This window comes from Mammaliicoccus sp. H-M34, from assembly GCF_022386495.1.
GTDB classification, from domain to species: Bacteria; Bacillota; Bacilli; order Staphylococcales; family Staphylococcaceae; genus Mammaliicoccus; species Mammaliicoccus fleurettii.
This window is the reverse complement of the sequence record NZ_JAJNIK010000004.1, coordinates 57,672-115,342: the sequence shown is the minus strand read 5'-3', so window position 1 is coordinate 115,342 and position 57,671 is coordinate 57,672. Positions and strand designations below refer to the sequence as shown.

Below are 57,671 nucleotides of genomic sequence, written 5' to 3'. Positions count from 1 at the left end.
CCTATACGAAATAAAGTACTTATATTTAGTGGTCGTATTTCCTCGGAAATATTAATTAAAGCAGCAAAAATTGGTGTAGGTATTATTTTATCAAAATCAGCTCCTACTAATTTAGCAATTAACTTAGCAGAAGACTTAAATATAACAGCTGTAGGTTTTATTAGAGACGATAGCTTTAATGTTTATAGTCATTCAGAGAGAATCATTACAGATAATCAAGATTGAAAAAGCTTGATATAAGCATATTTTATTCCGTCATCTACTCCCAATATAAAGATTAGAGGCTAGGACAATTCATGTGTCCCAGCCTCTAATCTTTATTCATATTCTTTAAGCGCTTCATATTGATAACCACTATATATATAACCTTGTTTGACGTACATATCTTTAGCAGTATCTTCACCATCCGCCACTAATATAATTGGCTTTTCTTTAGCAAAGTCTGCAACAAAAGCTTGCATCTTTGTACCTATACCTAACTTTCTATAGGATTCTCTTACAGCAAAGCTATCTAACTCTACATAAGTTTCATGATTCCAAATAAGCAATGTACCAGCTGGTTTACCTTTATAATATGCTAATACTTGAACAGGATTATCTTTATTTAATTGTTCTTTACTGACTTCAATTTTTAAATTTGCATAATCTGTACCGTATTTTTTATCATACTCATAAGAAAGATTTAAAAAATCAACAAGATTATCTTCATTAGTTGTTACAACATCAATATCATTATGATTTTTACTAATAAATTGCTTATCAGTATTAATATATAATTCAATCCAACTATATTCATAACCTGTTTCTTTTAAATACGCTCCTAAAGAATCATCTATCTTGTGATTTTCAGGGAAGACAAATTTTAGAAAAGGTTGTTCATGTTGTTCATGTAATTTTTTTAACATCTGTTCATCTTTTTTGAATGTTTCCAAATCAGGCATGAGTTTATAAACTATTTTATTTGAATCATATTGAATATGCTTATTTAAAGTGTGGTATTGGATATATCGATCTGTTTCATTCAATACATCTCCATCTGTTACTATATCTATAAATGAAACCATGTTATTTCACCTCGTTAAGTATTTCTTAACCTTTTAATTTCAGGTATGTTCTTTAAACTAAATAATAACATAGTTGCTAGTATTGCTTTAACAATATCTCCAGGAAGAAATGTAGCTGCTAATATGTATCTTTTTGAAATTGATATGTTCATAAATTCACCCATGAAAAATCCACCAATTAAGTTTAGTAATATTACTCCGATAATAATATTAACTGTTAATGCATATGCAAATGTTAACTTCTTCCACTTAAAATCTATAAATAAGCCAATTAAAAATGCAACAACTGGGTAACCAAATAAATATCCGGCAGATGGTCCGAAGAATACACCTAAACCGCCTCTTCCACCAGATAACAATGGTAGACCTGTAGCAACAAGTAATAAGAATATAACAACACTCGTTGTACCTCTTTTATAACCAAGTAAACAACCTGCCAAAATAATACCAATATTTTGTAATACAATAGGAACTGGCATAAATGGTAGTGGTATTGGTGGTATAAATGCCAATACTGAAATAAATGCTGTAAACATTGCTATCATAACGATATCTTTAGTCTTCAATTTCTTCACTCCTAATATTAGATATCGATATTATACCACATTGTTAACTTCGTTTAAATATAGGTTAACGATTAATTGTAAAATTTTGAGACTGCTCCATACAATGCTGAATCATTACCTTTAGATGTTGTTTCAATAATTGCATGACCATAATTTTCAGGAAGATAATCGTCTATAAAGGGTTCAATTAACCCAATTAGTCTTTCTTTTTGTTTAGATATTCCCCCACCAATTAAAATCAGTTCGGGATCAAACATGATTTGAATTTGAGCAATACCTTCCGCAACGTGATTCGCCCATTCTTTTAATATTTTCATAGCTTTTTCATCATTTGCGTATGCTTTATTAAATAATTTTTCAACAGTAATAACTTCCATATATTGTTCTTGAATGGACGTTTTCAATGCTGTAGTTGATCCTCTATCTTCATATGTCTTACCCGTATTTTTATCATATAATAAATACCCGATTTCACATGCTCTATATTGTTTACCTTCTAATAATTTATCCTCGTAATACGCTCCACCAATTCCTGTACCTATCGTTAATAAAAATATAGATTTGACATCAGTATTGTAATCTATTAACTCACCTAATAATGCACTGGAAACATCATTATTAATCTCAACATTTCCAGCGATATCTGTTAATGCTTTTTTAAAATTAGTACCATTATAATACGGAATTGTCGGGCCAGCATATGTGATTTCCCCTTTTTTTGAATCAACAACACCAGCAGTAGATATACCAACATCAGGAATATTTAAGTTGAACTCTTGTTTATAAGTTTCGATAATTCTTATAACCTCTTTAACAATGCCTCTATCTTTATTGTTTGGGGTCTTTACTTTTTGATAGCTATATAAATTTTGTTCTGAGTCAATAACTCCAGCTTTTATAAAAGTGCCTCCAATATCTATTGCAATTTTCATAGTATCCTCCTACTTTGACAAATGTTGTGTCATCAACTCTTTCGCCAATTTAACATCTTTATTTGAGATAGCGTCTACAATTTGTTTATGTGTTTCACTCGTTTTGATATAGTCTATATCTTGTCCTTCTTCTTCAATATGATAGAAATACGATTGTATAACCGAGCTCAGTTGTTCAAATAATATATTGCCTGTTGAATGCAAGATAGATTGATGGAATGCTTTATCGTTTTCATAATGATTTTTTACTTCTTCTTTAACGATAGCTTTCATCTGACTTATATCTTTATCTAATTTAACAATCTCTTCGATAGCAGCACATTCAAATATAATTCTTAAGGAAAGTAAATCTTGTTTTGAACCATTAGCGACTTGAAAGCTAAACAAGAAACCTTCTACTAAGCTAGAAACATCTGGTGCTTTAATTAAAGTTCCCCTTCCTTGTACTGTTTCTGTTACACCTGTATGTTCAAGATAACTCAAAGCTTCTCTCACAACTGATCGACTTACGCCATACATTTCTGTAAATGCCCTTTCAGTTGGCAATCGATCTCCCTCAGTTAAACCTTTATCTAAAATATATTGCTTAATTTCTTGTAAGACTTGATATTTTAAACTTTGAACTTCTATTTTATTTAATTTACTCATCATTTTTGCTCCAATTCTTCTATCCATTCAATAACTCGAGACAGATGCCTATTAATAATTGCATGTGCTAAAGATAAATCTCTTGATTCTATCGCTTGTATAATTTCACCATGCTCTTTATAAGACTTTTCAATATCCTCTTTATCAACAATTTGATTAAACTGATTTTTATCGAAGTACTCTTTAATTACTTTACTCATCGTAATTAAAGTCTGGTTGTCAGTAAATAAAATAATCGTTTCATGAAAGGCAGAATCATATTGAGCTAATTTTTGAGATTGCTCAAGTGCATTATAGTAAATTTCGTTTATATTTCTTAATTTTGTTGCATCGATTGGAATTTTATTCTCGATAATTAATCGTATCGCACCTAACTCTAATATTTTACGGACTTCTAATAATTCTTTTATTTTGAAGCCATGTACTTTCATATGAGATTCAAACAACATAGATAAATGGTTGTTTTTATCAGTAATGAACATTCCACTTCCTGACTTAACTTGTATAAGCCCACTTTGTTGCAATCGACTAATTGCTTCTCTCACTACAGTTCTACTAACACCAAGTTGCTCGATTAGCATTTTCTCTGAAGGCAGTTTATCTCCATTTTTAAATTGATGTTCAGTTATATATTCTTTTAAATTTTCAACTGCTACATCAACTAACGATGTTCTTTTCATCATGATTTACTACCTCCTCTTTAATAATTTATTTTATCATAATTAACTCTACAAATAATAAAAACGATTGACATACGTAATTGTATTCGCTTACAATATGATTATAAATTGGTCTGACAATATTATCAATATATAAATAAAAAGGAGTTTTTTAAATGAAAGGTTTATATTCTGCTTTACTAGTACCGTTTGATGAAGAGGGAAATATTTTAGAATCTGGTTTAAGACAAATCATCCGTCAAAATATTGAAGAACAAAAAATTGATGGTTTATACGTTAATGGTAGTTCTGGAGAGAATTTCTTAATGAATACTACTCAAAAAAAGAAAGTCTTTGAAATCGTTAAAGATGAAGTTGGCAATGAAATAACACTTATTGCTCAAGTTGGTGCAATAGATTTAAATGAATCAATTGAGTTAGGTAAATATGCAACTGAACTTGGTTATGACGCTTTATCTGCAGTGACACCATTCTATTACCCATTTAGCTTTGAAGAAATTAAATACTATTACAATGCAATAATCGAAGCTACTGGAAACGATATGATTATTTATTCAATACCTGCTTTAACAGGTGTTAACTTATCAATTCAACAATTTGAAGAGTTATTCGAAAATGAAAAAGTCATTGGAATCAAATACACTGCAGCTGATTTCTTCTTATTAGAAAGAATTAGAAAAGCTTTCCCTGATAAACTGATACTTTCTGGATTTGATGAGATGCTTATCCAAGCAGCTGTTTCAGGTGTTGATGGCGCAATTGGATCTACATACAATATTAACGGTCAACGCGCGAGACAAATTTTTAATTTGGCAAAAGAAGGCAAAATCCAAGAAGCATACAAAATTCAACATGAAACAAACGACATTATAGAACAAGTACTTGCATTAGGTATCTATCCAACATTAAAAGCTGTTCTTTCAACTAAAGGAATTGAAGCTGGAGCTGTTAAACGTCCATTAGCACCCCTAGATGATGCTTCATTAGAAAAAGTTAAAGAACTCGTTTCAAAATACAACTTATAATTTATTGATGAACAAAGGGGATGTCATACTATGAATGAAGTAGGTTTTGGTACTGGAAACTGGATAGCATTAATCATTTATTTATTAGCAACACTATTAGTCGGCGTATACTTCACAAAGAGAGCCGGACAAGATACAGAATCATTCTTTAAAGCTAAAGGAAGGATCCCTGCTTGGGCTGTAGGTTTCTCAATATATGCCACTACTTTAAGTGCTATAACATATATGGGAACACCTGAAAGAGCATTCAATACGGATTGGTCTTACGCAGCTGGGAACATAGCTATTATCGCTATCATACCTTTACTTATATATTTCTATATTCCATTTTTCAGAAAGCTTGATGTTACAACAGCTTATGAATATTTAGAAGCAAGATTTGGTATAGTATTACGTGTCATTGGATCATTAGCATTTACTTTATTTCACATTGGTCGTGTTGCAATCGTTATTTATTTGCCAACACTAGCCATTACATCTGTTTCAGATATTAACCCATATTTAATCGCTGCATTAGTAGGATTATTATGTATGGTCTATACATTTTTGGGTGGAATCGAAGGGGTTATCTGGAGCGATGTTATACAAGGTATTATTTTAATTGGTGGTGCAGTTGCTGTTATTTTCCTTGGTGCATTTCAAATCGATGGAAACTTTGCAACTGTAGCTCAAGAAGCGATGCAAGACAAAAAATTAATTTCTGTAGACAACTGGAAATTCGGAACAGCAGCGGCTGCAATTCCAATTATATTCATTGGTTCTATATTTAATAACTTACATCAATATACTGCCAGTCAAGATATCGTTCAACGTTATCAAACAACAGGTTCAGTATCATCAACAAATAAATCATTATGGACAAATGGGATATTAGCATTTATAACAATTCCTATTTTCTATGGAATGGGAACAGTATTGTATTCTTTCTATAATAATGTATCAACATTACCAGAAGGATTTAACACATCAGCAATCGTACCATATTTCATACTTACACAAATCCCTCCATTTGTTGGTGGATTATTAATAGCAGCAATATTTGCAGCAGCACAATCAACAATTTCATCAAGTTTGAATTCAATTTCAGCGTGTGTCATTGTCGATTTAAAACAACGTTTTTCTAAAAATAATAACTCTGAACATGATGTATTATTTGCAAGAATCGTTATTATCATTGCAGGTATTTTTGGTACAATAGCTTCATTATATTTAATCAATCAAGAAACAAATGAAACATGGGACTTATTCTTGCTTGTAACAGGATTATTCGGTGTACCGATTGCCGGTGTGTTTGCAGTAGGTATCTTTACTAAAAGAGCAAATTCGTATGGCGTTATTATCGGATTAATCGTAGCAGCAATCGTATCTTACTTTATCGGTAAAACAGAAATCACACCATTTACAGTATCAGTTATTGGTTTCTTCATAGCATTTATCGTAGGATATTTAGCAAGCTTACCATTCTCAAAACATAATAAGAATATCGTAGGTTTAACAATTTATACAATTAACGATCAGTATGTAAAAGATACTAAATAAATTTTTATTAATAAATAGAACAAAACAGAGAAAATCCTAGGATTTTCTCTGTTTTGTTATTTTCTAATATTGGGAGTAAGATGAATGCTAACCCTTAGAGTGTTCTAACTGGCAGAATTCTGAATTGTGCTCCTTAGATTGTTCTTACTAGCAGAATTCTGAATTTTGCTCCTTAGATTGTTCTTACTGGCAGAATTCCGGATTTTGCTCCTTAGAATGCTCTTACTAGCAGAATTCTGAATTGTGCTCTTTAGATACTACCTCTTACGGACATTTCTCGGAATTTTGTCCCTTACATAATACAAAAACGCGCATTCATTAGGCTTAACTAATGAATGCGCGTTAATTTATATATAAGCCTCTCAATTCTAACTTATATTTTTTATTTATCAGCTTTTTTAAGTAATTGTTCTTTCAAGTATTCACGTTGCATTTCTAATGAATATGGATCGTTATACCAGAATGTTTCTGCATCTATTTCAATTACTTTATCATTTTTAACTGCTGGTATAGATTTCCAAGCTTCTGTTTTTGTAAATTCTGGTTTAGGTTGTCCTTTTGATAAAGGTAAGAATAGATAATCTCCTGAATATTTTTCAATTTCTTCTTGAGATATTTTTTTCCATCCGTCTTTCTTAACATCTTTATCTACACTTTCAGGCATTTTTAAATCAAATGCTTGGTATAATACTTCAGTTCCTCTACCCCAGTTTTCACCATAAGTATATATATCTTTTTCAAATGCTTCTATAACTGAAACTGTTGTATCTTCACCGATTTTTTCTCTAATTTCTTTTCCATCTTTTGCTGTTTCTTTTTTCCATTTTTCTACCCATTCTTTAGCCTTATCTTCTTTACCTACTAATTTACCAAGTTCTACTTGCATATCTAGGTAATTATGTTTTACGTAATCGTATGGAATTGTTGGTGCTATTTTTTCGTATTTCTTCAAGTTCTTATCTGAATTGTATGTAATGATTAAATCTGGTTTCAATTCTGCTACTTGCTCAACATTGTCTTCACTAACTTTCTTAATACCTTTGATTCTATCTTTAAGAATTGGTGTTTGATCTGTTGAAGCTGGTACGCCTACTGGTTTAACTCCTAAATGCAATAATCCACCTACATATGATGGTGCCAAAACTACAATACGTTTAGGTTCTTTCGGTATATCTATTTTTTTCCCGTCGTCTAATTTATAACTTACTGTTTCTTTACTTGATTTAGTTTTGCTATTGCTTTCTTTATCATCTGATTTGTTACCACAAGCAGCAACTATCAATGCTAAAGCCATAACTAACGTTAAAAGTTTTCTCATAATTGTCCTCCAATTGATAATGAATATCATTCTCATCTTTGTTTATTATATAACTGTTAATATGTTATAGCAATAACATTTTTCAATTTTTATTAAACTTATTTACTAAAAATTTTCAAAAAAAATCTATCGTAAAGTTAAGTTATACCACTTCAACGACAGATAATAAAAATTATTTATTTTTAGCTGGCAATGTTTTAACAAATGTAAATAATATAACTGTTTGGAAAAACAGCATAATGCACAAACCAATTCTTATATATAAATGATCAATCATCCAAATTGAAAAGCCTACTACGATATATACACTTATTAGTAGTTCGAATTTTTTCTTTAATGTATACCCTCTATATTTTTGAAAATCTTCTACATATTCTTTATATACTTTCGTACTTACAAGCCATTTATGGAATCTATCTGAACTTTTTGCAAAGCAAAATACTGCCAATAATATGAATGGTGTTGTTGGTAATAAAGGCATAACTGCACCTATAAAACCTAAAACTGTTGCAATTGTACCTACCGATATTAACACGTACTTCATGTGGTAACCTCTCTTCAAACTGATACCTTCATTATAAGAATGTGTAATCTATAATTGCAAGTAAAAAAATCGCAACTTATTGTTTATTAATATCCCAAATGCTAAAATTAGTTAATTAACATCATTCAGAATTGAGGGACCATAATTGCAAAATAATCAGTTAAAAGGTACCATGCTCGTTATGTTTGGTGCTACATTTTGGGGGTTAGGTGGCACTGTTACAGAGAAACTATTTACTGAATATGGCTTACCTATTTCTTTATTTGTGGCAGAGCGTTTAATTTTGAGTGGCTTTTTCTTATTATTAATTGCTAAATTTATTCAAAAACAGCATTTAACACATATTTTTAAAGTTAAACATTCATTATTACAACTCATCATATATGCATTATTTGGTATGCTAGGGGTACAATACACATTCATGGCTACGATTGATAAGGGAAATGTTGCTATTGCCACACTATTACAGTTTTTAGCGCCAGTTGTTATATTACTTTATTTACTAATAACTAGAAAAAGTAAATTTAGATGGGCAGATATTATTATAATTGTATGTTCTTTATTCGGAACTAGCTTACTTTTAACGAATGGTGATTATTCTACATTATCTGTTCCACCAAATGCAATTGTGTGGGGATTGTTAACAGCTTGTGCTGCTGCTTTTTACACTGTTTACGCAGTGAAATTATTTTTAAATTGGCCATCACTTGTTGTTATTGGCTGGTCAATGTTTATAGGTGGAATTGCGTTATCTATAATCAACTTAGATTTTTCTTTTCCATGGCATTTACTAGATTTGAGAGGTGCTATTTACTTTGCTTTTGTAATTACTTTCGGAACGATGTTTGCATTTTGGATGTATTTAGAAAGTGTAAAGTATATAAGCCCTCAAACTACTGCATTATTTGGTGTACTTGAACCTGTAACAGCTGTTATTTCTTCTGTTCTTTGGTTAAAGGTTCCATTCGGGATATATCAACTTGCCGGTATGATTGTAATTCTCGTTGTCGTTCTTTATATGTCAATTGGAATGAAACCTAGACGTAAAAAAAGGATAAAAGCACAACAAAATAGTGACTTTTAATAATAAAAAAGACGAAAAATTATCTAATGTTAATTTTTCGTCTTTTTTATTATTGAATGTTATTTCTTTCTTCTCGTGCTTTCTTAGCTAATTTTGTAATAGTGACATCATCCATTGGCGGATTATGTAATCCAGCACGAATATCTCTATAGTATCTTTGTAATGGTCTTTCCATTTGTAAGCTTTTCGCACCAACGATTCTCATTGCAATATCTATAATTTTGATTGAATGATTAACGACAACATGTTTAGCTACACCGAGTTCAACATCTATTTGTGCATCAGTTATTGAAGGATTTAAATACTTATCTATCACACTATAAATATAATGTCTTGCTGTAGTAAGCTCTAATTCCATATTTCCGATATTTTGTTGTACTGCTGGAATATCAGCTATAACACCTTCAATACTTCCAGGGCTATATTCATTTGCAAAATCAATTGCATAGTCACGAGCCGCTTGTCCGATACCTAAATAAACTGCAGGAATATGAAGGTTCCACGGATTTATATTATTTCCTCTTGGTCCATTAGCAACTTCTACTAAATATTTTTCGTGAATTTTAACATCGTCTAACACTAAATCATGGCTTTCAGTAGCACGCATACCTACCATATTCCAATTTTCAGCAATAGATAAGCCTTCTGTATCTCTAGGAATCAAGAAAAATCCAAGCGCTTCTTTTTCTGGGACAAATGCTCCTACTAAAAAGTGTGTTAATCTTTGACTCATTGTAGTAAAAGTTTTAACACCATTTATAATATAATGGTCTCCTTTACGTTCAGCGTTTGTGCTTGGTCTCGCACCTCTTGTAGGGCTACCTGTTTCCGCTTCACTTACTGCTCTATTTACAATCGCACCATTCACAACTTCTTTTGCAAATTCGTCTAATAATTCTTTAGTCCATAATTTTTCTTGATAGATTTGGCCAACTACTCCCATATGCCATCCAATTGCTAAAGCTGTTGCACCGTCTATTTTACCTAATGTTTCTTGAAATAATACGACATCTTCTGGAGTTGCACCTTCTCCGCCGTAAGATTTTGGAAGTACAATTTTAGTATATCCTTCTTCAATTAACCAATTAATATTTTCATATGGAAATTCTGAATTTAAATCATTTTTCTCTGCATACTTTTGCAATGATTCTTTATGATCTTCTATTTTATCTATCCATTTTTTCTGGAATTCATTTTTAATAAATAAATCTCTACTCATTGTGTCCACACTCCTTAATAACACTTTATCATTGTACTTAATTCCTTTCAATATTAATCCGACTATATTGATAAGTTTTTAACAAAAGAAAAACTGCCAACTAAATCGGAGACTTTGTCGACAGTTTAAAACAAAGCTGATGATTCATGAGATTATCAACTTTGCGTTTTATTTTAAGTGATTAAATATTAATAAGACTCGCCTAATTCATTAAAGTCTTGATCATTATATACATCTTCATCTAATTGACCTGTCATTTTAGCAGTTGCTGTACCAGCTAACATGGAATCATTGACATTCAATGCTGTTCTACCCATATCTATAAGTGGTTCAACAGATATTAACACACCTGCTAGTGCAATAGGTAAATTCAATGTAGATAGGACAAGTATAGCAGCAAATGTCGCGCCACCACCTACACCCGCTACACCAAATGAACTAATTACAACTACACCTATAACTGATAGGATAAATGGTAAATCTATATCTATACCAACACTTGGTGCAATCATCATTGCTAACATAGCTGGATAAATACCTGCACATCCATTTTGCCCTATAGATAAACCAAATGAGCCGGCAAAGTTTGCTACGCCTTCTGGAACACCTAAACGAGTCGTTTGAGTTTGTACATTTATTGGTAAAGTTCCTGCACTTGATCTAGATGTAAATGCAAACAACAATGCTTCACTTGTCTTTTTAACGTATGTCACAGGGTTCAATCCTACAACTGACACTAATATTAAATGAATAATATACATTGTAATTAAAGCGGCATAAGAAGCAAGTACGAACTTACCTAATGTCCATACTGCTTCAAAGTTACTTGTCATTACAGTTTTAGTCATAATCGCTAAAATACCATAAGGTGTTAATCTTAATACAAAAGTAACAATACCCATAACTAATGCATAAATCGCATCAATCCCTCTTTTAAGCAAGCTACCTTTTTCAGGTTCTTTTCTCATTACACGTAAGAAACTAAATCCTACAAATCCTGCGAATATCACTACAGCTATCGTTGAAGTGCCTCTAGCTCCAGTGAAATCTAAAAATGGATTTGCTGGTAATAATTCTATAATTTGGCTTGGTAAATTATTTGCTTCCATATCTTTAGACGTTTGTTCGATTTCTTGTCCACGACTATTTTCTACATCGCCTAAATCAATTTGAGAAGCATCCAAATTGAATAGCATTGCGTATATAATACCTACTAAAGCAGCAATAGCTACTGTTCCTATTAAGAAAGTAAATATCCAAGCTCCAACTTTAGCAAAATTTTGTCCAATCGTTATCTTTGTAAACGCAGATACTATTGAAATAAATATAAGAGGCATTACAATCATTTGTAATAGTTTCACGTAACCAGTACCAACAACATCAAACCAAGACGCTGTCGTTTCAGTAATTTTAGAATCCACACCATATATCAAGTGTAATGCTAAACCAAATACAATACCGATTCCTAAACCGATAAGTACACGTTTAGAGAACTTCACATGTTTCTTTGTTAAATAACCTAATAAACCTATAAATAGTAAGAAAACAATAATATTTATAACAATCCAAAACGTTTCCATTACTTGACCTCCCAATCCTTTTAATTCCGATACATTAAATAAGAATACACGTTAAAAATTTTATTTGCAATACGTTTTTATATTTCTAAATTTTTAGATAATTCATGAAAGACTTACTATTTCTTATCTTTAAATCTGAACTGAAATAATAAAGCAAATTTAAGCATACAATTTTAAAATACAAAAAATAAAATACTCCCAATTCGTAATTATGATTTACGGCTTAGGAGTACTTTTAAGAACGTGAGTATATCATATTCAATTATGCAAACTATCTTCAAATTCCCATCCTTTTTCAGATAAAATATTTCGATAAAAAGAATCTTTTCCTATTAGTTTAATTTCATCTGCCAAACTTTCAACTTCATCTAAATGATGTGTAGTCAAAATAATGAGTCTCGATTCTTTTAAACTATTTAATAATTGATGAATGTCATACCTAGATTTTAAATCTATCCCTACTGTTGGTTCATCTAAAATTAATATACTAGGATTACTTAATAATCCAATTAATAAATTCACTTTCCTTTTCGTCCCACCAGATAGTGCAGAAATTTTAGCTTTTCTTTCAAATAAATTAAGTTTTTCACAGTAGTCTTCTATAAGATTAGAAGAAATTGATTGTTTACTAAGCGCTTTAAAAAATTCAATATTTTCATTTACAGTCAGATGCTCAAACAAAGCTATGTCTTGAGGAATATATCCAATTTTTTCTTTAATTTCTCTATTACTTAATCGTTCTCCAAAGTACTTAACTGTACCACCATTCGCTTTTTCTAGAGCTGTTATGATTCTTAAAAGTGTTGATTTACCAGCACCGTTTTCACCGAGTAATACAGTTAGTGTCTTGTCTTTAAAAGTCGTATTAAAATTTTGAAAGATTTGTTTATCCTTATAGCTTTTTGATAAATTTTCTATTGTAATCATCAAGACACCTCCTATATTTGAATATATAAATACAGACAACTAATCGCAATTGACCACATAATAGCCATAAATAACTTGTGGCTAAGTGTATTAATTTTAAATAACAATATACTTAAGCCAAACTCGTATGCTATAAGGATACATAGTGTTGTTACATAAAATAAAATACTAAGTGACCATGACAGTATTAAACTTACAGACAAAATGATTAAAAATAACAAAATAACATGTGTCATGACATAAAAAGTATATAGCTTTAATTTTGTGCCATTAAACATCATTAATCTGTCTAATGCTGCATTTTGCTTAAGACGTTGATGCAATACCACTTGGCTACAACTCACTAATAATAAAAGTGCAATTATTGCGCCAGCACTAATAGAAACATCAGCCTTCTTTTTAACAGCATGGTGCTCCATTTTCGAGTGAGGTGTATCTTTTTTATATTCTTGTTTAATTTTATCCATGCTTACTTTATGGTCAGCTTTTTTTAAGTGATCTTGAATAATAACGGGTATCTGTTGTTTATACAAAGATTTACTAGTAACTTCTAAAGCAATTTCACCAATAAAATCATCTTTATAATATAGCGATAAGGCATCTTTTAATCGATTTTCTTTTAATCTATCACTGAAATCTTTTGGAATTTGTAAACTTACAATTGCTTCTTTCTTTTCAATAAAATCTTCAATATATGGTTCATCTTTCGAAATACGGATCACTTCTAAATACTTTGTTTGTTCTAAATTATGAATCAACTCTTTGGAAGATGCAGATTGATCCATATCTTGAACAGCAATAGGCATTTTGAATAATTTGTTTGATGTTGTTTGAGCCATTAAAACTACAGAAATTGTCAGTACCAATATTAACAGCAATACCACATATTGTTTCCATTGTTTCAAAACAACTAGATTGAACATTGGTTTCATTGGCGATACCTCCAATATATCGAGGTTGTCAGTAAGCCTATCATAATTAAAATATTCCAATAAAACATTGGGTGTAGATCAATAATGTAATTATTTAAAAGTAGCTCAAGCAATTGATTATACACAATTGTAAAAGGTAAACTTTCAATCAAACCACCACTTAAACCTTTTAAATAAATAATAGGAATGATCGCACCTGAAAAAAGCAAAATTACTAACGTTAATCCTATCTTCAATATATAGTTGATAGCATTTCTAAACGCAATATCTATAAAGATAAATGCACAAGTTAAAAAGAATAAATAATATGACAAGCTCATAATAAGTGCATTTAAATTATACATTTCAAAGTCCGGTTTAAGGAATTTAATTATTATCCATAAACCTACTACACTCCATAAAATTGTATAACCTAAACTAAATATACCTCTTACGATTGTGAGCTTTTCATACGAGAAATGGAACATGCTTAATCTTTCTTTCAATGCATCCTTTTGATTCATTTTTAAAATACTAAAAATAGAAAAGAAGAATACAAATATAGATACAAAATAAATTGAAATCGTATAATAACTTAATGTATCAAATACTTTTACCGGTTCTTCATCAAAAGAACCACTTCTATTTAGCCCTGTAAATAACATATCCGTCATCATTGTTAATAATTCATTCTCTGTAGCATTTGGATAAAGTGAAGCATAAGACATTGCCCCACCCATAGATAACATTAACCGACTGTATACAGAATCTGTTAGCTGTAAAATGATAATACTTTCCACTGATTGTGTATCAAAAGTATTAACTACAATTGGTAACTCTCCATTTCGATAAAAAGCTTTTGTCATTCCATCCTTAAATATAAAATACCCATCAATTTTCTTATTTTCTAATAAATTATGTGCTCTTTTCTCATTAAAATGCTTTATTGAAAGATCATTACCTAATGACTGACCATCTCCAATAGCATTTAAAATCAATTTTGTTTCTTTAGACTGATCTTTATCAACTATTCCAATTGTAAAGTTGTCATCTTTTTGATTCATCTGGTTAACACCAATCATAATCGCTAACACAGCTATAAATAACAATAAAATATAGACAATTAAATACCACTTTTTAATTAAAAAAGAGTGGTATATGTTGAACAATTTGATTGTCGACATATTACCACTCCTCTCTTAACTATTGAAGTTCTTTTGCAAGATCTTCACCAATTTTTTCAGTTTTATCTTGCATTTCTTTTGTTAAATCCTCAACTTCTGAATCTGATAAACTATTAAAATCAATTGCGCCATCTTTTTTGAATTTAATGTCTTTTTTCAGTTCAGTATTACCATCCATAATTAACTTGATATTCTCTCCATTAACATCGAAATCGACATTTAATTTTTGCTTTTGCTGATTATTTTTAGTGTCAGTTGTCAAATTATGGTCGTAGTTAAGATCAAACGGTTGACTAGATGCATCACTGAACGTTAATTTACCTTTGTCAGTACGTTTATCTCCATCTACTTTAGATGTGTTATCTAATTTTGCAGTTGTCTTACTGTATGAATTTTCTTCAATTACTAAATCATATTTATCTTTAATTTCATCACCATCAGTTGATTTACCTTTTAATGAAAGTCCACCATCTTCACCTGGCATTGAAATTTTGTAATCTACTTGAACACCATCATCAATAACGTTTGTACCTTTGATATTAACTTTTTTATTATCTTGATTTGTAATTGTTAAATCACGTTTTAATATTTCTTTACCATCTACATAAATAATAGAATTGACTTTAGGATATTTTGATGCCTTTTCATCCTTAGCGTCTTTTAGTAAATCATTAATTTCTTTGTCGTAATCTTTGATGTTACCTTGTTTTTCAGCAATATTTTTGATGTCTTCATCTTTTTTAGCTTCTTCAAGCATTGCTACAGTGATTTTTTTAGTATCTTTAGAACTTAATTTCATTGTTAATTTTTTCAATTCTTTTTCATCATCGAAAATTTTAACTTTTTCTTTTTCTTTTTTAAAGTTATCATCATCTAACTGATCAACAAACAAATCGCTATAACGTTTAGATATTTTATCAACATCATCTTGAGATATTTGTGAACCAGATAAGATTGTATTTAAATTTAAAGAATCATTTGTGATCTTTTGTCCTTCAGTAGTTTCTAAAGGTTGGCCTGATGCTTTTTCAATACCTTTTTTAATTTCATTATTTTTCACTTTGTAAACATCGTTAAATAATGGTGATTCTACATATTGATTATTTTTATCAGCACTCCATTGGAAGTTTCCAATTTTATTATCTGCAATTGTTGGTTCAATACCTAATTTCGAATTTTCTTTTTTAGGATCATGCCCTACATTTAACACTAAATTAGTAGAATCAACTACTGATTTTGGAACACCTAACTGTGAAACTAATGATTCAGGTAGTTCCGCTCCAAATTTTAATGATGTTTCATATGACTCATCTTGCATTTTATCTTGAAATTCAGCTTCATTTTCAAATCTATCATTGAAATATTCTTTCCATGATTTTGCAGATTCTTGTTCACTTAATAAGTATGTATTCTTCGGCGTATTTGTTAAAAAGTAATATGTTGCTGCTCCACCAATTCCCACTATTGCAATAAATGCTACTACAATTCCTACTATGAGTAACTTTATTTTAGTAGACATATAAACACCTCTTTTTTTTATATTTATATTAATATCATAACAAATATTACAACTATATGGCATAATAATTTTTAAATATTTATATTTTTTTGAAAATACACATTTTTCCTGGTTTATTATAACTTTCAATCATTTTATTTTTATTAATTTTGATAATTTGTAATTTTGATGGCCACAATGCTGGAACGACCATTTTATTTTTGATGCTTTTCCATAACGGATCTATATAGTAATAATGATTATCGTCAAAGCCTATTAACAATGTAACATGTATATTCGTCACAAACTCTTTTTCTTTATTTCCTAACTTGAATGTTTTATTTATAGGAGTCTGTCCTAAAGTTGTATGATAAATAACAACAGGGTTACCACTTTCAATTATTTTCTCTAAATCTTTAAGTTCTGTTCCAGTGCCATCTACTATATCAGTATCGTATCTATTTAAAAATGAGGCTAATACATTAGGAAATATCGTTTGATGATGCCCAAACTTAATAAAAAAATGATTCCCTACATATCCTTTTTTTGGATCATAAGGATGAGTTGGCCAATCTCTCATAATGGTTGTCGCATCAACCTTTTTATTATAGTAATTTAACAACATTGAACATGAAGTACCTTCACATCCCATCATCATCGGAATAGGAAACAACTGACTTTTAGGTTTTACATTTAATAGCACTTTCATAACAGGACTCCTTATTTTTAAATAACTATATAGTATAAATAAAATTAAAGTGCACCATAATGATGCACTTTATACAATAAATTTATAATATTTCCGCTTCGATTTCCATCAATAAATTCTTTATCTTTTTATGTTGTATTTTTGATACTTGGATGGCTACTGTTCGCTCATCTTTATCATTTCTTTTTTTAGAGATGAGACCTTTTTCTTTTAAATTTTGTACTGCTTTTGAAATATAATAAGGCTTGAATTTAGATTGTTTAATAATGTCTTTTACATTATAACAATCTTTCTCTCCTTTATATATATACACAAGTATATATATTTCTTCAAAAGACAATACAAACTCACTCTTAATTTTAGAAAGATGGTCTTTCGCCTTTTTACTAATAAGTACTAACTCAACAATATTTCTGATTGATACTGATACTGTTTCCATTGCAAGCAACTCCTCAAGTTAAAATAGCTAGTTGTTGAATTGGTATATTGTGCAATCTTTAGAGTCTATAGCATATTTTTCCTTTTCAACACAATGAATTAATAATATTTATTATTTTATAATGAGTTATAAAAATATTCAATAAATTTTCAATAATTGACTTTTCAACATTCACATTTTTAGAATAAATGCTTTAGTATCAAGGGTTAAAGCGTTCAATCTTTAAAATGATTACCTATGTTCAATATTGGTTTTTATTATATTTTAAAAGTTTATTACTTTCCAAATATAAAAAGAGCGTACATTTAAGATCTAAATGTACGCTCTTTTTATATTACTATTATTTTTTCTTACCAAGTGTATCAACAAAACTTAATGCTGATAAACCTAATAGTGTTAATGCATGTTTAGCACCTTTAAAGCCATGACCAGCTTCATAATGTTTGTATGCAGCTACTCCCATAACTGAACCTACAATAACTGAACCTAATCTAGATAATGATTTGCTGCAAGTACTTAAGAATAAGAAAATTGATCCTAATAATTCAAGTCCACCTGCTAATTTCATTGAGTTTCTTGAAAGACCAAATCCTTCTTCAAATTGTTGAGCCATACCGTCATCATCTTTCACTTTTGGTTGACTTGCATCAAAAATTTGTTTACCTACGTATACATTTAATAAATATCTTAACATTACTTAATTTCCTCCTTATTTTTCATATATTCATCTACTATCGGTTTTACTTTTTCTCCTAATAGTTGAATAGACTTTAATACTTTTTCATGTGGCATTGAACCTACTGGTAAATGTAACATAAATCGATTAACACCAAGATCTTCATGCAGTTTAATAATTTTTGCTGCAACTGTTTCAGGACTACCTACAAACAATGCACCGTGGACAATTTCTTGTTCGAATTTCTCCATTGAATAAGGTGGCCATCCACGTTCTTTACCTAATTGATTAATAACATATGAACTAGATGGATAATATTCTTCTTTAGCTAATTCATCAGTATCGGAAACATAACCCCATGAGTGAGTCGCGATAGGTAATTGTGATGTATCAAAGCCATTAGACTCTGCTACAGCTTTATACATTGCTACATTACGCTTAAAGCGACTTGGCGCACCACCAATAATAGCATAAGTAATTGGCAATCCCAATTTTCCTGCTCTCATCGATGATTCTGGATTGCCACCTGTAGCTAACCAAATTGGTAATTTATCTTGTACAGCTCTAGGAAACACTTGTAAATTATCAATTGCTGCTCTAGTTTGACCTTGCCAGTTCACTGTTTCATTTTCATTGATTTCTAGTAATAAGTCCAGTTTTTCTTTATAAAGTAAATCGTAATCTTTTAGGTCGTAACCAAATAACGGAAACGATTCTATGAACGATCCTCTACCAGCCATTATTTCTGCTCTACCATTACTTATAGCATCTAATGTAGCAAATCTTTGATACACTCTTACAGGATCATCAGAAGATAATACTGTTACTGCCGAAGATAATCTAATATTACTTGTCTGACTTGCTGCTGCAGCTAGTACAGTAACTGGATCAGAGACCGCATAATCTTCTCTATGGTGCTCACCTAATCCATATATATCAAGACCAACTTTATCTGCTAGTTTAATTTCTTCAACTACTTGATTTATTCTTTCATGTGCAGAAAATGGTTCTTTCACACCATCAATAGGTGATATTTCAGCAAAAGAGGATAATCCTAATTCGAATTTCATATTCTCACCTCGATATAATTATTATACTAGGTATAATTATAGTACTAAAATAAAAAATGTCAACATTTAAATTCTAAAAAAGTAGCAGTGGTAAAAGCTATTGTCTTTAGCTTTTATCACTGCTACATATTAAATATCATTTTCTAATTCACAAAATCTCATGATTGCAGATTTTAATGGCATTTCTTGTTCATATATTCTAATCTGATCAATTGTTTCAGGATTTAAATAAATATATTTAACTGGTTCATCATTATTAAAAGCAACTATGGCTTCACCATCATCTGTACCTTCAAACATTCTATCTACATCTGAAAAAAACTGACCCAAAATATAAATTAATGCATCACTATATCGTTCTCTATCTTTTTTATATGCTTCTACTTGGCTATCTTGAATATAATATGCATCTACAATCGTCATACCATCTATATTAATAGGTTCATTTTTATTAATATTTTTTAAATGATGTTCTTTTTTAAAAAATTTAAACATCGCCAATATCCCCTATCACAGAAATTTAATTTGATTTACTTCTTTGATATTCTTGATATTCAAAGAATACTTGGAACAACATAATCAACATTGCAGGATGGTATTGGTTACTTATAACATTAATATCATGATTAGAAGCAACTTTAAATCTTTCAGACTTTGTTTCCATAACATCTTTACCATCTTGATCCGTAACTTTAACTGAGCGAGAGATAAATCCAGACTCAAATATTAAAGAATCATTTTTTGCTCCATTAAAAATGATTTTTGGCTTAAATCCAAATCGCGTTTCAAACGTACCTATCTTAGAGTCATTTTTAAAAACTTCCCATACGTTTTTAAAAGGCGTCTTAAACTTACCTTCTAATGATCGTTCTTGCAAAACTTTATACGATCCACCGTCAAATTCGATTTTGAAATTATGCTTTTTTCGTCCTAGTAATGCAAATGTTTCTTGTCTACTAGATGTATAGTACAAACTCAAAACAAAAGCTGGATTATTTTGTTCGTCGTAAATTTCAATTGGCTTTGTTGATGCTCCCCAAAAATTTTCCTTAAAATGAAAATGAGTCATAATAGCCTCCAAAATTACACTTATTTAATAACTTCATTTTACCATAGCTAAATTTTGTTCACCATAATTATTGATATACTCTGCTAGCACTTCCTCAATAATTTTGTTTACTTCTAATTCAACATTTTTATAAATATCCACTAATACAACCCTTTCATCTTTCTCATCTCTTTTTTTACTGACATATTTTAATTGAACAAGTGTCTTTATAGATTTGTTAATTTTAACTAAGTCCCATCCAAATTTATTTTTTATATCTTTTAATGTACATCTTCGTTGATTTCTTTGTTGAATAAATAGCAATATCATAAAGTGATCTATATTGATTTTGTATTTATTACTAATGGTATTATGCATTAATGCAATACACGCATTTAATCTCAAAATATAATCTAACAAATTGTTTTCTGTAATGTTGAAATCGATTGTCCTTAAATCATTATGCATACTCATTTCTATATGGTGAATTAATTGATTAATTTTGTTTTTGTGACGAGTTTCTACCATTATAAGGACTTTTCTCTCATCGATCTTTGATCTCTCTTTTTTAAAATAGTCCAAGTTATGTAGATATGAAAGAACATGAGTTAACATTGTTTGATTAATATCAAGTACTTCCTTGATTTCTGATGAGTTAAACTCAGTTTTCTTTTTGTTATCATCTATATATTTCAAAACTTTTAAATGGTAAATATTTAATGCATATTCTTTTTTCAAAATTTTCTTCGCTTGAATATTTAAATAATGTAAGTTTAGTAAATTTTTAATTTGTTTTTCCATTGTAATACCACCTTAGTTTATTTTTCGTTTTATATAAATATGCTTAATAACATCTGGAGAAGTATAAAACTGAACAATTAACTTTCCAGTTTCTTTTTTAAAACTTACTTCGGTATCTTTATTGTTACCTTCACTTTCGCTATTTTGATTAATTAAAATCCGATTATTTTTGATAAAGATGTCATGATGTCTATATTCAATTTCACCTAACTTAAAACCATTGATATTTAGCCTTTGATGCAATCTATTAAAAACTTTCATATTTGGGAAAATAATAATTTGATATTCATTAAGATAATGTGTCATCAGTATCAAACCATTGAAGTAAACAATATCTCCTCGCAAACGTTTTAAAGTTAGTATCAATTCGAATAGTTGATACTGACTTTCCTTATTTAATTGTAATTCTTTAATCATGAGATGGCTGCTTTGTGAAGGAATCATACTATCTATCCAAGTATCATCAATAATCATTGAAATATTTTGGTTAAATTCGATACTCCATTTAAATATTGATATTAGTGACTCAATTCGATTAGGGATTTTAGGTTGATAGAAGATATTTAACGAGGGATTATTTTTCAATATAGATGTTATATCTTTGTCGGAGTCTATTTCTTGATGTACTTTACATGCTATTTGGTTTTTGTCATCCATTTTATGAGACATTCGCTTTGCTAAATAGTTGTTTTGTTTGTTAAGTATCAATATCACACTAGATTCTTTTAAGTACTCTTTTATGATTTTAGAAATACGATTATATTGGTGATACGATGCATCGATATAGAATTGAAAACTACGTTGTCCATAAAAATATGTGCAATCTGTTAAATAATTTAATAATCTCTTAAAAAACATTATAATTTCTTCTAAATTTTCGTTTCTTGTTAACTTTACCTCGAATGAAATATCAAATTGGTGTTCTAATGAAAAAGAAAACATTTGATGTACAAGTTTATTATTTTCAAAATTCGACTGATATAGCTCATAAAATAGCTGATTTGAAAATAACAATCCATATAAACCAATTTCCCTTCTCATAGATAACAACTTTGATTGTTGAAAATTATTAGTAAGTGATTCTATATTTCTAATATAAATTAGTAAGTTTGGAGTTGTAATTTTTGAACTTAGTTTATTTTTAAAATTTATATCCATATTGACATAGTCAATATCACTATCTGTTAAATATTTGATCTGTTCATTTAACTGCTCAAAATTTTGAAATAGTGTCGTGTTTTTATTATGAAATGGATAGTATTGATCATTATCAAGTTGTTTTCTAAATTTTCCTGGGGTAACTCCATATTTATTTTTAAAATGTCCAATAAATCCTGATTCATTTGTAAATCCATTATCATTCGCTATTTCAGATATTAATTTTTTAGAATACATTAAATCAAATGTACTGTAAGATAAACGAATAGCACTTATTAAATCCCAATAACGCATACTCGTTACTTCTACAAGCTTGTTAGAAAACCACCTTACAGATAATAATGATTTTGTCGCTACTTCCCCAATATACAATTTATTTTTATAATTATGATACATATAATCTATAGCTTTATTTATGTCATTATTCATGCTATATTCAACTGTTTCATCTAACTCTCTATATAAACGTAGTGTCATAACTAACTGGTTAAGATGTTCAAATATTTTATTTCTCTTTTCTTTTTTACGTTTATTATTTAAGTAATTTACAATTAACTTATTCATATAGAATCTGAGCATACTCGAATCAAGTTTATCTTTGTTAATGTAGTACCTTTTATTAAATTGAAAGAAATAATCAAGTTCTACTCTTGATAAACACAAACTTGCAATGACATTTTTCTTAGCCGATAAAATACGGTAATGATCTAAGTCATTTATAATAATGAAGTCATTCGACTTATATTTTTTAGTTTTACCATTTATAGAAATATTACTACTTCCTTCTATTATATATAGTATTAGTAAACCTATATTAAATTCTGATTGAACATTTAAGGTTTGATAAAATTTCAAATTACAATCAATCAGCATTTTAAACACCTCTATTCAACTTGAAACATCTTTATTTATAAGTAAGGATAATTATAATTCAACAAATAATATTAAAAATACTTTATTCTTGACTTTTTATTATGAAATTTTGTACTTATTTTATTTCCTTAAAAGCTATAACTTTTATGTAAATCAAATATAAATAATATTATTAATTAGCAAAGTCAAATATTTTATTATGTCTTAAATATTACAAACGTGTAACAAGGAAATAGACTTTCTCCGATTTTACACCTTAAAACACCGTTGCTACAGCATTTCTTAATCATTGCGAAATGTTCGGAATTATTACATGAAATCATTAGATATTTAAATTAAATTACAAAGCTTTAACATTCAACACAAAGTAATTCATTTCTGATAAAGTAGATTTTGTTGATAAACAGCAGAGAAAAAAACTTATTAGAAAAAAACATAAAACATATACGAAAAAAATATTTTTAAATTATCTAGGAGGATTTACAAATTATGAAAAAATTAGCAACAGCAGCAATCGCAACAGCGGGAATCGCAACATTTATGGCACATGACGCAGACGCAGCAGAAAACAACCAAGGATATAACCAAAACGATCCTTATTCTTATTCTTACAATTATACAATCGACCAACAAGGTAACTACCATTACACTTGGGAAGGTAACTGGAATCCTTCATCTCAATATGGTAACCAAGCTCAACAACAAGTAGCTAACACTACATCATCAAACAATACAGCTTCTTCAAATAACGAAGCAGCTTCAAATACAAATTATTCACAACCAGCATTCAATGCTGCACCAAATGGTGGTGGTTTAGGAGATTCAAATAATTCTTCTTCAAACCAAAATAACGTACATGTTACTACTACACAAGCACCATCATCAAGTAACAATGCAACTACTACATCAAACTCAAGTTCAAACGTTAGCACTACATCTACATCAACTTCACGCCCATCAACTGGCGGAGGAGCTAACTTATACACTTCAGGTCAATGTACTTATTATGCATTCAGCAAACGTCCTGACTTAGGTAGCACTTGGGGTAACGCAAATAACTGGGCTAGCGCAGCAGCTCAATCAGGTTACACTGTAAATAACAAACCAGCTTCAGGTTCAGTTTTACAATCTACAGCTGGTGGATATGGTCACGTAGCTTACGTTGATAAAGTAAACTCTGACGGTTCTATCCAAGTTTCTGAAATGAACTACCAAGGTGTTGGTGTTGTTTCAAGTCGTACTATCTCAGCTTCAGCAGCTGGTTCTTACAACTACATTCACTAAGAATAATATATAAAAAAGAGCAATCATATGATTGCTCTTTTTTTATGCTTTTATTTTTTTAATACCTATACCTGTGATACCATAAAATGCTGCGAAGAATACACATAAATAGCATGGCACCGCCCACCAGAAGAAATCTCCTAACGAAACATGTAATAAATCACGGTAATAAATACCTGATGTTCCCCACGGAATAAATGGTAATACCATCGTTCCACAATCTTCTAATGTTCGAGATAGATTTACACGATCCAACTTTCTCTCATTGTACATATCCATCAATAATACACCAATCATAATAATCACAACTGATGCAACACCGGCAGCAAATACAAGTATTAAACTTCCAGCTATTGTCACTAATATAAGATGTGAATCTTTTGAAACTTTGCTAGATATAGTTGTTAATATAACCTTCAAACTGCCAGAAGCTTCAACTATCCCTGCAAATGCATAACCACAAAAAATAGTAACAACTATTTCAGTCATACTCATAATGCCACCACGTTTAACGAGATCTACCATTGAATTCGATACTTCATTACTTGATAAACTCGTCATACCTATATCGAATCCGTTCATTGTCACATTAAACGCATCAACTATTTCAAATCCATTGTTTATAACACCTACAAACATGGCTACTAAGCTTGATAACAACATCATTGGTACTGTTGGTTTTCCAATACTAATACCGGCAACAATAACGATTACTGGTAACCATACCCAAAAATTTAAATTAAAAGCCTCACCTATATTATTTAATAAAATATTCATACGTTTATTTTCAATATTTTCAGAGCTAAATTGCAATCCTGCAATAAACCATACAATTAATCCAATTATTGATGCAGGTATGGTTGTCCACATCATATGTTGTATATGTTTAAATATATTAACTTTAGTTACTAAGGCTGCTAAATTAGTTGTATCAGAAAGTGGTGACATTTTATCTCCAAAAACACCACCAGCTATTACAACACCTGCAACCATACCTGTTGGAATATTCATTTCATTAGCAATTGCAATTAAAGCAATCCCTGCCGTTCCAACCGATCCCCATGCAGTTCCTGTTGCTACAGATGTAACTGCTGTAATAATGAATGCTGTTACTAAAAAATATGTCGGATTAATCAATTCTAATCCATAATAAATTAATGCTGGAACAGTTCCGGAAAACATCCATGTCCCTATTAAAATACCTACTGAAAAAATTATGTATATAGCTGGCATAGCTGTAGCGAGTCTTTTTGTAATGCCATCTTGTAAATCTTCCCATGATAAACCTACTCTAAATGCTATAAAACTCGCGTATACCGCTGCAATAATTAATAATGGTTGAATTGGATAATGCAATATACCAAAACCAACCAATACTACTAGTCCCATTACGACAATACTGGAAATCGCTTCAAACAAAGTAGGTAGTCTCTTCATATAATTCCCCCTCTACTTATAAAAACAGACAAACATTTCATTTTATATAGTAAAAAAGCAGTTGCAATTTATGCTAACTACTCATCATCAAATTATTAATTACGTAAATATAATATTACAAGAAAATGACAGCCGTTTTCTCACAATTCAACCAAAACCCTATAATGATAATGCTAATCCCATATTACTAGTTGTCATAATTTCTCAAGAATATTACTAAAAGATTGAATAGCATTATGATTAAGTAACAACTGTATGAAAATCAACACAAAGCTAAATTCATCTGTTAAAGTAATATTTGTCGTCGGAAAACGACATAACTAAAACTCAAATTATAAATTAAAACATATACGAAATTCACGGAGGAATATTTAAAATGAAAAAATTAACAACATTAGCAGTACTAACTACGGGATTAGCAACAACAGTTATAGGAAGTGGAGAAGAAGCTTCAGCAGATACTTATAATAACACTCAAGCTTCTCAACAAACTCAAACTCAAAACTTTAGTTCTAACTATACTAATAACTATAGCCAAAATTACAACACTTCAAACATGAGTCAGTCATTTTCTTCATCAGTAACTCAAACTGCAACTCAAACATCAGGTTCATCAGCTAACTTATACACAGCTGGACAATGTACTTATTATGTATTTGACAAAAAACAAGCTGATGGAGACTCAATCAGTGCAACTTGGGGTAACGCTAACCAATGGGCTTCAAATGCAGCAGCTGACGGCCATACAGTAAACAATACACCTAAAGAAGGTTCAATCTTACAATCATCAGCTGGAGCATTCGGTCACGTAGCTTACGTTGAAAATGTAAACTCAGACGGTAGTATCGAAGTTTCAGAAATGAACTACCAAGGTGAAGGCGTAGTATCATCTCGTACAATCTCAGCATCAGAAGCTGGATCTTACAACTACATTCACTAAGAAATAATGAATTATAAAATTATAAACTCTTCCAATCCTTTAGATATAATTTAGGATAGGGAGAGTTTTTTTATGTGCATTTTTATAATGTAGATTTCGGTTGTGGTTAATGGCATAATTCTGGATTATGTTCCTTAGATCCTACTTCTTACGGACTTTTCTCGGAATTATGTCCCTTAGCACCCCTCTTACGGACATTTCTCGGAATTTTGTCCCTAACAGCACCTCTTACGGACATTTCTCAGAATTATGTCCCTAACGACACCTCTTACGGACTTTTCTCGGAATTATGTCTCTAACAACACCTCTTACCACCATTTTTTATAATTGGCTATTTGCTTTGAAAATTGTATACTTAAATTAATCAAGGAGGGAAAAGTTATGAATAATAATGAACAAAATCCATTTCAACAGTCAACTTTAAATGACGATAATGCTCAAGTGCATCAAAATACAAATACCACTGATGATGATAGATTATTCGGTATGTTGATATATCTTACAAGTTTCTTTACATCTCTATTTGGACCACTTATCATATGGTTAATTAAAAGAGACGGTTCACCTTTTGTCGATAGAGTTGGTAAAGATTACTTAAACTTCTTTATTTCATATACTATTTGGAGTATTGTTTCTGGATTATTATGCTTAATTTTAATTGGCTTTATTTTAATACCTATTTTAACTGTTTTACTATTCGTATTTACGATTATAGGTGCTATGAAGTCTTATAACGGTGAAACTTATTTACCACCGTTTTCAATTAGATTCATAAAGTAATATTTTTAAGAACACTTTTATCCACAAAAGTGTTCTTTTTCTTTTTTAGAGAAAAACTGATTAATTACTATAATAACTAATGATGCTAAAATTACGTATACTCTTATACTCAAAAGAGAGTACTAAATTTGTAAATCCCTTTTTCAAACGTTCTTTGTGCACTTCCATAGAAGGAAGGCATAATTTTTTTTTGCATTTTATACTACAGTGCTTTAAAGGAGGAGTTTTTTTGGATCAAAAATTGAAAAAACCAAGAAGAAGATATATAAGCTTACCTACACAAATATTAATTGCTTTAATATTAGGTGTTGTTGTAGGTTATTTTTTAAATGGACAAGATCAATTAATTAAATTTATACAACCTGTTGGTGATATATTTTTAAATCTTATTAAAATGATTGTTATACCTATCGTATTCTGTTCACTAGCATTATCAATATCTAATGTTGGTGACATGCATACAGTTGGTAGATATGGTTGGAAGACTATTTTGTATTTCGAAATTATCACTACTATCGCAATTGGATTAGGTATCCTGTTTGGAAACCTGTTTAAACCTGGCTTAGGAATAGACGCAAATAAACTTCCTAAAGGTGATATTTCTAAATATGAACAAACTGCTGATGCAGCAGAGAAATCTACTTATGGAAATCATATGATTGATACTATTGTTGGAATTATCCCTACAAATATATTCGAAGCATTAACTGCAGGAGAATTACTTCCTATTATTTTCTTTGCTGTATTCTTTGGATTAGCAATAGCAGCTATAGGAGAAAAAGGTCAACCTGTCAAAGATGTTTTAAGTGGTACTTTAGAAGCAGTGTTCTGGATGATACATAGAATTTTAAGATTAGCGCCTTATGGTGTCTTTGCTTTTATTTGTGTAACTATCATGACATTCGGTTTATCTGCGTTAATTCCACTTATAAAATTAATGGCAGTTGTAGTCGGAGCTATGGTTTTCTTTATTATTGTCGTATTAGGAATAGTAGCAAAAATTTGTGGAATTAATATATTCTCTATTATTCGTATATTAAAAGACGATTTATTATTAGCATTCTCTACTTCAAGTTCAGAGACAGTACTTCCATCTGTTATGGAAAAAATGGAAAAGTTCGGTGCACCAAAAGATGTTGTATCATTTGTTGTACCAACTGGATACACGTTTAATTTAGATGGTTCTGCATTATACCAATCAATAGCAGCATTGTTTGTTGCACAGATGTATGGTGTGCATTTAACACTTGTAGAACAATTGATATTAATGTTTACTTTAATGATTACTTCTAAAGGGATGGCAGCAGTTCCTGGTACTTCAATAGTTGTTTTAATCACAACTTTAGGATCTATGGGCCTTAATCCTGAAGGTTTAGCATTAATTATAGGTATAGACAGATTATTAGATATGATGAGAACATGTGTTAATGTTGTCGGCAATGCACTTTCAACAGTCGTTATCTCTAAATGGGAAAATAAATATGACGCTAAAAAAGGACAAGAATATCTTAAAACATTTAAAAAAGCCTAAAAAAAAGATTCGGCTAAGGGGAGCCGAATCTTTTTTATTTTGTTTTATTTTAATGAATCTTGAATTTTTTTAATTTCATCTTGTTTTAAATCTACAACAATTTCTCCATCTTTAGTATCTTCTTTTAAAGCATCTTTAGCTTCTTCAGAATGATATAAGTCCGCTATTTTTTTGTAAGTTTTGTTGTCTTTATCTTTCGTATTTGCTGCAATAAAGTTAATGTATGGTTTAGCTGCATTTGCATCAGGATCTTCTAAGTATATTGGATCTTTCTTAGGATCTAGCCCTGCTTTTGAAGCAACACCATTATTAATGATAGATATATCTACTTCGTCTATTGCTCTTGCTGTTTGTTGAGCATCTACAGCTTTAATATCTAAGTTCTTTTTATTTTCAACAATATCTTTAGGACCTCCATCTAAACCAAAATTCTTATCAAGTTTAATGTACCCTGCTTTTTCGAGTAGCTTTAAAGCTCTAGCTTGGTTTGATACGTCATTTGGAATAACGACTTTAGCTCCGTTCTTCAACTTCTTGATGTCTTTAATTTCTTTAGAATAAATCCCTAATGGCGCAAAGACTGTTGTTCTAATCGGTGTAATATCCGTTCCTTTATTTGCTTTTTCAAATTGATCTAAAAAGGCAAAGTGCTGGAATGAGTTTAAATCAATATCTCCATCAGATAAAGCTTTATTTGGAACATTGTAATCGGAGAATTGTTTGATTTCTATATCTATTCCATCTTCTTTAGCAAGTTCCTTCACTTTATCCCACACTGCTGTATCATTTGATGCAATGCCAATTGTTACTTTTTTATCGTCTTTTTTGTCTCCACAAGCTGCCAATATCAATACTAATGCCACTATCAATGTTAAAACCTTTTTCATTCAAAGCACTCCTTTAAATTTATGAATAATTAATAACTTAACTTCTTCTAACAAGTCTAGACAACACATTACCTAAAGATTGGATGAGCTGTACCATAATAACTAGTATGATAACTGTAATTATGATAACGATCGTATCAAACCTTTGATAGCCGTATGCAAGTGCTAAATCACCTATACCGCCACCTCCAACAGCTCCTGCCATTGCTGTAGCACCAATCAATCCTATAATTGATGTTGTTAATGCTAAAATTAATGAACCTAAAGCTTCTGGTAATAAAAAATATCTAATTATTTGAATTGGTGATGCTCCCATAGAATGAGCCGCTTCAATAACACCAGAATTTACTTCTAATAATGAATTCTCCACTAGTCTAGCTATGTATGGTGCTACATATATTGTTAATGGTACAATCGCAGCCGATGTACCTATAGATGTACCTACAATTAATTTTGTGAATGGTACGATTGCAATTAATAAAATAATAAAAGGTAAAGATCTGAAAATATTTATAATTGGATTGAGAACATAATAGATAATACTGTTCTCCCAAATACCATTCTTTCTTGTTATAACGAGTAATATACCTAACGGAATACCTATCAAAGCACCAATCACTAAAGATACTGTTACCATATATAACGTTTGATATATCGAATCTAATAATTGAGATGAATCTAATGATGAGCCAAACATTATGCTTCAACCTCCTCAAACTCAATATTTAATTCATTTAAATATTGAAAACTATTTTGAATTGCTTTTTGCTCTCCATTTAAACGTAATGTTAAATACCCAACTGGAATACCTTGAATATCAGACATTGAGGCAAATAAGACATTAATTTGAACGTGATACTTAGTAATTAAATCATTAATTATTGATTGTGTGACTTGCTCTCCATCTATATATAACTTAATGTCTGTTGCATTTTGATTCTCTGGAATTAATTTACGTAAATTCGGCGAAATATCTGTTGTAATTACTGTCGAGACAAAATTCTTTGCAGTTAGTGTCTGAGGATGACTGAAGACGTCTAATACCGGTCCGATTTCTATCACTTTCCCATTTTCCATTACTGCAACTTTATTACATATTTTTTGAATAACACTCATTTCGTGAGTGATTAATAGTATCGTAACGCCAAATTGTTCATTGACTCTTTTTAACAATTTCAAAATGGAATCCGTAGTTGCTGGATCAAGCGCACTAGTTGCCTCATCACATAATAGTATTTTTGGATCAGTTACCAATGCTCTAGCAATTGCTACTCTTTGTTTTTGTCCTCCTGATAATTCATTTGGATACTGCTTTCCTTTATCCTCTAATCCAACAAATTTTAATAACTCATCAACTTTTTCTTTAATTTTGCTTTTATTTGTTCCTTGTAAAACTAATGGCATCGCAACATTATTAAATACAGTTTTAGAATTTAATAAGTTAAAATGCTGAAATATCATACCAATATTCTTTTTTACACTTTGTAATTCTTTTTTTGAATATTGATTGATGTCATGCCCATTTACAATAACTTCTCCTGATGTTTTTTCTTCTAACACGTTTACAAGCCTAACTAAAGTACTTTTACCGGCGCCACTATATCCTATAACACCAAATATATCTTGTTCTTCAACTTTAAAACTTACATCTTCTAATGCTTGTATTTTAGAATTCTTTTGTTGGAAAACCTTATTAACATTTTTAAACTCTATCATATGTAATTATCCCTTCGAATTCTTATTAATATGATAAGAATTATATTGATGTTTATCATTATCGTCAACACTAAATTTCAATTTTTTCTAAATATTCTTATTTTAAGATAGTATTTTTACTCATAATTTATTGAAATCCAATTACTATATACTTTTCAATTAATGTAAGCGTTAACAATAATTTATTGACAATTTTGTGACATATTAATAAAATGAAACCTAAGATGTATTTTTACATTCAAATAAAAGGGGGTTATTTTAATGGCAGAGCATGATTATAAACGTTTAGCGAATGATCCGAAATTTAAAGAACTTGTTAAAAAAAGAAATGCTTTTATTTTTCCTATTTCTATCTTCTTTATTATTGCTACACTTCTTTTCCCAGTATTAACCGGTTATACAACATTCTTAAATAACATCGCATTTTGGAATATTTCATGGGCATGGATTTATGCACTATTGCTTTTTATTATGGTTTGGACACTTGTAACTTTATATATGCGTAAAGCTAAATCTTTTGATAAAGATGCTGAAGCATTATTAAAGACATATAGAGAGGAGCAACAAAGATGAATCCAATAGTAGTTATAATGTTTTTAATATTTGTCAGCATTACATTATTTATTACATATTTTGCATCTAAAAGAACTCAATCGACTAATGACTTTTATACAGCAGGTGGAGGCCTTACAGGATGGCAAAACGGTTTAGCTATTGCTGGTGATTACTTATCAGCAGCATCATTTCTAGGTATCGCAGGTGCAATTGCATTATGGGGCTTTGATGGTTTCTTCTATAGTATCGGTTATTTAACAGCTTATCTAATCGTATTGTATATTGTTGCTGAGCCATTAAGAAACTTAGGTAAATATACATTAGCTGATATGATAGCAGCTAGGTTTGAACTTAAGAAAGTTAGAGCAATGGCTGCAGTTTCATCAATCACAATCGTTATTTTTTATATGTTGGCACAGTTAGTTGGTGCTGGCGCGCTTATTCAATTACTGTTTGGTATTCCTTATATACTAGCTGTCATATTAGTTGGAATTATGATGACTATATATGTACTTTTTGGAGGTATGACTGCAACAAGTTGGGTACAAATGGTTAAAGCTGTGTTATTGATGATTGGTACAGTTATTATCACGTTTTTAGTTTTACTTCATTTTAATTTCAACATATCTACAATGTTCGGAGAGATGCAAAACATCAAATCTTCCGACTTTAAAGGAGATTTTATTAATCCAGGTTCACAAGGTAAACCTCCATTAGATAATATATCGCTAATTATAGCTTTATTATTTGGTACAGCAGGCTTACCACATATTCTTATGCGTTTCTTTACAGTTAAAGATGCAAAAACAGCTAGATCTTCTGTAATGTGGGCAACTTGGATTATCGGTATTTTTTATATATTAACTATATTCTTAGGGTTCGGTGCTGCAGCTTTATTAACTCGAGAGGAAATCATTGCTGCTAACCCTGCAGGTAATATGGCCGCACCGTTATTAGCTGCTAAATTAGGCGGAGACTTCTTAATGTCATTTGTTTCAGCAGTTGCATTTGCCACTATCTTAGCTGTAGTTGCAGGTCTTGTACTGACTGGGGCATCTGCATTTGCACATGATATTTATGGGCAAGTTATTAAAAAAGGGAAAATAACAGAGCGTGAACAAATGAAAGCCGCTAAATTAGCTTCTTTAGCTGTTTCAGTAATATCAATTGTATTAGCATTATTTGCTCAAAACTTAAACGTTGCATTTTTAGTATCACTAGCATTCTGTGTTGCAGCTAGTGCAAACTTACCAGTAATCGTATTTACAATATTCTGGAAGAGATTTAATACTCAAGGTGCAATTGTCGGTATAGCTGTAGGTCTAATTGTTTCATTAGTACTTGTTATACTAAGTCCTAATGTCATGAATCCTGATGGAACAGCATTTATTACAATGTCACCTATCTTCCCGTTATCTAATCCTGCTATTATTTCAGTACCAGCAGGTTTCTTAGGAGCATTCGTAGGTACATTCTTAGGCAAGACTGAATCTCATGATAAATTCAGAGAAGTGCAAGTTAAGGCAGCTACAGGTATATCTACTTCAGATATTTCACATTAAGATAGAAATGATTTTTATCAAAAAACAGACGAGGCTGAGACAATTAATTTGTCTCAACCTCGTCTGTTTTAATTACAGTTCTATAACGAAGTGTTTTCTCTATAGCTATATTTAAACAAATAGCTTCAGAGCAGATTTTATTTTAATTTAGCTTTCTGCAGAAATTTCACTTTTTTACTTAATGATTTTGATGATAATCTTTTTAGCATATTATTTCTTATTTTAATCTTCAATGTACTTGAAGTTTGTGCTGATTTACCAATCTTTCTTGATTTTAAAATCACCTTTTTAGTATGCTTAGTTCTTAATTTATCGTAACGTTTCAGAGCTGATTCAATATCTCTATCATTTATTAAATTAGTTAATGTCACTGCATCTTCTATAGATTGTCCTGCCCCTTGTCCCATGTTAGGTGTAGTAGCATGTGCAGCATCACCTATTAGAACAACTCTTCCTGATATAAATGATTTTAATGGTGCTAAATCATACATATCATGTTGCAATATACCTAACTCTTCTTGAGCATCTAATACTTTCCTTACTTCATTAGGAAATTGGTTAAAGTAAGCTTGTAAGTGTGGTTTTTCAAATGATTTAAATTTCAAGTCATTTTCTTTAGCATTCATTGTACAGAACCAATAAAGTTCATTATCTTTTAGAGGAACAATTCCAAATCTCCCTTTATGACCCCAATATTCTAATGCTACTTCTTGCTCTATATCTAAATTTTCATTTACAACACCTCTAAAGCAAGTGTATCCAGCATATTTAGGTATTGCTTTCGGATAAATATTCGTTCTAACTTTCGAGTGAATACCGTCAGCAGCAATGACTAAATCGAACTGTTCTTCAACGCCATTTTCAAAATATAGACGAACCGTGTCTGCTGTTTGTTTAAATTCTTTTAATTCATGATTTAAATATATACGATCTGAAGGTACATAAGTTTTTAAAATTTCATGGAGTACATTTCTATGAATCGTTATATTTTCATGCTCATCTTGATTCATTATTAATGAATTTAAAAACACATCTAAGTCAGATCTAATTTCTATTTTTCTTAAAGATGCGCCTTCTTGTTCAATAGCATAAGCCATTTTGTATTGTTTCAGTGCTTTTAGTACATTGCTTCCAATTCCTAAACCTGCACCTACTTGATTTAAACTATTTCGTTTTTCATATACTGAAACATCATGCCCAGTTTGGCAAAGTAATCCAGCAGCAGTCAGTCCACCAATACCTGCTCCAATTACAGCAATTTTCATTTTGTTCACTACTTTCTTTGAAATAAAAATTAATTATATAACTACATTTTAACATGAACAAGTATATAAATGAGGCTAAGACATAAATTTATCCCTGCCTCTAATCATTATATTAGCAGTAGATAACTGGATTGAAAGTTTGCTTATATCAAGCTTTTTCCTGTCACTTTAATTATTATGCACATGCTTTACCCAAGTGTGCTTTTAAGAAATGTAGTATAAGCAATTCTCAGTAAAATTGCTGGTAAAGAAAGTCATAAAAGTAGATTTGAATTCAAAATAAAGGCTGAGACATAAATTTGTCCCAGCCCTAATGTTATTTGTAGTAATCTTTATATACTTTTGATTTTTTTAAATTATGGTCATCATAATAACTTTCCATAATTTTACCTATACTAGTTGCCCAGCTTACATCAGTTGCATATAGATGTTGCCCTGGATTATATGGGTTCCATCTCATTTTATATAATGTATTCTGACCATTACTGATATAGTCTTTCTTCACAAATTCAGCTCCACCAAGTATTGCTTTCTCTGGTGAAGTCCATCCTTTTTTACGAGCATAACTGCTACCTGTTTCAACTGCATCTTGGTCAAAAGCACCAATACCATAAAAGTTATAGAATTTCTTTCCGTTAGACATTTTAACGCCACTTGCTAATTCTGAATTACCGTTACCAGTTTCTATAAAAGCATGGCTAAGTAAATAAATTATATTCACATCATATTTTTCTTGAGCATTCATAAAAGCTTTTTCTTTACCTTTAAGTACACCCTTATCTTTCAAAATATCTTTAACTTGTTTTTCAGATATATCAACTTTCTCTGAAATATCAATGTATTGAAAATCAGTTTTACTTTTTTCAATATCCATATATTTATCTATCTCTTTTTTATCAGCATACACAAATTTATTATCTTTTTGCGTTACAGCAGGCGCGTCACTCTGAACTTGAATTTCAAGCGCTTCTTCATATGTATGTGTTTGATGATCTTTAAAAAAAGGAGACTCAAAAATAAATAGTAAAACAATAAATATAATAATAATAGTGAGTCCTAATATTAAAGAGAACCTATCTTTCAAAAAGTTAATGATACTCACACCTTTTCTATTTATATAAGCAATGTTACTGTTTAAACTTATCTTATATTTTCTCAAATTTCAATCAAATAATATTTAAGATAAAAAGAGGCTGAAACAATTAATTGTCCCAGCCTCCCATTTATTCACTTCTACTCATACCTCTTAAGAAGTTAAGTAGTAATGTTACACTTTGATTAATTTCAGGATCTTTTAATGCACCTAGTAAATCAGTTATAGATGTTTTCTTATTTGGATTTGCTCTGTTGGCTATTTTCATGCCATTATTAATTTTTTTTACGAATGTAGAAGTCTCTTCTATATCTAATTCTCCTAGTAAAAATAACATTTGCCCGAGATTGCCTACAATTCCTTCGTATTGTTCTTTATTTAGTTCACTTACTAAGTTACCTGTTATAACTTTTCTTTGTACAATTGCGGCATGAAATGCATCTAGTGCTTGAGCTTCTTCAAGTGCATCAAGGATATCTATCCCTTTTTCGATTGCTAATTTACGATCAGCTAATCGTTCTTTTAGTTCATTCATATTTTCTTCTATTATATATTCTTTACTCTTATTCATACGTTTTATGACTTTTACTCTTTCACCCATTATTTATCGCCACCTTTACCTGGGAAAGTGTATCTTGATTGTTCCCATTTATCTTGGACTCTTACACTAATTTGTGGTTGTCTATGACCAAATCGTGAATTATGCTTAGGAATTGGTGATTCTCCTTTTTTAGTAATGACTTCTAGTTTAGCGTAATTATCTTTGTATGCTGGTGTATTCGTATCTTTATCTACATCACTGTCTGTTACAAAGTTTGGAGCACCTTCATTCTGGTCATTTAGTGGAATATAAATGTAATTTCCTGTCACTCTATCCGTTACTTGAACATTCACTTCAGTAGTACCTACTTTAGAAGTTATTTTTACTCTTGCACCATTTTCTATACCATGTTCTTCAGCCAGTTCTTTCGAAATTTCACAGAAGTTTCTTGGTAATTTATATTTTAATCCTGGTACTTGGTAAGTCATATTGCCTTCGTGGAAATGTTCAAGCACTCGTCCATTATTCACATGTAATGACATTTCTTCCGTTTGTTTAGATTCAACATTAAATTCTAATGGATAAAGTCTTGCTTTTCCATCTGGGAAATTAAATCTTTCTGTATATAACAATGGTGTATCTGTACCATCATCATTCATTGGCCATTGTAAACTATCAAAGCCTTCTAATCGATCATAAGTTACACCTTTAACTAATGGCATTAATTCTTGTGCTTCATTCCATATTTCACTTGGATGTTTATAATTCCAATCTGCACCAAGTGATTGAGCAATTAATTGTATAATCTCCCAGTCAGGTTTAGAGTCCCCAAGCGGTTCTAATGCTTTGTTAATTCTTTGAATACGACGTTCTGTATTCGTAAAAGTACCATCTTTTTCTAATGATGGAGAGGCTGGTAATACAACATCAGCAAATTCTGCAGTTTTTGATAAAAATAAATCTTGAACGACTAAGAAATCAATTTTTTCAAAAGCAGATCTAACGTAATTGATATTTGCATCGACTACGCCTGTATCTTCACCTTTAATATACAGTGAGTGCAGCTTACCTTCATGAATACTATCTATCATTTGATGGTTGTCTAATCCTCTTTCAGAGTCTAAGGAAACATTCCAAGCCTCTTCAAATTTATGTCTAATTTCATCATCTGATACATCTTGATATCCAGGGAATGTATTTGGCATACTTCCCATATCACTACATCCTTGAACATTATTATGTCCTCTCAATGGATACGCACCTGTACCTGGTCTCATGTAATTTCCTGTAATTAACAATAGATTAGAAATAGCTGTACTCGTATCACTTCCAACACGATGTTGTGTCACACCCATTGCCCAACATATCGCTACTGAATTAACGTCAGTAATTTGTTTGGCAATATGTTTTAATTCATCTTGGCTAATACCTGTTTTATTTTCAGCATATTCTAAAGTAAATGAATCTAAACTTTCATAATATGATTCAAAGTCATTTACCCATTTTGAAATAAATGCTTTATTATGCCAACCTTGGTCGATTATATATTTCGTCACTGCTGAAAGCCATATTAAGTCTGTACCTGGTGTAGGCATGTAAAATTTATCTGCACGTTCAGCCATTTCATGCTTTCTAATATCAAATACATAGAGCTTTTGACCTAATAGTTTATGTGCTCGCTTAATTTTACTTGCTATTACTGGATGTGCCTCTGCAGTATTCGTACCTACTGTAATAACCATCTCTGCTTTTTCTAAATCTTCTATTGATCCAGAATCTCCACCATAGCCTACTGTTCTGAATAAACCTTGTGTTGCAGGAGATTGACAATATCTAGAACAATTATCTACATTATGCGTACCTATAACTTGTCTAGATAACTTTTGCATTAAATACGATTCTTCATTTGTACATTTAGATGAAGATATAAATGCTAAAGCATCTTTACCATGTTGATTTTTTATTTGAGAAAATCTATTACTAATTACGCTTAATGCCTCATCCCATTCAACTTCTTGGAAATATCCTTCTTTTCTTACGAGTGGTTTTTTTAATCTTTCTTCAGAATTCACATAGTCCCATGCAAATTTCCCTTTAACACATGTTGAAATATGATTTGCGGGTGAATCTTCATGAGGTAAAACTCTTAAAATCTCTCTATCTTTCGTCCAAACATCAAACGAACATCCTACACCACAATATGTACATACTGTTTTAGTTTTCTTAATCGTTTCTTCTCTCATTGCCGCTTCAGAATCAGATATAGCAAACAATGGTCCATAACCCGTTTCAGCTTTTTTAGTGAGTTCAATCATAGATCTTAGCAATCCAGGTTTTTGGTCGGTCATATAACCAGTTTTACCTAACATGTTATTTTCCATTAAAGCATTACAAGGACATACTGTTACACATTGACCACAATTCACACAACTTGATTCATCAATCGCTTTATCGTTATCCCAAATTACTCTTGGCTCATTTCTCTTCCAATCAATTGTTAAAGTTTCATTGACTTGCACATCTTGGCATACTTCAACACATCTACCACATAAAATACATTGATCAGGATCATATCTATAAAATGCACCATAGTCCTTTTCGTAGCCTTTTGAAGTAAAAGGCGTAGATTGATGTTCTAAACCAAATTCACCCATAGTGTTATGAATTTCACAATCACCATTATTATAATCACAAACTGTACAATATAATTCATGATTTTCAAGCACTCTGTCCAATGCTTGCTTTTGAGCCGATTTCACTTTCTCAATTTGTGTATTCACAACCATACCATTTTCAATCATAGTACTACATGCACGTTGAAGCTGCCCATTCACTTCAACAATACAAGAATCACAAGTTTCTACTGGTCCAAGTGACTCGTTATAACAAATAGAAGGAACAAAAGATAGTTTCTCTGCTTTTATAAAATCTAAAAGTCGCATCCCTTCTTCTATAAGAAAATCTTTACCATCAATAGTTACTATTTGATGCTCTTGCATATTGATTTCCCCCTTTATTTAATTCTGCCCATAAAAGTCATATTCATACGACTTATCTTTGATTATAATTTTGTAATTTTACAATTGCAAATAATACTCGAAGGTATCATTTTTAAAATTATCAGAAATTTCTAAAATCTTATTGCTTGATTCCCCGTTTTTTGATAATCTATCAATATTCTCATCTTGAAAGAAGGTTTACATATGATTACTTTAATCACGAGCATCATCATACTGATTTTAGGTTATGTTTTTTATGGAAAATACATAGAACGTGTATTCGAAATATATCCTCAAAAAGAAACACCTGCATATAGTAAGCAAGATAATATGGACTTCACTCCTTTGCCTGCTTGGAAAGGATGGATGATTCAATTACTTAATATTGCTGGCCTAGGTCCAATCTTTGGAGCTGTTGCAGGCGCTTTATATGGACCTGTAGCATTCATATGGATTGTAGTAGGATGTATCGTCGCTGGTGGTGTACATGATTACTTCTCAGGTATGCTAAGTTTACGTCATGGCGGTGCACAATTCCCAATGCTTGTGCAACATTATTTAGGAAAAGTTACAAGAGCATTTACTGATGTCGTTTCAGTAGTGTTGATGGTATTAGTTGCTGCAGCATTCGTTGCTGGACCAGCACAACTTTTAGCTAGTAAAACACCAATATCATTTTTGGTAGCTTTAATTATTATATTTACATACTTTATACTTGCAGCAATTTTGCCTATAAATAAAATTATAGGTAGAATTTATCCTATTTTTGGAGTTATTTTAATAGTAATGGCTGTAAGTGTAGTTGTTGCCTTAATATTCAGTGGAAAACATATACCAGAAATTACAGTTCACAATTTACATCCAAGTGGTATTCCCGTATGGCCATTACTTATGGTGACTATATCATGTGGTGCTATATCTGGATTCCATTGTACTCAAAGTCCAATTATTTCTAGAACAATTAAAAATGAGTCAGAAGGTAGAAAAGTTTTTTATGGTGCTATGATTTCTGAAGGTGTAATTGCATTGATTTGGGCTGCTGCAGGGATGACTTTCTTTGGTGGCACAGAAGGATTAGCTGCAAAATTACAATCAGTCGGACCAGCTGGAGTAGTCGATCAGATTTCAGTAGAACTATTAGGTCCATTCGGTAGTATACTCGCACTTTTAGGTATCATTATACTCCCAATTACTACTGGTGACACAGCACTTAGAAGTTCAAGAATGATTATAGAAGATTTTGTGAAAGATAAAGTAAATATCAAACCAAAAGTACTCATGATTTCAGCAAGCTTTGCAGTAGGTATACCTGCATTCTTCCTCTCAACTATTGATTATTCATTCCTATGGAGATATGTAGGATTTACTAATCAAATAGTAGCTACCGTGATGCTCTGGGTTAGTGTTAGTTACTTGTTGAGATACAGTAAAAATCATTTAATAGCAGGAATACCCGCCTTATTTATGACTGGTGCCATAAGTGTATATGTATTATATGCTCCAGAAGGACTTTCACTTCCTTACCAAACTTCAATAATAGGCGGAGCAATTGTATTCTTAGTCATCGCATCATTATATGTTAGAGCTATTATAAAACAAACAAATCCAAGTACAATCCCTTCACCAACTAGCGACTTATATACATCATAAATAGATAAGAGGCTGAGACAATTAATTCGTCTCAGCCTCTTATCTGGTTATAAAACTTATTAGTATAGCCTTTCCAGTCATTAATCTATCAATAAAATCAAAACAATTGTACTATTATAAAGTAAAGTACTTTTAAATAAGGAGAGATACCTATGACTATAGATGTTCAATCATTAAAAAATATATCCCCTATTATTTCAAATATTGCTCGTGGCGAAGAAATGTTTTGGAAAAATCCAGACTATCTAAACAAACAGTCTTTTCCATTTACAATGGATGACGTGATTGATGCTGAACAAAGATTGACTCGTTTTGCACCATATATTGCAAAAGTCTTTCCTGAAACTCAAAATAACCAAGGGAAAATTGAATCACAAATTTTTCAATTAAACCATTTTCAAAAGACTCAATTTCCACATTTAAAGGGCAAACTTTTATTAAAAGGTGATCATGCGTTACCTATTTCAGGTTCAATTAAAGCGCGTGGTGGTATTTATGAAGTGTTGAAATTTGCTGAAGAAACTGCCATTAAAGAAACTGATTTCACTGTAAATAGTGATTATAGCCTTTTAGCAACAGATTACTATCAAGATATATTTTCTAAATACCGTATTGCTGTTGGATCTACAGGTAACTTAGGTTTAAGTATTGGTATTATGAGTGCACAATTAGGTTTCAAAGTTACAGTACATATGTCACAAGACGCAAAAGAATGGAAAAAGGACCTCTTAAAATCAAAAGGTGTTGAAGTTGTAGAACACATTCAAGATTATGGTTATGCTGTAAAAGAAGGCAGAAAAATCGCTATGAATGATCCATACTGCCACTTTGTTGATGACGAAGCTTCTAAAGATTTGTTTTTAGGTTATTCAGTGAGTGCTTTAAGGTTGGAAAAACAACTTAAAGAAGCAAATATTGAAGTTGATCAAGACCATCCTCTATTCGTATATTTACCATGTGGTGTCGGCGGAGGTCCTGGCGGTGTTGCATTCGGTTTGAAGTTAATCTTTGGTGATAATGTTCACCCTGTCTTTATAGAACCTACAGAAGCGCCTTGTATGGCATTAGGTATGATTACAAAGTTACATGACGGTATATCCGTTCAAGATGTCGGATTATCTGGTAAAACTATTGCTGATGGATTAGCAGTTAGCCGTCCTTCAAAATTAGTAGGTACTATAATGTCTACACTTTTATTTGGCTCTTGTACAGTAGAAGATAATCAATTATACCGTTACTTAAAAGCTTTAAAAGATACTGAAAATATATTTATTGAACCTTCAGCTACTTCCGGATTTCATGGCTTGAAATATATTCATGATTTAAATTATGATTCACAAGATGCTACACATATCGTCTGGTCTACAGGAGGAAATATGGTTCCAGATAAAGAACAATCTAATTACTATCAACAAGCAATTGATATAGAAAGAAGGAGTTATTAAGATTGATACTACTTATTATATTAGGTGTTGTAGCTGGATTATGTGTACCGTTACAAACATCGATAAATACTAAATTAGGCAGCTATACTAAATCACCAATCCTTTCATCTTTTTATTCATTTCTAATTGGAACCATCGTTCTAATAATAGTCAATTTAATAATGAATCCACAAAAGTTATCACCATCATTTATGATGAATCAAGATTTTTCTTATGTATGGTTTACTGGAGGATTACTTGGTGTTGTATTCTTAACAGGTAATTTACTATTGTTACCTAGAATTGGTGCAGCTTTAACAGTTGTCATGACTGTATCAGGTCAAATTATTATGGGAATATTCATTGACCAATTCGGCTTATTTAATGCTGATATACATCCAATAAATTTAGAAAGAATTGCTGGCGTAATTATTATGTTACTGGGTATATTATTAATGAATTACAAAAAATCATCTGACCGAATTATTACGACTAAATCACAACATACAAATTATTGGATGGTATTAGGTATCTTTACTGGTTGTCTTCCCCCTATTCAAACTGCAATCAATAGTGCACTCAGATATGAAGTACAGTCATTTTATTTTTCTGCATTAATTTCATTTGCTATAGGGACTATCGCTTTATTCATACTTTCATTAGTACTTGTTAGAAGAATTCGTTTTAGCTTTCATCACCCTGATCAAGGGACAATTAAGCCTCTTTACTTTATAGGAGGCGCATTAGGAGTAGTATTTGTTACAACTAATATTCTTTTAATGCCTGAGCTTGGTGCAGCTTTAACACTAATGGTTGTTATTTTCGGACAAATGTTAATGGGATTATTGATTGACCACTTCGGTTTATTCAATACACCTAAGTTTAAAATTACAGCAAGAAGACTAATTGGTGCGACATTAGTTTTCATAGGTATTGTAATACTTAAGTTATTCTAATCTATTTATAAATGAGGACTCTGAATGGATCTTTCAATAAAATCTGGAGACGGCATGTTGAACATACGCGTTGGTGCTATTATTAAAGATAAGTACGGTTACTGTTTTCACTATGATAAAAAACATGAATACTACACATTAATTGGTGGCAGAGTGAAATATTATGAAAGTTCAGATTCTGCTATTAAACGTGAAATCAAAGAAGAATTAGGCATAGAATGTGATGATATTTATTTTGTATCAACTATACAAAACTTTTTTGAATATGAAAGTACGTCATATCATGAAATTTTATTTATTTATCATGTCACATTAAAAGAATCTTTAAATGATTTAAACATTCCAAACAACCCAAAAATAGATTACGTTTCAGTCGGGATTTCAAATATTCCCGAAATTAATCTTCATCCTAGAAAAGCAAAAGAAATTATTTTAAAGAAAATTGATGTCCAACCCTTATTTATAAATAGAGATAATCCGAAATAAAATTAATAAATTTTCATCTGAAAGAACGCATATTTTAGCGTTCTTTTTTTGTTAATTATAGTTCTTATAATCAATTAATCACTTAAATTCTCATTTTACAGTAAAATAATTAAAATAAATCCTCGAGATTTTTCAGCATGTATAATGGTTAAACTATAATAAATTAGCTATTATATGTTTATAAATTACACTTTTAGGATATTTAGTTTAAATATAGCGTTAAGTATTAAATTTAATCTTTATTGGTTAATCATTCTTTTACTTGTCACTTTGCTCACTTTAAATTATAATAAGTATGAAATTAGAATTATTATAATTAAGAATTCTTGAGGAGGATTATGATATGAGTAATAAATCAAAACTTACAGGACTATTTGGTGCTCCTGTATCTGATCGTGAAAATACAATGACTGCTGGCAAACGTGGTCCTGTATCAATGCAAGACGTATATTTCTTAGAACAAATGGCACATTTTGATAGAGAAGTTATTCCTGAACGTCGTATGCACGCTAAAGGTTCTGGTGCATTCGGTACTTTTACAGTAACGCATGATATTACACAATATACAAATGCTAAAATATTTTCTGAAATTGGTAAACAAACAGAAATGTTTGCTCGTTTCTCTACAGTAGCTGGTGAACGTGGTGCTGCTGAAGCTGAACGTGATATTCGTGGTTTCGCACTTAAATTCTACACTGAAGAAGGTAACTGGGACTTAGTTGGTAACAACACGCCTGTATTCTTCTTCCGTGATCCTAAATTATTCGCAAGTTTAAATCACGTCGTTAAACGTGACCCTAAAACGAATATGCATAACCCTCAATCTAACTGGGACTTCTGGACACTTTTACCTGAAGCATTACACCAAGTCACAATATTAATGACTGACAGAGGTATTCCAAAAGGTTTCCGTAACATGCATGGTTTCGGTTCACACACTTATTCTATGTATAATGATGCTGGTGAACGTGTATGGGTGAAATTCCATTTCAGAACTCAACAAGGAATTGAGAACTTTAGTGCTGAAGAAGCTGAACAAGTAATAGCTAAGGACCGTGAATCAAGTCAAAGAGACTTATTCAATGCTATTGAAGAAGGCAACTTCCCTAAATGGAAGATGTACATTCAAGTTATGACTGAAGAACAAGCTAGAAATCATAAAGATAACCCATTTGACTTAACTAAAGTTTGGTTCAAAGGTGATTATCCATTAATTCCAGTTGGTGAATTCGAATTAAACCGTAACCCAGAGAACTATTTCCAAGATGTTGAACAAGCTGCATTCGCACCTACAAACATCATTCCTGGTATAGACTTCTCACCTGATAAAATGTTACAAGGACGTTTATTCTCTTATGGAGATGCTCAACGTTATCGTTTAGGCGTAAACCATTGGCAAATTCCAGTAAACTCAGCTAAAGGTGCTGCAGAAGTTTGTCCATTCTCTAGAGATGGTCAAATGAGAGTTGATGGCAACTTAGGTGGAGGTATTAACTATTATCCAAATAGTTACGAAGCACATGAATCTCAACCAGAATTTAAGAAGCCAGGTTTACCAGTAGAAGGTGAATTATACGAACACGACTACCGTGAAGATGACGATAATTACTACGAACAACCAGGTAAATTATTCCGTCTACAATCACCAGAAGGACAACAACGTATATTCCAAAATACTGCTAACGAAATGCAAGGAACTACTGATGAAGTAAAACACCGTCATATCCGTAACTGTTACAAAGCTGACCCAGATTATGGTAAAGGTGTAGCAGACGCATTAGGCATTGACATTAATTCAGTTGATTTAGAAGGATAATATATAAAGAAAAAGAGGACGTTCATCGTTAGGTGAACGCCCTCTTTTTTGCATTTTACTTTATCTCTTATTAGCACTTTATTTTATGAATTATAGTTTGCTTCTTTTTTAGCTTTAATCATATGCAAGAAGTAGAATGCGACTAAACCTAATAATGCAACTACTGCCATTGCCATGTATAACCCAGAATAGCCAATAGAATTTGTGAAATTACCTAATACATATGGTCCAAATCCTAATCCAAAGTCTAAACCTATGAAATAAGTTGATGTTGCTAATCCCATGGCTTCTACTGGTGATACTTTAACTACGAGTGCTTGGAAGATAGATTGTAAGTTACCAAATCCTAGTCCTACAAATGCACCTGCTATAAGTAATACTACTCCATTACTTGCTATACTAATTAAGAACAAACCTATTACTAAACAAATAAATGCTGGTATTGTAACAATATTTTCTCCACGTTGATCCATGATTCTTCCTGTAAATGGTCTTGTTAGCAATACTGCAATTGCGTATACAACAAAGAAGAAACTTGCTGCATCAACTAAATGATTTTCTTGAGCAAAGAATTGTATAAATGACAATACTGATGAATATGCAATACTTACAATTACTACTACAATTGCAATTGGTAAAGCTTGTACTGAGTAAAAGTCAGATAATCTAAATCCTTTTTTTCCTTCAGTTTGTGCACTTGGCATTACTGGTGTTTCAACTTTCATAAATAGTGACATTACAAATGCGATAACGATTAATATCGTACAAATTGTAAATAGTCCAGTCATTGGAATATGTTGATATAATAATAAGCCGATAAATGGTCCGATAGCAGTCCCTAGAACCATACTTAAACTATACATACTTATTCCTTCGCTACGGCGTTGTGCTGGCGTTATAAATGCAGCAATTGTTCCTGTAGCTGTACTTGCTACCCCACTTGCTACCCCATTTAAAATTCGTACGATAAGTAATAATGCAAATGATGATGCTGATACTAGATATAATCCATTCGTAATTACAAGTAAGATTCCACCAATAATTAACACTTTCTTAGTCCCTACTATATTGATATATTTACCTGTTAAAAATCTTCCGACTAAAGATCCTACGATGAAAAGTCCTGAAGCTAAACCAGCCAGACTATCAGAAACACCAAATGTTTCTTTACTATATCCACCTACTGTTACTAATAATAAGTACATAGATAAAAATATGAAAAAGCTAATGACAAAGTTAAATATAAAGTCTTTTGTCCAAATTGGCTTTTTTAATTGATCAGCCATTATTTGTTACCTCCTCTATTAAATGATTTCTAAGTTTTTCTAATAATTTCTGTGCTTTTTCAAGCTCTGCATCATCTGCCTCAACAGCTTGAAGGCAATTATTTTGAAATATTACAATGGATTCATGTATTTCATTAAATTGCTGTTTCCCTTTTTCTGTTAATGTAAGAAACTTTTCTCTTTTATCTTCTTTACTATTAACAGCTTGAACAAGTTCAAGATCAATCAATTTTTTGATAATTTTACGAGCAGTAGGTTTTTCAATAAAAGAACGTTTAGACACTTGCACAAGTGTTGTAGGCTCGTTGTTTGCAATATCATGTAACACTTTATACTGAGCAGCATATAAATCATAGGGCTCTAATATGGCATTAATGTGATGAATATACGGTCTATACAAATTAGTATATGTAAATAAAAAGCTCTCCATTTTTTGTCACCTTTTCTCATAAAATAAAGTTAGCTTTGCTAACTAATACTTGACCATTCTACTCTCGTTTATATGTAGTGTCAATATCAATTTCATTCTTGAAACAAGATATTTTTGACTTTTTCTATTATAATTAAGTTAAGTATTATTAAGGAGGAACATAATATGTTAAATGATTTCTATGAAAGATTATCAAAAAAAGAAGACAAAATGATTGAGATTAGAAGATATTTACATGAACATCCTGAACTATCTTTTGAAGAAAAAGAAACAGCACAATATATTGAAGATTTTTATAAGGATAAAGATGTTTCACTCCAAACACATATTGGCGGAGAAGGAATTTATGGTATCAAAGTAACAATTGACTCAGGAAAGCCAGGTAAGACTTTGGCACTAAGAGCTGACTTTGATGCTTTACCAATTAAAGAAGATACAGGTTTGGAATTCAGTTCTAAAAATGAAGGTGTTATGCACGCATGTGGTCACGATGCTCATACAGCTTATTTATTAGTTCTTGCAGAAACTTTAATAGAAGTTAAAGATCAACTTAAAGGAAAAATTGTCATTATCCACCAACCTGCTGAAGAAAAACCTCCTGGTGGCTCACAATATTTAATTAAAGACGGTATTCTTGATGGTGTCGATAATGTAATCGGTGTTCATGTAATGAGTGCTTTAGAAAGTGATCATGTTTATTACAGAGAAGGCAATGTTCAATCTGGTCGAAATATATTTAAATTAAAAGTAACAGGTAGCGGTGGACACGGATCATCTCCTCATTTAGCAAACGATCCAATAGTTGCTGCGAGCAGCTTTGTCATGTCTCTACAAACGATTGTTTCACGAAGACTTAATCCGTTTGATATGGGCGTCGTTTCAATCGGTTCATTCGATGGAAAGGGACAATTTAATATAATTAAAAATGAAGTTACGCTTGAAGGCGACGTTAGAGGTATGAACGAAGAAACTTTACATCTAATTGAAGATGAAGTTAAACGTCTTTCTAAAGGTTTAGAGTCAACGTATGGTGTTCAATGTGACTTAGAATATACTAGAGATTATCCTGTACTATATAATGATCCAGAATTAACGAAGCAAGTCGCTAAAGCGATTGAGGAAGCAAATATTTCTGAAGTTAAAAGTGTTGAACGTTGTGAACCACAACCACCTTCAGAAGACTTTGCATATTATGCTAAAGAATTACCTAGTACTTTCTTCTATGTAGGAGCAAGTCCAAAAGACAAAAAAACTTACCCACATCATCATCCTAAATTCGATATTGATGAAGGTTCATTACTAATTGCAGCTAAGTCAGTTGCTGCAGTTACATTCGATTATTTAGGTGTAAAATAGTTCAGTTACAAAAGTGTGTTAACTAACATTACACATAGTGTAAATTTACCTGACTCATATTTCTTTTTTCTTATTTTATATTTTATACTTTTAAAAAATAAGGAGATGATGGAAGATGAGTCAGACAGATACACTGTTATTATTTGGATGTACTTTATTAGTTTGGTTAATGACACCTGGTTTAGCACTATTCTATGGAGGATTAGTTCAATCAAAAAATGTATTAAATACTTCGATGCATAGTATTTCAGCAATTGTAGTTGTTACATTCACTTGGGCATTAATTGGATTTTCAATGAGTTTCGGAGGAAACAACTTATTTATAGGTGATTTCTCCCATGTATTCCTAAATGGTGTAGGTTTTGCACCAAACGGTAATTTTAGTGAAACCATACCATTTGCCTTATTTATGCTTTTCCAATTAACATTTTGTACGATTGCGGTATCCATTCTTACAGGATCAGTTGCAGAAAGAATGAAATTTGGTCCTTTTTTAATATTCATGGCTTTATGGGTATTATTAGTCTACAGTCCTGTAGCACACTGGGTTTGGGGAGGCGGCTGGATTCATAAATTAGGTGCGATAGATTTTGCTGGCGGTACAGTCGTCCATATTTCATCTGGTGTATCTGGCCTTGTTCTTGCCCTATTACTTGGTTCTAGAAAACCTAGTAACAAAAAGCCTCCACATAATTTAGTTATCACGCTAATCGGCGGTATACTAGTATGGTTTGGGTGGTTCGGTTTTAATACGGGTTCTGCGCTAACATTTGATTCAGTTGCTATGTTAGCTTTTGTAAATACGATTTTAGCTTCTTGTGCTGGCATAGCCGGTTGGTCTATTTTGGAATATATGCAAAAGAAAAAAGTGACTTTAATTGGTACTTTATCAGGAATGTTAGCAGGGCTTGTCACAATCACACCAGCAGCTGGATTTGTTGGATATGGTAGTTCAATGATACTAGGGATATTAGGTGGATTTGTATGTTACTACGTTATAACACATTTAAAAGTATTACTTAATTACGATGATGCATTAGATGCATTTGGATTACACGGTTTTGGTGGAATTGTCGGTGCAATAGGAACTGGATTATTTCAAAATTCAAATGTAAATTCAAGTATCTCTGACGGTGTTTTCTTCGGTGGCGGATTTATGCCAGTAATAGTGCAACTAGTAGCTGTAATTGTAACGATTGCATTCAGTGGAGTTGTCACATATATTATAGCTAAAGCAATAAGTATCTTTACAACTTTAAGAACAGATGAAAAAGCAGAACTAGAAGGCTTAGATGTAGCTTTCCATGGCGAAACTGCTTATCGATATGAACTTAAAGAAAAAAGAGCCTAAACAATACGCCCCTAATCCAATTATTTTGGATTAGGGGCGTATTGTTTTTACATATTCAACTTGCGTTCTAATGATCTGCTTTGAGCTTTTTATTTCTTGGATATCCTATCAATATAGATACGATACCACATATTCCTAGTAAATATGGGTAAAATGAATATGGTAATAATGATACTGTCGAAATACCTGCTACACTAGTAGCAGCTAGTACTTGTGCTCCATATGGAATAATACCTTGTATCGTACTTGCAAATATATCTAGAATACTTGCAGACTTTCTTCGATCAATTTGAAAATCGTCTGCTATTTCTTTTGCTAATGGACCAGTCGTAATGATAGATATTGTGTTATTAGCTGTTGCTAAATTTGTAACACTTACTAAACCAGCTATTCCAAACTCTGCACCACGTTTAGAATTCACTCGTTTTGTAACAACATTTAACAACCATTTTATACCACCGTGATATTCAATCAAACCAATCATACCACCAATTAGAAGTGCGATCATTGAGATATCTTGCATACCAATTAATCCATCAGATATTGCTTTTAAGTTATCGCCTAAAGTAAACGATCCATCAATTAGACCAATTAAACTTGCAACGATTACACCTAGCACTAATACCAAGAGAACATTCATTCCAAACAATGCACTAATTAGTACAAATAAATATGGTATAACTTTGACTAAATTGTAACTGCCTTGACTAGCATCCGCCATCCCTGCATCTTTAGTCATAAACCATAAAATAACCACTGTCAAAATTGCACCTGGTAATACAATTAAGAAGTTCATCTTAAATTTATCGCTCATTTTTGTTTTTTGTGTTCTTACAGAAGCTATTGTAGTGTCAGAAATCATAGACAAGTTATCACCAAACATTGCCCCACCTACTACAGTTGCTATTGTTAAAGCTAGCGAAATATCAGTTGCTTCAGATATGCCGACTCCCACAGGGGCTAGTGCAGCTACAGTACCCATTGAAGTACCCATTGCTACAGAAATAAAAGCACCTACTATAAATAATCCTGCTAATAAAAACTGACCAGGTATTAATGATAATCCTAAATTAACTGTTGAACTAACAGCACCCATACTTTTAGCAGTTTCACTGAAAGCACCTGCCATTAAGAATACAAACACCATTAATAAAATATTAGGATGTCCAGCACCTTTTGTAAAAATATCTAGTTTTTTTGCTAAAGGTGTCTTTGGATACATTGCACATGCAAACACTGCCGCAATAAGTATAGCTACATTTAGTGGTAAGAAATTAAAGTCATGCTTAATTAATCCTGTACCAATGAAAAGTGTCACAAACACGATTAACGGTAATAAAGCTATGAAAGACCCTTTTTTATCTATTTGTTCCATTGTTATCTCCTTATTTATATCTTGAATACTTTAAAAGGTTACAGGACAATTTTGTTCTCGTCAAATATAAATTTCGTAATAAGCATTTATCAATCCTTGAATGATTAAATAATAAAAATTAGGTAATATAACGTATAATAAGAAAAAGAAGAAATTAAGGGGTAATATTATGATTATTAGTAATACAATAAATGATTTTTTTAATAACTTTCATTTAACCGATACTTCACTTAAAACATATTACGCAAAATATCGCTCTGAATTTCAACATGCCGAAGAAAATTTAATATTTTTAGAGGATGACATATCAACAACTTTATCCAAGTTAGAAACAGATACTGCTCAAATTTTGAAAATAAACACCAAATTAGTTCATATTATTTTTGAAGTTAGACTACAAATACTCAAACAATTTAATACTTATTTAAGACCCGATGTATATTTTTTAATTGGTGCTTACAGAAAAGACGGTTTTCTTAAAATTGAAGACACACCCCATATATACTTTTTCATAGAGTCATTGTGCGAACATTATGATGATCTATATGACATAATCGCATACTATTTTACAAAGTTACTTGTAAGGCAATTAAATTCAACATCGGAAAATTCTATTTTAGAAGAGGCAGTTACCTCACATATCATGAACAAATTAAACTATACATATCCATATACAAATAATAATAAATACAAGGCCATTCAAAATTTAGAAAATAAACTAAATGAGCAATTACAAACTGACTCTATAATTAAATTATTTACTGAAAACGAACATTCAGAAATACTAAAAAGATATTCATAAATAGAGCTATATGGACACTACTTTCAATATTTGCTCAAATCTACTCGAATCGCACGAAGACTCCAGGGATATCGTGCGTTTTTACCCAAATCCAGGCGAATCGCACGAAGACTCCAGAGATATCGTGCGTTTTTGCTCAAATCCAAGCGAATCGCACGAAGACTCCAAAGATATCGTGCGTTTTTGCTCAAATCCAAGCGAATCGCACGAAGACTCCAGGGATATCGTGCGTTTTTGCTCAAATCCAGGCGAATCGCACGAAGACCCCAAAGATATCGTGCGTTTTTGCTCAAATCCAGGCGAATCGCACGAAGACTCCAGAGATATCGTGCGTTTTTGCTCAAATCCAGGCGAATCGCACGAAGACTCCAGAGATATCGTGCGTTTTTACCCAAATCATTCGATATTATTACTGACAATATAATAATAAGAGGTTGAGACAATTAATTTGCCTCAACCTCTTAATTAATTAAAGTACTTTCATTAAATCTCTAATTAAAATTGTAATGTTATGTTTTTTAGACTGTTCACTTAAAAATAGTGCGACTTCTAATTGTTTTTTATCACTGTCATTACTGATCTTCATTTCTATTTTTGAATGCACGATGTTATATATTAGCTCACTATATAACTTATATCTACTTGAATTAATTGTAATATCTAAGGCAGTTTGTGCATATGCTAAACACCTATCATATGCTCTTTCGCTAGAATAAATATTTGATAATGTATATAGTAGTTTAATTTGATAACTATCATCTACATTTAAACGTTTAGCAATTTCTAATCCTTGTTCTAATGAAGATTTCGCTTTTTCATTTTCATTTTGACTATAATAAAAGACTGCTCTCGTATTACAGATAGACACTTGCAATTTCACATACATATTACTATCTATTAATTGATATGCTTCTTCAATCATCTGAAGTGATTGTTCTACTTCACCATATTTATAGTAACCTATAATTGACCTTACCCACTTAGATGCTGCGATTTCATCAACAGATCCATTAGATAAATAATTACCATCAATAATAGGAATTAAAGCATCATAATCACGATCTTCTAACAATCGTTCTATGACTTTTAATTTTTGTTCTAGTTGTGTGTCTAATTCATCACCTACATACAAGAAATCCATACTACAATTTAGTCTTCTAGAAATATTAAAAAGGAGTTGCGATCCCGGTTGCAATTCATTCTTTTCAATTTTAGAAATTTGACTTTGTGTGGCGATTCCCTTAGCTAATGCTTGTTGAGAAAGCTTTAAATCTATTCTCCTTTGTTTTACACGTTCTCCTAATTTCATAAATAGCGCTCCCCAAATTCTTTTATCGAATTAACATATTTATATTATCTAATACATCTATATCTTCAAGTGTCGTCATTAAATGATATATTTGTCCCACCAAATATATCATTTAAGCACCTAAGGGCACATATTAACTTGTATTAGAAATAATTCATGTCATGTTATAATTCTCTTCTTTATTTTAAGGCTCATTGTGTGAAAATACAATTATTTTATCCTTATACGAAGACCGTATTTTCTCTTTAAACAGCTATCTAAATTTAGAAGTATTAAGCTTAATCAACAAATTCTGCTGTTTCAAGCTGTATTAACTCACCATCTTCTTGTCTTTTTTTAATGTGAAATTCTCCCCACTTACATAGGTTTTCTAATAGTTCATTTAAGGAACTACCGTAATCAGATATTTCATATTCTACTTTCGGAGGCACTTGTTGATATACAATTCGATTAATAATTCCGTCTTTCTCTAATTCTCTTAATTGTTGCGTTAGCATTTTTTGTGTAATGTGTGGAATAGCTTTTTTTAGTTCTGATGTTCTCATTGTTCCATGCTTTAAATGACAAAGGATAACAGGTTTCCATTTACCACCAATCACGTCTATTGTTGCTTCTACACCTATATTATATTCTGTTACTTCCATTACATTTCCTCCTTAAGGTACTTTTTGGTACCTATATGACTTTAAAGTGCGTACTTCCTATTTGTATTGTTACGTTTTAAAATAACACATATCTTATAACAAAGGAAGGAACTATCAAATTGAAAAATAAATTTTCTAATCAACTTGCACTTATTTCACTAGCTATATCTGCTTTCGCCATCGGTTCAACAGAATTCATCAGCGTTGGCTTATTACCATTAATCAAAGATGCTTTTAATATCACAATTCCTCTCGCAGGATTAACTGTATCTTTATATGCAATTGGTGTTACTGTAGGTGCACCTATTTTGACACCTTTAACAAATAACATGAAAAGAAAGACTGTGCTCATTCTTATAATGGTCATCTTTATAATTGCTAACATATTCGCAGGGATGGCTACTTCATTCACTTTATTATTATTAATGAGAGTGCTCAGTGCTTTTTCTCATGGTGTGTTTATGTCAATTGCCACAACTATTGCTGCAGATTTAGTGCCACCACATAAACGTTCTAGCGCAATTGCACTTATGTTCACTGGTTTAACAGTTGCTACTATAACTGGCGTTCCATTTGGTACATGGGTTGGTCAACATTTCGGATATGAAATGTCATTTTACACAATTGCTATAATAGGTATTATTAGTCTTATTGCCAATATAGCATTTGTTCCTAAAAATTTAACTGAATACAAACAAGCACCAATTGTTAAGCAACTTGCAGTCTTAAAAAACAAACCCCTTATGACAATATATTTAATAACTGCCCTCGGTTATGGAGGTACGTTTGTAGTCTACACATATTTAACTGAGATTCTTACTCATATTTTAGGCTATGAATCAAACAGTATCGTTACGATTTTGATATTATATGGTGTAATGGTTGCGATTGGTAATACTTTAGGAGGAAAACTTACAAATCACGCTCCTACAAAATCATTAACGATCATTTTCTTACTACAAGCTTTAACTTTATTACTGGTAGGACTTACGTTACATTTTCATGTAGTAGGATTAGTAAGTATTTTATTAATGGGCCTATTTGCATTTATGAATGTACCTGGTCTCCAACTTATCGTCGTATTATTCGCAGAGAGAAATAGTAAAGAAACAGTCAACTTTGCATCTAGTCTAAATATATCTGCTTTTAATATTGGTATAACACTTGGATCAGTTATTGGTGGTTTTATATTAAATCATATTTCATTATCGTTCACACCATATTTTGGTTTTATCATGGTTATTATGGCAAGCATATTAATGTTTGTCGTTAATAGAAATGAAACTTCTGAACCACTGCAAACAACGTGTTAATAATAACAAGAAGGATGAGACAATTAATTTGTCCCATCCTTCATCTTTTATATTTCATCATTATTTAGTATTTTTTGAGCATTATCTTTCATTTGATTAACTGTGTCAATTCCTTTAGTTTCTTCAATATAATCATATGCTTCTTTTATATGAAAATTTCTGTTAGATGTATTATGTGCGTCACTTCCAACAATATGAATACTTTCTTGATTCAATAAATAATCAGCAACTCTTTTTGCATCTTCACCATATTTACCTACTAATGAACCAGCAGTTACTTGACAAAGAGCACCTCTTTTAATTAAATCAAATAAAATTTGAGGTTTATCTTGTATAGGAATGATACGTTCTGGATGAGCTAATAAAGGACGATATCCTGCATCGAATAATTGGTCAAAAGTGTTATTCGCAAAGTCTGGAACTGTAAAGAATGGAAATTCAATTAATACATATCTTGATCCTTCGGTTATAGGTAACAATTCTCCTGATTCCAATCCTGCTAACTCATTTCCAAACATATGAATTTCTTGGCTTGGATACACTTTTATATTAATATGATGTTCTTTTAATAACGATTGTACTTCTTCAGTTCTTGCTTTAACTATGTCCGCACTATTTTTAAAACGATGTTCTATATAATGAGGTGTTGCTACAATATCAGTAATCCCAATTTTTTCGGCTTCTCGTGCTAATTCAAGCATGCTTTCTGCATCAATTGGACCATCATCTAATCCATATAATAAATGATTATGAATATCAATCATGTGCATCGCTCCTTTAGTCATTGAACTATCAAATATCAATAAGTTTTCTTATTACTTATATTGTAACAAATAACTGTTTATAAATTATATTAATAAGCCTCCAATTTTATATTTCAAATAAGCAGAAAATTTGTAATTATTCCTTTTTTATATGAACATAAAAATATCGAAATATAAGGAGTGGGAAAATAATGGAATTAACCAAAGCACTTGAAAGAAGACGGTCAGTAAAATCTTATGAGCAATATGATTTAGATAGAGAAACAATTTATGATTTATTAGACAAAGCAGCACTATCACCATCTGCTTGGAACTTACAACAGTGGAAAGTAATAGTAGCTGACACTGATGAAGCTAAAGAAAAGTTATATAACGCAGCTAACAAACAAGTTAAAATAAGAGAAGCAAGTGCAACATTTATCATTTTAGGTGATATAAATGCACATGAAACAATTGGAGATATAGCTGATGACTGGATTGAACACGAACATATTCCAGCTAATAAAAGAGAAGGCTTAATCGAAAGCGTGAATCGATTCTTTGAAAGTGATCTCAATAAAAGAGACGAAGCTGTACGTGGCGCATCATTATTTGCGATGAGTTTAATGCTAGTCAGTGAGGATGCT

56 protein-coding genes (2 of these 56 cut by a window edge) are annotated in these 57,671 nt (G+C 31.1%); 21 read left to right on the top strand and 35 right to left on the bottom strand.

The features are described from left to right. Positions 1-225, top strand: the 3' end of a protein-coding gene (gene fdhD, locus LQ608_RS06860; protein ID WP_239734439.1) for a formate dehydrogenase accessory sulfurtransferase FdhD. Its footprint begins 576 nt before the window's first position; the window shows 225 of its 801 coding nt (coding positions 577-801); the start codon falls outside the window, past its left edge; it ends in the stop codon at positions 223-225. A gap of 92 nt (positions 226-317) precedes the next feature. On the opposite strand, the gene LQ608_RS06855 is transcribed toward fdhD, so the two are convergent. The 5 genes from LQ608_RS06855 to LQ608_RS06835 all read right to left on the bottom strand — a co-directional run bounded on the left by LQ608_RS06855 (position 318) and on the right by LQ608_RS06835 (position 3,893). Continuing rightward, positions 318-1,064, bottom strand: coding sequence for a GNAT family N-acetyltransferase (locus LQ608_RS06855; protein ID WP_239750944.1), 747 nt, complete (start codon positions 1,062-1,064; stop codon positions 318-320). Between the two features lie 14 nt (positions 1,065-1,078). Beyond that, the gene (locus LQ608_RS06850; protein WP_239750942.1) at positions 1,079-1,630 is read right to left on the bottom strand and encodes a biotin transporter BioY; all 552 of its coding nucleotides are present in this window, start codon (positions 1,628-1,630) and stop codon (positions 1,079-1,081) included. A 71-nt stretch (positions 1,631-1,701) separates the two neighbouring features. Further along, the gene (locus LQ608_RS06845) at positions 1,702-2,562 is read right to left on the bottom strand and encodes an ROK family protein (RefSeq protein ID WP_239750941.1); all 861 of its coding nucleotides are present in this window, start codon (positions 2,560-2,562) and stop codon (positions 1,702-1,704) included. A 9-nt stretch (positions 2,563-2,571) separates the two neighbouring features. After that, on the bottom strand, positions 2,572-3,237 hold the full coding sequence (locus tag LQ608_RS06840; protein WP_239750939.1) for a FadR/GntR family transcriptional regulator: 666 nt from the start codon (positions 3,235-3,237) through the stop codon (positions 2,572-2,574). Beyond that, on the bottom strand, positions 3,210-3,893 hold the full coding sequence (locus tag LQ608_RS06835; protein ID WP_115337165.1) for a FadR/GntR family transcriptional regulator: 684 nt from the start codon (positions 3,891-3,893) through the stop codon (positions 3,210-3,212). The genes LQ608_RS06840 and LQ608_RS06835 overlap by 28 nt, the downstream gene beginning before the upstream one ends. A 152-nt stretch (positions 3,894-4,045) precedes the next feature. Between LQ608_RS06835 and LQ608_RS06830 the strand changes: the two genes are divergently transcribed. Further along, a complete protein-coding gene (locus LQ608_RS06830; RefSeq protein ID WP_078357002.1) occupies positions 4,046-4,915 on the top strand; it encodes an N-acetylneuraminate lyase in 870 nt (289 codons plus the stop codon). 30 nt (positions 4,916-4,945) lie between these two features. Further along, a complete protein-coding gene (locus tag LQ608_RS06825) occupies positions 4,946-6,454 on the top strand; it encodes a sodium:solute symporter family protein (RefSeq protein ID WP_078357003.1) in 1,509 nt (502 codons plus the stop codon). Between the two features lie 382 nt (positions 6,455-6,836). Here the strand turns inward: LQ608_RS06825 and LQ608_RS06820 are convergent, their stop codons facing one another. Then, positions 6,837-7,772: an ABC transporter substrate-binding protein gene (locus LQ608_RS06820; protein ID WP_239750938.1), complete on the bottom strand. Its 936-nt coding sequence runs from the start codon at positions 7,770-7,772 to the stop codon at positions 6,837-6,839. A gap of 172 nt (positions 7,773-7,944) precedes the next feature. Further along, the gene (locus LQ608_RS06815; RefSeq protein WP_239750936.1) at positions 7,945-8,316 is read right to left on the bottom strand and encodes a YbaN family protein; all 372 of its coding nucleotides are present in this window, start codon (positions 8,314-8,316) and stop codon (positions 7,945-7,947) included. A gap of 145 nt (positions 8,317-8,461) precedes the next feature. On the opposite strand from LQ608_RS06815, the gene LQ608_RS06810 reads away from it, so the two are divergent. Then, positions 8,462-9,400, top strand: a complete 939-nt coding sequence (locus tag LQ608_RS06810; RefSeq protein WP_239750934.1) for a DMT family transporter — start codon at positions 8,462-8,464, stop codon at positions 9,398-9,400. 49 nt (positions 9,401-9,449) lie between these two features. Here the strand turns inward: LQ608_RS06810 and LQ608_RS06805 are convergent, their stop codons facing one another. From LQ608_RS06805 to LQ608_RS06740, 14 genes are all read right to left on the bottom strand, one after another. Then, positions 9,450-10,619, bottom strand: a complete 1,170-nt coding sequence (locus tag LQ608_RS06805; protein WP_239750932.1) for an acyl-CoA dehydrogenase family protein — start codon at positions 10,617-10,619, stop codon at positions 9,450-9,452. A gap of 188 nt (positions 10,620-10,807) precedes the next feature. After that, on the bottom strand, positions 10,808-12,199 hold the full coding sequence (locus tag LQ608_RS06800) for an L-cystine transporter (protein ID WP_239750931.1): 1,392 nt from the start codon (positions 12,197-12,199) through the stop codon (positions 10,808-10,810). Between the two features lie 258 nt (positions 12,200-12,457). Continuing rightward, entirely contained in the window at positions 12,458-13,126 is a 669-nt protein-coding gene (locus LQ608_RS06795; protein ID WP_078357009.1) for an ABC transporter ATP-binding protein, read from the bottom strand. An 11-nt stretch (positions 13,127-13,137) separates the two neighbouring features. Next, positions 13,138-14,058 (bottom strand): ABC transporter permease, encoded by a 921-nt coding sequence (locus tag LQ608_RS06790; RefSeq protein ID WP_239750929.1) that lies wholly within the window; start codon positions 14,056-14,058, stop codon positions 13,138-13,140. Next, complete coding sequence (locus LQ608_RS06785; RefSeq protein WP_239750928.1) at positions 14,055-15,221, bottom strand: ABC transporter permease; 1,167 nt, start codon at positions 15,219-15,221, stop codon at positions 14,055-14,057. The genes LQ608_RS06790 and LQ608_RS06785 overlap by 4 nt, the downstream gene beginning before the upstream one ends. Before the next feature lie 19 nt (positions 15,222-15,240). Further along, the gene (locus tag LQ608_RS06780) at positions 15,241-16,740 is read right to left on the bottom strand and encodes a DUF6583 family protein (protein ID WP_239750925.1); all 1,500 of its coding nucleotides are present in this window, start codon (positions 16,738-16,740) and stop codon (positions 15,241-15,243) included. Between the two features lie 79 nt (positions 16,741-16,819). Continuing rightward, positions 16,820-17,428 carry a C39 family peptidase gene (locus LQ608_RS06775; RefSeq protein ID WP_239750923.1) on the bottom strand — a complete coding sequence of 203 codons (609 nt, stop codon included), beginning with the start codon at positions 17,426-17,428 and terminating at the stop codon, positions 16,820-16,822. 82 nt (positions 17,429-17,510) lie between these two features. Next, entirely contained in the window at positions 17,511-17,867 is a 357-nt protein-coding gene (locus tag LQ608_RS06770; protein ID WP_078357014.1) for a transcriptional regulator, SarA/Rot family, read from the bottom strand. 340 nt (positions 17,868-18,207) lie between these two features. After that, positions 18,208-18,561 (bottom strand): hypothetical protein, encoded by a 354-nt coding sequence (locus LQ608_RS06765; protein WP_239750922.1) that lies wholly within the window; start codon positions 18,559-18,561, stop codon positions 18,208-18,210. Beyond that, positions 18,561-19,613, bottom strand: coding sequence for an LLM class flavin-dependent oxidoreductase (locus LQ608_RS06760; RefSeq protein ID WP_115337161.1), 1,053 nt, complete (start codon positions 19,611-19,613; stop codon positions 18,561-18,563). The genes LQ608_RS06765 and LQ608_RS06760 overlap by 1 nt, the downstream gene beginning before the upstream one ends. 129 nt (positions 19,614-19,742) lie before the next feature. Further along, complete coding sequence (locus LQ608_RS06755; RefSeq protein WP_239750921.1) at positions 19,743-20,108, bottom strand: hypothetical protein; 366 nt, start codon at positions 20,106-20,108, stop codon at positions 19,743-19,745. Positions 20,109-20,133: 25 nt separating this feature from the next. Then, positions 20,134-20,682 carry a tubby C-terminal domain-like protein gene (locus LQ608_RS06750; protein WP_239750919.1) on the bottom strand — a complete coding sequence of 183 codons (549 nt, stop codon included), beginning with the start codon at positions 20,680-20,682 and terminating at the stop codon, positions 20,134-20,136. A gap of 33 nt (positions 20,683-20,715) precedes the next feature. After that, complete coding sequence (locus LQ608_RS06745; protein ID WP_239750917.1) at positions 20,716-21,462, bottom strand: transcriptional regulator, SarA/Rot family; 747 nt, start codon at positions 21,460-21,462, stop codon at positions 20,716-20,718. A 12-nt stretch (positions 21,463-21,474) separates the two neighbouring features. After that, positions 21,475-23,493: a helix-turn-helix domain-containing protein gene (locus LQ608_RS06740; protein WP_239750916.1), complete on the bottom strand. Its 2,019-nt coding sequence runs from the start codon at positions 23,491-23,493 to the stop codon at positions 21,475-21,477. A gap of 489 nt (positions 23,494-23,982) precedes the next feature. On the opposite strand from LQ608_RS06740, the gene LQ608_RS06735 reads away from it, so the two are divergent. Then, entirely contained in the window at positions 23,983-24,777 is a 795-nt protein-coding gene (locus LQ608_RS06735; protein ID WP_239750914.1) for a CHAP domain-containing protein, read from the top strand. Between the two features lie 42 nt (positions 24,778-24,819). Here the strand turns inward: LQ608_RS06735 and nhaC are convergent, their stop codons facing one another. After that, a complete protein-coding gene (gene nhaC, locus LQ608_RS06730) occupies positions 24,820-26,214 on the bottom strand; it encodes a Na+/H+ antiporter NhaC (protein ID WP_239750912.1) in 1,395 nt (464 codons plus the stop codon). Positions 26,215-26,590: 376 nt separating this feature from the next. On the opposite strand from nhaC, the gene LQ608_RS06725 reads away from it, so the two are divergent. From LQ608_RS06725 to LQ608_RS06715, 3 genes are all read left to right on the top strand, one after another. Further along, complete coding sequence (locus tag LQ608_RS06725; RefSeq protein ID WP_239750911.1) at positions 26,591-27,154, top strand: CHAP domain-containing protein; 564 nt, start codon at positions 26,591-26,593, stop codon at positions 27,152-27,154. Positions 27,155-27,535: 381 nt separating this feature from the next. Continuing rightward, entirely contained in the window at positions 27,536-27,934 is a 399-nt protein-coding gene (locus LQ608_RS06720) for a DUF4870 domain-containing protein (protein ID WP_239750909.1), read from the top strand. Positions 27,935-28,175: 241 nt separating this feature from the next. After that, positions 28,176-29,465 carry a cation:dicarboxylate symporter family transporter gene (locus LQ608_RS06715; RefSeq protein ID WP_239751109.1) on the top strand — a complete coding sequence of 430 codons (1,290 nt, stop codon included), beginning with the start codon at positions 28,176-28,178 and terminating at the stop codon, positions 29,463-29,465. Between the two features lie 44 nt (positions 29,466-29,509). Here the strand turns inward: LQ608_RS06715 and gmpC are convergent, their stop codons facing one another. The 3 genes from gmpC to LQ608_RS06700 are packed head-to-tail and all read right to left on the bottom strand — an operon-like array spanning position 29,510 to position 32,068. Next, positions 29,510-30,352 carry a dipeptide ABC transporter glycylmethionine-binding lipoprotein gene (gene gmpC, locus LQ608_RS06710; protein ID WP_239750907.1) on the bottom strand — a complete coding sequence of 281 codons (843 nt, stop codon included), beginning with the start codon at positions 30,350-30,352 and terminating at the stop codon, positions 29,510-29,512. A 37-nt stretch (positions 30,353-30,389) separates the two neighbouring features. Further along, the gene (locus LQ608_RS06705; protein ID WP_239750906.1) at positions 30,390-31,049 is read right to left on the bottom strand and encodes a methionine ABC transporter permease; all 660 of its coding nucleotides are present in this window, start codon (positions 31,047-31,049) and stop codon (positions 30,390-30,392) included. Then, positions 31,049-32,068 (bottom strand): methionine ABC transporter ATP-binding protein, encoded by a 1,020-nt coding sequence (locus LQ608_RS06700; RefSeq protein WP_078357028.1) that lies wholly within the window; start codon positions 32,066-32,068, stop codon positions 31,049-31,051. Before LQ608_RS06700 ends, LQ608_RS06705 begins: the two co-directional genes overlap by 1 nt. A 261-nt stretch (positions 32,069-32,329) precedes the next feature. On the opposite strand from LQ608_RS06700, the gene LQ608_RS06695 reads away from it, so the two are divergent. Beyond that, a complete protein-coding gene (locus LQ608_RS06695) occupies positions 32,330-32,641 on the top strand; it encodes a DUF485 domain-containing protein (protein ID WP_078357029.1) in 312 nt (103 codons plus the stop codon). Beyond that, positions 32,638-34,185, top strand: a complete 1,548-nt coding sequence (locus tag LQ608_RS06690; protein ID WP_239750904.1) for a solute symporter family protein — start codon at positions 32,638-32,640, stop codon at positions 34,183-34,185. The genes LQ608_RS06695 and LQ608_RS06690 overlap by 4 nt, the downstream gene beginning before the upstream one ends. Positions 34,186-34,322: 137 nt before the next feature. Here LQ608_RS06690 and LQ608_RS06685 read toward each other — a convergent pair whose 3' ends face one another. The 4 genes from LQ608_RS06685 to fdhF form a co-directional block, all read right to left on the bottom strand. Continuing rightward, positions 34,323-35,450, bottom strand: a complete 1,128-nt coding sequence (locus LQ608_RS06685) for an FAD-dependent monooxygenase (RefSeq protein WP_239750902.1) — start codon at positions 35,448-35,450, stop codon at positions 34,323-34,325. Between the two features lie 316 nt (positions 35,451-35,766). Next, positions 35,767-36,534 carry an N-acetylglucosaminidase gene (locus LQ608_RS06680; protein WP_239750900.1) on the bottom strand — a complete coding sequence of 256 codons (768 nt, stop codon included), beginning with the start codon at positions 36,532-36,534 and terminating at the stop codon, positions 35,767-35,769. A 139-nt stretch (positions 36,535-36,673) separates the two neighbouring features. After that, the gene (locus LQ608_RS06675) at positions 36,674-37,144 is read right to left on the bottom strand and encodes a helical membrane plugin domain-containing protein (protein ID WP_239750898.1); all 471 of its coding nucleotides are present in this window, start codon (positions 37,142-37,144) and stop codon (positions 36,674-36,676) included. Next, positions 37,144-40,083, bottom strand: coding sequence for a formate dehydrogenase subunit alpha (fdhF, locus tag LQ608_RS06670; protein WP_239750897.1), 2,940 nt, complete (start codon positions 40,081-40,083; stop codon positions 37,144-37,146). Before fdhF ends, LQ608_RS06675 begins: the two co-directional genes overlap by 1 nt. A 204-nt stretch (positions 40,084-40,287) precedes the next feature. Here fdhF and LQ608_RS06665 point away from each other — a divergent pair, with 204 nt between their 5' ends. From LQ608_RS06665 to LQ608_RS06645, 5 genes are all read left to right on the top strand, one after another. Continuing rightward, a complete protein-coding gene (locus LQ608_RS06665) occupies positions 40,288-41,733 on the top strand; it encodes a carbon starvation CstA family protein (RefSeq protein WP_239750896.1) in 1,446 nt (481 codons plus the stop codon). 152 nt (positions 41,734-41,885) lie between these two features. Beyond that, positions 41,886-43,178 (top strand): D-serine ammonia-lyase, encoded by a 1,293-nt coding sequence (locus LQ608_RS06660; RefSeq protein WP_239750894.1) that lies wholly within the window; start codon positions 41,886-41,888, stop codon positions 43,176-43,178. Positions 43,179-43,180: 2 nt separating this feature from the next. After that, positions 43,181-44,113, top strand: coding sequence for a DMT family transporter (locus LQ608_RS06655; RefSeq protein WP_078357037.1), 933 nt, complete (start codon positions 43,181-43,183; stop codon positions 44,111-44,113). Positions 44,114-44,137: 24 nt separating this feature from the next. Then, positions 44,138-44,599, top strand: a complete 462-nt coding sequence (locus LQ608_RS06650; protein ID WP_239750892.1) for an NUDIX domain-containing protein — start codon at positions 44,138-44,140, stop codon at positions 44,597-44,599. A 343-nt stretch (positions 44,600-44,942) separates the two neighbouring features. After that, positions 44,943-46,415 carry a catalase gene (locus tag LQ608_RS06645; RefSeq protein ID WP_239750890.1) on the top strand — a complete coding sequence of 491 codons (1,473 nt, stop codon included), beginning with the start codon at positions 44,943-44,945 and terminating at the stop codon, positions 46,413-46,415. A gap of 83 nt (positions 46,416-46,498) precedes the next feature. Here LQ608_RS06645 and LQ608_RS06640 read toward each other — a convergent pair whose 3' ends face one another. Together LQ608_RS06640 and LQ608_RS06635 are read right to left on the bottom strand one after the other, a co-directional pair. After that, positions 46,499-47,701 (bottom strand): MFS transporter, encoded by a 1,203-nt coding sequence (locus LQ608_RS06640; protein WP_239750889.1) that lies wholly within the window; start codon positions 47,699-47,701, stop codon positions 46,499-46,501. Then, entirely contained in the window at positions 47,694-48,131 is a 438-nt protein-coding gene (locus LQ608_RS06635) for a MarR family winged helix-turn-helix transcriptional regulator (RefSeq protein WP_239750887.1), read from the bottom strand. The genes LQ608_RS06640 and LQ608_RS06635 overlap by 8 nt, the downstream gene beginning before the upstream one ends. Positions 48,132-48,296: 165 nt before the next feature. Here LQ608_RS06635 and LQ608_RS06630 point away from each other — a divergent pair, with 165 nt between their 5' ends. Both LQ608_RS06630 and LQ608_RS06625 read left to right on the top strand, forming a co-directional pair. Beyond that, positions 48,297-49,487, top strand: a complete 1,191-nt coding sequence (locus LQ608_RS06630) for a M20 family metallopeptidase (RefSeq protein WP_239750885.1) — start codon at positions 48,297-48,299, stop codon at positions 49,485-49,487. Between the two features lie 115 nt (positions 49,488-49,602). Beyond that, entirely contained in the window at positions 49,603-50,838 is a 1,236-nt protein-coding gene (locus tag LQ608_RS06625; RefSeq protein ID WP_239750884.1) for an ammonium transporter, read from the top strand. Between the two features lie 67 nt (positions 50,839-50,905). On the opposite strand, the gene LQ608_RS06620 is transcribed toward LQ608_RS06625, so the two are convergent. Next, the gene (locus tag LQ608_RS06620) at positions 50,906-52,213 is read right to left on the bottom strand and encodes a Na+/H+ antiporter NhaC family protein (RefSeq protein WP_239750882.1); all 1,308 of its coding nucleotides are present in this window, start codon (positions 52,211-52,213) and stop codon (positions 50,906-50,908) included. Positions 52,214-52,382: 169 nt separating this feature from the next. Between LQ608_RS06620 and LQ608_RS06615 the strand changes: the two genes are divergently transcribed. Beyond that, a complete protein-coding gene (locus LQ608_RS06615; protein WP_239750880.1) occupies positions 52,383-53,015 on the top strand; it encodes a hypothetical protein in 633 nt (210 codons plus the stop codon). Between the two features lie 10 nt (positions 53,016-53,025). Next, complete coding sequence (locus LQ608_RS06610; RefSeq protein ID WP_239750878.1) at positions 53,026-53,439, top strand: hypothetical protein; 414 nt, start codon at positions 53,026-53,028, stop codon at positions 53,437-53,439. 45 nt (positions 53,440-53,484) lie between these two features. Here the strand turns inward: LQ608_RS06610 and LQ608_RS06605 are convergent, their stop codons facing one another. Together LQ608_RS06605 and LQ608_RS06600 are read right to left on the bottom strand one after the other, a co-directional pair. After that, complete coding sequence (locus tag LQ608_RS06605; RefSeq protein ID WP_239750876.1) at positions 53,485-54,324, bottom strand: helix-turn-helix domain-containing protein; 840 nt, start codon at positions 54,322-54,324, stop codon at positions 53,485-53,487. A 278-nt stretch (positions 54,325-54,602) separates the two neighbouring features. After that, positions 54,603-54,968: a winged helix-turn-helix transcriptional regulator gene (locus LQ608_RS06600; protein ID WP_078357047.1), complete on the bottom strand. Its 366-nt coding sequence runs from the start codon at positions 54,966-54,968 to the stop codon at positions 54,603-54,605. Positions 54,969-55,087: 119 nt separating this feature from the next. On the opposite strand from LQ608_RS06600, the gene LQ608_RS06595 reads away from it, so the two are divergent. Next, on the top strand, positions 55,088-56,281 hold the full coding sequence (locus tag LQ608_RS06595; RefSeq protein WP_239750875.1) for an MFS transporter: 1,194 nt from the start codon (positions 55,088-55,090) through the stop codon (positions 56,279-56,281). Positions 56,282-56,328: 47 nt separating this feature from the next. Here LQ608_RS06595 and LQ608_RS06590 read toward each other — a convergent pair whose 3' ends face one another. Then, entirely contained in the window at positions 56,329-57,045 is a 717-nt protein-coding gene (locus LQ608_RS06590) for a tyrosine-protein phosphatase (RefSeq protein ID WP_239750873.1), read from the bottom strand. A gap of 191 nt (positions 57,046-57,236) precedes the next feature. On the opposite strand from LQ608_RS06590, the gene LQ608_RS06585 reads away from it, so the two are divergent. Then, positions 57,237-57,671: the 5' portion of a nitroreductase family protein gene (locus LQ608_RS06585; RefSeq protein ID WP_239750871.1), read on the top strand. 168 nt of this gene lie beyond the right edge of the window; 435 of the gene's 603 nt are visible here — the first part of the coding sequence; it begins with the start codon at positions 57,237-57,239; its stop codon lies off the right edge, out of view.

What these genes read in the sequence shown, in the direction of transcription:
- gmpC (WP_239750907.1), bottom strand. Translation starts at nt 30,352, where the DNA reads ATGAAAAAGGTTTTAACATTGATAGTGGCATTAGTATTGATATTGGCA.
- LQ608_RS06820 (WP_239750938.1), bottom strand. Translation starts at nt 7,772, where the DNA reads ATGAGAAAACTTTTAACGTTAGTTATGGCTTTAGCATTGATAGTTGCT.
- LQ608_RS06625 (WP_239750884.1), top strand. Translation starts at nt 49,603, where the DNA reads ATGAGTCAGACAGATACACTGTTATTATTTGGATGTACTTTATTAGTT.
- LQ608_RS06845 (WP_239750941.1), bottom strand. Translation starts at nt 2,562, where the DNA reads ATGAAAATTGCAATAGATATTGGAGGCACTTTTATAAAAGCTGGAGTT.
- LQ608_RS06790 (WP_239750929.1), bottom strand. Translation starts at nt 14,058, where the DNA reads ATGAAACCAATGTTCAATCTAGTTGTTTTGAAACAATGGAAACAATAT.
- fdhF (WP_239750897.1), bottom strand. Translation starts at nt 40,083, where the DNA reads ATGCAAGAGCATCAAATAGTAACTATTGATGGTAAAGATTTTCTTATA.
- LQ608_RS06835 (WP_115337165.1), bottom strand. Translation starts at nt 3,893, where the DNA reads ATGATGAAAAGAACATCGTTAGTTGATGTAGCAGTTGAAAATTTAAAA.
- LQ608_RS06645 (WP_239750890.1), top strand. Translation starts at nt 44,943, where the DNA reads ATGAGTAATAAATCAAAACTTACAGGACTATTTGGTGCTCCTGTATCT.
- LQ608_RS06735 (WP_239750914.1), top strand. Translation starts at nt 23,983, where the DNA reads ATGAAAAAATTAGCAACAGCAGCAATCGCAACAGCGGGAATCGCAACA.
- LQ608_RS06805 (WP_239750932.1), bottom strand. Translation starts at nt 10,619, where the DNA reads ATGAGTAGAGATTTATTTATTAAAAATGAATTCCAGAAAAAATGGATA.
- LQ608_RS06765 (WP_239750922.1), bottom strand. Translation starts at nt 18,561, where the DNA reads ATGTTAAGATATTTATTAAATGTATACGTAGGTAAACAAATTTTTGAT.
- LQ608_RS06635 (WP_239750887.1), bottom strand. Translation starts at nt 48,131, where the DNA reads ATGGAGAGCTTTTTATTTACATATACTAATTTGTATAGACCGTATATT.
- LQ608_RS06750 (WP_239750919.1), bottom strand. Translation starts at nt 20,682, where the DNA reads ATGACTCATTTTCATTTTAAGGAAAATTTTTGGGGAGCATCAACAAAG.
- LQ608_RS06690 (WP_239750904.1), top strand. Translation starts at nt 32,638, where the DNA reads ATGAATCCAATAGTAGTTATAATGTTTTTAATATTTGTCAGCATTACA.
- LQ608_RS06840 (WP_239750939.1), bottom strand. Translation starts at nt 3,237, where the DNA reads ATGGATAGAAGAATTGGAGCAAAAATGATGAGTAAATTAAATAAAATA.
- LQ608_RS06785 (WP_239750928.1), bottom strand. Translation starts at nt 15,221, where the DNA reads ATGTCGACAATCAAATTGTTCAACATATACCACTCTTTTTTAATTAAA.
- LQ608_RS06610 (WP_239750878.1), top strand. Translation starts at nt 53,026, where the DNA reads ATGGACACTACTTTCAATATTTGCTCAAATCTACTCGAATCGCACGAA.
- LQ608_RS06755 (WP_239750921.1), bottom strand. Translation starts at nt 20,108, where the DNA reads ATGTTTAAATTTTTTAAAAAAGAACATCATTTAAAAAATATTAATAAA.
- LQ608_RS06825 (WP_078357003.1), top strand. Translation starts at nt 4,946, where the DNA reads ATGAATGAAGTAGGTTTTGGTACTGGAAACTGGATAGCATTAATCATT.
- LQ608_RS06800 (WP_239750931.1), bottom strand. Translation starts at nt 12,199, where the DNA reads ATGGAAACGTTTTGGATTGTTATAAATATTATTGTTTTCTTACTATTT.
- LQ608_RS06675 (WP_239750898.1), bottom strand. Translation starts at nt 37,144, where the DNA reads ATGGGTGAAAGAGTAAAAGTCATAAAACGTATGAATAAGAGTAAAGAA.
- LQ608_RS06740 (WP_239750916.1), bottom strand. Translation starts at nt 23,493, where the DNA reads ATGCTGATTGATTGTAATTTGAAATTTTATCAAACCTTAAATGTTCAA.
- LQ608_RS06855 (WP_239750944.1), bottom strand. Translation starts at nt 1,064, where the DNA reads ATGGTTTCATTTATAGATATAGTAACAGATGGAGATGTATTGAATGAA.
- LQ608_RS06770 (WP_078357014.1), bottom strand. Translation starts at nt 17,867, where the DNA reads ATGGAAACAGTATCAGTATCAATCAGAAATATTGTTGAGTTAGTACTT.
- nhaC (WP_239750912.1), bottom strand. Translation starts at nt 26,214, where the DNA reads ATGAAGAGACTACCTACTTTGTTTGAAGCGATTTCCAGTATTGTCGTA.
- LQ608_RS06605 (WP_239750876.1), bottom strand. Translation starts at nt 54,324, where the DNA reads ATGAAATTAGGAGAACGTGTAAAACAAAGGAGAATAGATTTAAAGCTT.
- LQ608_RS06725 (WP_239750911.1), top strand. Translation starts at nt 26,591, where the DNA reads ATGAAAAAATTAACAACATTAGCAGTACTAACTACGGGATTAGCAACA.
- LQ608_RS06720 (WP_239750909.1), top strand. Translation starts at nt 27,536, where the DNA reads ATGAATAATAATGAACAAAATCCATTTCAACAGTCAACTTTAAATGAC.
- LQ608_RS06650 (WP_239750892.1), top strand. Translation starts at nt 44,138, where the DNA reads ATGGATCTTTCAATAAAATCTGGAGACGGCATGTTGAACATACGCGTT.
- LQ608_RS06815 (WP_239750936.1), bottom strand. Translation starts at nt 8,316, where the DNA reads ATGAAGTACGTGTTAATATCGGTAGGTACAATTGCAACAGTTTTAGGT.
- LQ608_RS06795 (WP_078357009.1), bottom strand. Translation starts at nt 13,126, where the DNA reads ATGATTACAATAGAAAATTTATCAAAAAGCTATAAGGATAAACAAATC.
- LQ608_RS06665 (WP_239750896.1), top strand. Translation starts at nt 40,288, where the DNA reads ATGATTACTTTAATCACGAGCATCATCATACTGATTTTAGGTTATGTT.
- LQ608_RS06685 (WP_239750902.1), bottom strand. Translation starts at nt 35,450, where the DNA reads ATGAAAATTGCTGTAATTGGAGCAGGTATTGGTGGACTGACTGCTGCT.
- LQ608_RS06640 (WP_239750889.1), bottom strand. Translation starts at nt 47,701, where the DNA reads ATGGCTGATCAATTAAAAAAGCCAATTTGGACAAAAGACTTTATATTT.
- LQ608_RS06760 (WP_115337161.1), bottom strand. Translation starts at nt 19,613, where the DNA reads ATGAAATTCGAATTAGGATTATCCTCTTTTGCTGAAATATCACCTATT.
- LQ608_RS06590 (WP_239750873.1), bottom strand. Translation starts at nt 57,045, where the DNA reads ATGATTGATATTCATAATCATTTATTATATGGATTAGATGATGGTCCA.
- LQ608_RS06630 (WP_239750885.1), top strand. Translation starts at nt 48,297, where the DNA reads ATGTTAAATGATTTCTATGAAAGATTATCAAAAAAAGAAGACAAAATG.
- LQ608_RS06660 (WP_239750894.1), top strand. Translation starts at nt 41,886, where the DNA reads ATGACTATAGATGTTCAATCATTAAAAAATATATCCCCTATTATTTCA.
- LQ608_RS06700 (WP_078357028.1), bottom strand. Translation starts at nt 32,068, where the DNA reads ATGATAGAGTTTAAAAATGTTAATAAGGTTTTCCAACAAAAGAATTCT.
- LQ608_RS06830 (WP_078357002.1), top strand. Translation starts at nt 4,046, where the DNA reads ATGAAAGGTTTATATTCTGCTTTACTAGTACCGTTTGATGAAGAGGGA.
- LQ608_RS06775 (WP_239750923.1), bottom strand. Translation starts at nt 17,428, where the DNA reads ATGAAAGTGCTATTAAATGTAAAACCTAAAAGTCAGTTGTTTCCTATT.
- LQ608_RS06600 (WP_078357047.1), bottom strand. Translation starts at nt 54,968, where the DNA reads ATGGAAGTAACAGAATATAATATAGGTGTAGAAGCAACAATAGACGTG.
- LQ608_RS06745 (WP_239750917.1), bottom strand. Translation starts at nt 21,462, where the DNA reads ATGGAAAAACAAATTAAAAATTTACTAAACTTACATTATTTAAATATT.
- LQ608_RS06695 (WP_078357029.1), top strand. Translation starts at nt 32,330, where the DNA reads ATGGCAGAGCATGATTATAAACGTTTAGCGAATGATCCGAAATTTAAA.
- LQ608_RS06705 (WP_239750906.1), bottom strand. Translation starts at nt 31,049, where the DNA reads ATGTTTGGCTCATCATTAGATTCATCTCAATTATTAGATTCGATATAT.
- LQ608_RS06620 (WP_239750882.1), bottom strand. Translation starts at nt 52,213, where the DNA reads ATGGAACAAATAGATAAAAAAGGGTCTTTCATAGCTTTATTACCGTTA.
- LQ608_RS06780 (WP_239750925.1), bottom strand. Translation starts at nt 16,740, where the DNA reads ATGTCTACTAAAATAAAGTTACTCATAGTAGGAATTGTAGTAGCATTT.
- LQ608_RS06615 (WP_239750880.1), top strand. Translation starts at nt 52,383, where the DNA reads ATGATTATTAGTAATACAATAAATGATTTTTTTAATAACTTTCATTTA.